We start from the raw sequence: 55,649 nt of genomic DNA on the forward strand, positions 1-55,649 counted from the left end.
AACCTGCTGTGTGCCGCATATGCATCGCCAGCCCCACCCCCTCATGAGTCAAGTGCTGCGAGCCAGACCCCCGTTGGCTGTGAGGAAAAACTTAGCCCGGGCGGGTATGGCAGGTAACGCGTAAGGAGTACTCGTTTTTTGGCAGGGCCGGTACTTGGTTTCCCGGGGGAGGGCCGCGGAGTGGCAGGATGGGCGCATGGAACTGCACATCACAGGCGACCCCGCCGCGGATAAGCTGCTCAGCGAAGATGACTTCGCGCTGTTGACCGGAATGCTGCTGGACCAGCAGGTGACCATGGAATCCGCGTTCGCGGGGCCGGAGAAGATTCGGGCACGGCTCGGCTCCATCGATCCGGAGGCCGTCGCAGGGCACGATCCAAAGGCGTTCGTGGAGCTCTTCAAGGAGCGCCCGGCCGTCCACCGGTTTCCCGGATCCATGGCCGCGCGCGTCCAGGCGCTCGCGGACACCGTGCACACCGAATGGGGCGGCGACACCAAAGCAATCTGGACCAAAGGCGACCCGGACGGCCCTGAGGTGCTGCGAAGGTTGAAGGCATTGCCCGGTTTCGGGGATCAGAAGGCGAAGATCTTCCTTGCGCTGCTGGGCAAGCAGCGCGGGCTGCAGGCTCCTGGCTGGCGCGAGGCCGCAGGCCGATACGGCGAGGCTGGCGCCTACCTTTCGGTGGCGGACATCGTGGACCCCGAATCCCTCGCCAAAGTCCGCGCGTCCAAACAGGCGGCCAAGGCGGCCGCCAAGGCTGCGAAGTAGGCTCCCGTGATCGCACTGCTGGTAATCGACATGCAGAACGCCTACTTCGAGGCGCCCGAACTGGCCGCGCAGCAGGACCGGGTGGTGGCCTCCTGCAACGCGCTCCTGGAGGGCTTCACCGCAACCGGCCACAAGGCCCTCCTAGTAGGGACGGAACACGAGCGGGACAAGTCCACCTGGACGCTGAACATGCTCGACGACGACCAGGGCTTCATCTTCCGCGGCAGCAAGCAGGCCGAGGCCGTGCCGGGCCTGGCCAAGGACGGGCTGCCGCAACTGAACAAGACCCGCGACAGCGCCTTCGTGGGCACCGACCTCCTGGCCCGGCTGCGGAACTGGGGTGCCGAGGAAGTGGTGCTCGCCGGCATCTCAACGCATAACTGCATCGCGCAGACCGGCGCCGACGCCTTTGCGCACAACATCCGCGTTACCTACGCCAGGGACGCGATGGCCTCCGAGGACAGTGAGGACGCCGCGGACATGCTGCGCATCCTGTCCACGGCCTACCGGCAGGCGGTGCAGTCCAACGACGAAATCCTCGCGAAGCTGCGGGGCGGATAGTTTCCACTCCAGGGCCTCCCCACGCCTCAAGAAACGGGTGACGGCGTCACTGCCCGCCGCTGCCTCCGTGGTTTCCGGCGGCGCGGGTAGGGTGGAACTACCGTTCGGCAGTGGGCGGGCCATGCAGTTATGGCTCGAGACCAATGTCCGGAGGGAGAACCGTGCCCCATACAGCTGTCCCACACGAAAGAATCCAGGCCGACGTGGCCCTGCTCCTGCAGAACCTGGTTCTGGAAAGTGGCCCCGTTGTCGATGTGCTTCTCTCGGAGCTGGCCCGGTATGTGGCAGCCACTCTGGGCCCGGACGGCTCGGAAATAGTGTGTGGAATCCGGCTGGACCGGCACAAGAAGGCCTCCGTCGTGGCCGGCAGCGACCCTGCCGCGCAGCTCCTCGATCAGCTGGAAGGCCGTTTCGGCGGCGGCCCCGGGATGACTGCCGTGCACACCCACTCCACGGTCAACGTGCCGGATTTGAGGGGTGAACGGCTGTGGCCGGAGTACGCCGCTGCCGCCGGGAACAACGGGTTTCTTGCCGTGCTGAGCGTTCCGCTGAAGCTCGAAGACGGGTGCCGCGGCGTACTGAACGTCTACGGCAGGGAGGCCGGTGCATTCGACCGCAATGCCGCTGCGGCCGCCGATGCACTGGTGCAGCAGGCGTCGAAGGGGCTCTCGCTCGTGCTGCGGATGGCCAAACTCGAGGACACCCGGGAAGGCATGAGCGCTGCCATGCAGAGCCGGACCGTGATCGATCTTGCCACCGGTGCCATCATGGCCCAGAACAGGTGCGGGCAGGATTCCGCCTTCCGCGTGCTGCAGAAGGCCTCAAACACCCGCAACATGAAGCTCCGGGATGTCGCCGCCGCGGTGGTGGCATCCATCGCCGGCGGGGCGAAAACCTTCACTTACTTCGACGAGTAGGCGGGGACGTCAGCAGGTCAGGACCACCCGGCCGCATTCCACGTAACGTTCGCCAGGGCTGCCTGGCCCCGGAGGCTGGGGTGGAAATAGTCCAGGACGCTGACATCCCCGGCGGTGAAGGGATAGTTGTAGACCGCCCCGCCGTCGTGCCGGCACATGTGCCCGAACTCCTGGCAGACCCGTGCGAGGGAAGCATTGAACGCGAGTTCCCGGTCCACCACGAGTTGCCGGTCAGCGTCAGTGTTGGCGGTGGAGAGCATGGACTGGCAGACCTTGGCCGTGGACCAGACCCACTGCGCGATCTCGCTGCCTTTCAGGACGGACCACAGGTGGTGGACATTAGGGATGCTGCTGACGAAAACCTGGGGCCGGGGCCGCATCTGGTTGAGCGTTTGCAAGGAGGTGCGGATGGAGGTCTCGAAGCTGCCAGGATCCGTCATTCCTCCCGTCGTGGACGTGCAGAGGTCGTTGGCGCCGATCAGGATGGTGACGTACTGGGCCTTCTGTGCCACCGCGGCTCGGCCCTGCGCAGGGAGGTCTGCGGCTTTGGCGCCGCTGCGTGAGTTGTTGTAGTTCTTCCCTGCGATGGCCGGCTGCACGGCCAGCAGCCGCTCGTAGTGGCTGCGGATGCCATCGTACTGGTTGTTCCCGGTGGACCAGGACTGGGCCGGGTGGTCCCCGTACCAGCAGCAGACATCGGCAGCCTGCGAAATCGAGTCGCCAAGGGCGGCCATGCTCTTGGGATAGGCAGCCGCGGCTGCGGGCTGTGCCCCGGCGGCGATGAAGAAGAACAGCAGTGGAATGAGCAGGAACTTCGCGATCTTGCGCACGGCAACCTCCTGGTATGGCCGGCGCTGCGACGGGCCGGCGCCCACAAAAAGACCCTGGAGGCAAAAAGCTACACCCGGTGCCTCGGCTGTGTCGACGGCGGTTCGTCCGTTGCTGCCGATGCGTGGTCGTCGTTGCGCATCCGGAACGCCACCAGGATGCCGGAGGCGGCGGTGAGGACGGCGACGGCGATGATCGCCGCCGGGATCCCGTAGGCGTCCGCGATAAGGCCGGAGAGCAGCGCACCTACGGCGAATCCGCCGTCGCGCCATAGCCGGTAGATCCCGACGGAGCGGGCGCGCCAATGGGGATGGGCGACGTCGCCGATCGCTGCCAGGAGGGTTGGGTAGACCATGGCCGTCCCCACACCCAGGAGGATCGCGGCGGCCAGCCAGATCCCGAAACCTTCACCGAGGCCGGTCATGGCAAGGGCGAGGGCCTGGACAAGCATGCCGCCAACGATCAGCGGCTTGCGGCCTACTTTGTCGGAAAGCCCGCCGGTAAGCAGTTGGCCGGCACCCCATACTGCCGGGTAGGCCGCGGCAAGGATGCCGATCCGGTCAACTCCCAGCCCGGCTCCCGCGAACAGGACGGGAAAGAGGCCCCAGGCAAGGCCGTCGTTGAGGTTGTTGACCAGCCCGGCCTGGCTCACCGAGGACAACGAACGGTCGCGGAAGCTCGTCAGGGAGAAGATCTCCCGGTTGCTCAGGCCAGCGTGGGCGTCGGCGTGGCTGTCCACGTGCCCGCTGGCCTCGGTCTTGGCGTGCTGGTGGGTCTCCCTGACGGTGAGGACGGACAGTCCCAGGCCCACGGCGATGAACGCTGCGCCCAGCAGGAACGGCGCGGGGCGCAGTCCATAATGGGCGGCCACGTAACCCGTTCCCAGTGCGGCACCGGCAACGCCCAGATACCCGGCAGCCTCGTTCAGGCCCATGGCCAGCCCGCGCCGGGCCGGGCCCACCAGATCCATCTTCATCACGATGGTGGTGGACCAGGTCAGGCCCTGGCTGATGCCCAGCACCACATTCGCGGCAACGATCCACCCCCAGGTGGGGGCAGTTATCAGCATCAGCGGAACCGGTAAGGCAATGAGCCAGCCGGCGACAAGGACCGGTTTGCGGCCGTACTGGTCCGAGAGGGTGCCGGCGAAATAGTTCGTGGCGGCCTTGGCCAGGCCGAAGGCCAGGATGTAGGTCAGGGCTCCGGTGTAAAGGTCCAGGGCGAAGATCTGTCCGGCCAGCAGCGGCAGGACCGTCCGTTCCTGGCCAAGCGTTCCGCCGACCATCGCATTGACGGCCACCAGCAGCATGAATTGGGCAAGGTTCTGGCGCAGCCCAAGTGCAGCCGCAATTTCCGGGCTACGCCTGGTCATCGCCGGGCACTCCGCGGTCAACGGGCAGGCTGGCAGCGGCCCACTCGGGGTATCCGGCCTCCAGGCGCGCCGCTGGAATGTCCCGGGCGCGCAGCAGCCGCACCGCGTCATCGGCAAAGACGCAGTACGGACCGCGGCAGTACGCCACCACCGTCTGCCCAGCGGGCAGGTCTTGAAGGCGCGATTCAAGCTCTTCCAGGGGGATGGAGACGGCACCGCTGATATGGCCGGCGCGGAATTCGGGTTCCGGCCGGACATCGACGACGACGACGTCCCCCGCCTCCATGCGCTCGTTCAGTTCCAGCTGGGTCAGGGTGTCAAGCGCGGAGCGGTCGCCCAGGTAGGAGTCGGCAAGCTTTGCCAGTTCCGCGACATGCTCCTCCGCCACCCGCCGGACGGATGCCCAAAGGTCCGCCACCGCGGGGCTGCCCAGCCGGTAGAAGATCCTGGTCCCCTCACGGCGCGTCAGGACCAGTCCGGAGCGGAGGAGTTGCTGGAGATGCTGGGAGGTGTTGGCCACGCTCTGGCCGATCTCCGCGGCGATTTCGTCCACGGCGCGTTCCCCCTGCACCAGTACGTCCACGATTTCAGCCCGGCGGCCGCTGCCCAGCACTTTGGCCACGGATGCGAACGCGTCATACAGCGCGTCCTTCGCTTCCCTGTCTCCCACAGAACACCTTCCCTTTTATTCAAGTAGATGCTTGACAAGATACCCCGTCCAGGTGTCGAATTCAAATATTCAAGCTATCACTTGAATATTAACCGCCGACCGCATCGGCCGGCCCAGAAGGAGAGAGCAATGCCATGACTAATGCAACAACCGCCCGCAATGGCATCGACGTGGACGGGCTCTTGGCAACCATCGACGCCATCAAATCGGACCCGGGCCTCGGGACGTTTACGTTCAAAGCCACCAGCACCTGGCGCGGAGGCACGTACAACACCGGGCGTATCCAAGGGTTCACCCAGGCGGGTCAGCCCGACACGACCCGCGCGGAGGCCTTTGAGCTCGAAGGGGACGAACCCCCGGTGCTCCTGGGCAACAACCGGGGGCCCAATGCCGTGGAACTCCTGCTCCAGGCGCTGGGCTTCTGCTACGCAGTGGGCTACGCCGCCAATGCCGCGGCCCAGGGGATCGAACTGACCGACCTCGCGTTTGAGTTGGAGGGAGACCTCGACGTGGGGCCGTTCCTCGGACTCGACGGACCGCGGCCCGGCTTCACCGCAATCCGCGCAAAGGCCCGCGTGGCAAGCCCGAACGCCACTGCCGAGCAGCTTCAGGCCCTGTGCCGTTACGTGCAGAAGACCTCTCCCGTGCGCGACTGCCTGGCCAACCAGGTCCCCGTGGAAACTACGCTGGAAATCCACTAGGGCCGGCATCGCGGGGCGGAAGCGGAGGGGGAGCCGATTCCGTCCCGGACGTTTGTGACCATCTGTCATGGCCGCCAACGTGAAGGGTCCCGCTTATGCTCCAGCCCGCCCGCCGCACCGTTTACGCCATGCTAGTACTGCCGGTATTGCTGGTTTTATCCACTCTGGCCGGGCTTCCGGCCCGGGCCCAGGACCAGCCGTCGCCGATCGCAGACGACCCCACCATCCACGCGGGCCACGGGGCCGCCGCGGACGGCCCGGAAACCCGGTTCGTGGTCAAGGACCCTGCAGCCGCCCCGGTCAAAGGAGAGTTGCCCACGCTGGCTGTGTCGCGTGACGTCATGGCCGCCTTCATGTACCGGTTCTCGGCGTACACGTCCCGCTCATAGCCTGGAAACCCGGACTGGAAGCGGGCGCGAGGGCGGGCTGTCAGGACTCGCATTCCTTGCAGTACTTCTTCCCGTCCTTTTCCCGCGCCAGCTGGCTGCGGTGATGGACCAGGAAGCAGGACATGCAGGTGAATTCGTCGGACTGTACCGGAACCACCTGGATCTGGAGTTCCTCCTGGGACAGGTCCGCGCCGGGCAGCTCGAAGCTGTCCGCAAGGTCCGTCTCGTCAACGTCAGGAACGGCCTCGCGGCGGCCGGCCTTGTCCGTCTTCAGGCCCTCGAGGTCGTTGGCCGGTTCCTCCCCGGGCGTTGCCCGCGGGGCGTCGTAGTCAACTGACATGGCTACTCCTCCTGTTCGGCTGGTGGCCAGATTACCTGGACAGTGCTGAAACCGGGACGGGCCCTCAGATATTCCCGGGCGGTGGCGCCCGCATTCGCTGGTAGGTAGACTGGTCTACCTACCAGCGAATCGAGGATCTGCCGTGTCCGCCCAAAAGACCCAAGCGCCGTCCCGGCGGCCCGCCCGGGAGCTTCTGCTCGAAGCTGCGGCGGAGCTTTTTTACGCCAACGGGGTGGCCGGCACCGGCATCGATGCCATTACCGCTGAAGCCGGGGTGGCCAAGAAGAGCCTCTACAACAATTTCGCGTCCAAAGCGGACCTGGTGGCGGCCTACCTCGAAGCCCGGCACGCGGAATGGCTGGACCTTTACAGCGCCCGCGCTGCTACCGCGGCCAACCCCAGCGAGCGGGTTCTGGCCGTCTTCGATGCCTACGCCGACCACGCCAATTCCGCGTACCGGCACGGCTTCCGTGGCTGCGGGCTTCTCAACGCAGCCGCGGAATTCCCGGCGGGAGATGGAGGCCGGGACGCGGTGCGGCGTCACAAGGAAGATGTGGAGGAACTGCTGGCAGCGGCGGTGCGCGAGCTGCTGCCCGAAACGCAGGAGCGTGCCGCGGAGGTCGCCCGGCACCTGGCCTTCCTCCTCGAGGGGTCCATGGCGCGCGCTGGCCTCGAAGGGGATGACACCAGGCTGCGCGACGCGCGGCGCATCGCCGTCGAGATCCTGGCTGCCCTGTGACGGGCCGTGGCGGGGACTCCGGAGCGGGCCGGAACCGGCACGGCAGGGCGGCCCGCTGGGGTGCCCTGTCCGTGGTGGGCGCATCGGTCCTGTGGGGCACCACCGGAACGGCGGCCACCTTGGCCCCGGCGGTGAGCCCCTTGGCGATCGGTGCGGCCGCCATGGGAGTGGGCGGGCTCCTGCAGGCTCTGTATGCCGGGCGGGCCATCGCCGGGCACCGCTTCCACATCGGCGCGCGCTGGCGGCTGGTGGCGCTCGGCGCCGTGGCCGTCGCCGTCTACCCGCTGGCCTTTTACAGCTCCATGCGCCTGTCCGGCGTGGCAGTGGGAACGGTGGTGTCCATCGGCTCAGCCCCCATTGCGGCGGCACTGATCGAACGGTTCGCCGACCGGAAACCCCTCACGCGCCGGTGGACCGCAGGGGCACTGCTGGGCATCTCCGGCGCCGCGCTGCTTTCCTTCTCGGGCCACGCCCCGGCAGGCATTCCGGTCCCGGGCGGTCCCTCCAGCCCATGGGGTACGACGGCGGGAATCGCCTTGGGCCTGCTGGCCGGCGGTACGTACGCGCTTTATTCATGGGCGGCGCATCGCCTGATCGGCGGGGGCATTTCCTCGCGGGCCGCCATGGGAGCGGTCTTCGGCCTGGGCGGCCTGATGCTGATGCCCGTGCTCGCGCTCACGGGTGCGCCACTCCTCGCGTCCTGGACAAACTTCTCGGTGGGCGCCTATATGGCCGTGGTACCGATGTTCGCCGGCTACGTCCTCTTCGGCTGGGGGCTGGCCCGGACCGGCGCCAGCACCGCCACCAGTATCTCCCTCCTGGAAACGGTGGTGGCGGCGGTCCTTGCGGTGCTGGTCGTGGGGGAGCGGCTCCCGGCGCCTGCTTGGCTCGGCGCCGCCGTCGTGCTGGGCAGCCTGTTCATCCTCACGCCCGGGAGGGAACGTGCCGCCGGTCCGACGGCGACCCCGCGTGAGCTGCCGGGTTCCCCCAAGCGCCCGGAACCGGCTCAGTCCGCGACATCCTAGCGGGGCCCGCCGTCCAGCACGCGGACTCCGCGGGTGGGGACGTGGGCGGTGATCTTGGCCGCCTGCCGGGGACCGGGCATCAATGGAGCCATCTTAGGCAAGCGCGAGGCACGCGGGATGGGCTTATATTGAGGGATGGAATCCTCCGGCGCGCATGACCAGTTCCTGCAACTGCATGACCTCATCATCGGCAGCAACAATGTCAACGATTTCCTGGGGGAACTGTCCGTCGTGGCCGCCGGTACCCTGAGCCAGACGGCCGGCAGCCCCATCGACTGCGGCGTGACCCTGCGGAGGCGTAAACGCAGTACCACCGTGGCCGGCAGCAGCGACCGGGCCCGGGAGTTGGACCGGCTGGAGCAGGCGCTGGGCCAAGGACCTTGCCTCACAGCCATGGAGGCCATGAAGCCGGTGCTGCTCGCCGACGTGGCCACTGACAACCGCTGGCCGGAGTACCAGAGAGTCCTGGCGGAACATGGCTGCCGGGCGGTGCTGGGCGTGCCGCTGGCCCTGGACGAGAACCACGCCGCCGCACTGAACTTTTTCGCCGTCGAGCCCGACACCTTCACCGAGGACATCGTCAAGCGCGCCGAAAGTTTCGCCGGCCTGGCCGGACGGGCGCTGCGGCTGGCCTTGAAGATCTCGGACGCCCAGAACCTTGCCGACGACCTTACGGCGGCCCTGCAGAACCGCACCACCATCGACCTGGCCTGCGGCGTCATCATGGCGCAAAACCGCTGTTCCCAGGAGGAAGCGATGGCCTTGCTCACGAAGGCCTCCTCGCACCGCAACCAGAAGCTGCGGGAACTGGCAGCCGAGATCCTGGGCAGGGTGGGCGCGGGAACGGTCAGCACCCACTTCGACCCGTAGGCGCGGCCCCTCAGCCGGGCGCGGGTTTCGGCAGAACGCCGCCCTGCAATAATCTGGACCAACGGTTGTGCACGGGGGTGCAAGCGCCCGGTGCAACAGGCAGCACTGTAAGTTCGGGCCCACCACACCACGCGAGGCGGACACGCATGACGGCTTCAGACCAGCAGCACCCAGAACAGCCTGACCCCCACCTGCTCCAGCAACTGGCGGACGCCCACGGAGTGGAAACTTCGTTCCAGGGCTGGGACGGGCTGCCGCACTCCGTGGCCGAAGGCACCCTCATCAAGGTCCTCGCAGCGCTGGGCGTCGAGGCCGGCACGGATGAACAGATCCGGGCGGCGCTGGTGGAAGCAGAACTGGCGCCGTGGCGGCGGATGCTGCCTCCCGCCGTCGTCATCCAGGAAGGTGAGCCGGCGCAAGTGCCGGTCCATGCCCCCGACGGCGCCCCGGTGAGCCTGGCCGTCACGCTCGAGGACGGCTCCGGCAGCCGCGATCCTGTCCGGCAGAAGGCCCGCCTGGCGCCGGTGAACGTTGACGGCGTGCCCACGGCGCGGGCCATCTTCGCACTGCCGCAGGACCTGCCGCTGGGGTGGCACACCCTGCACGCCGAGGCCGGCGACGCCACGGCCACCGCCACCCTGGTGGTCACCCCCGCCAGGCTCAGTACGGCGCGGCAGTTGGAGGAACGCCGGGGCTGGGGACTGGCAACCCAGCTGTACTCGGTCCGGTCACGGCGCTCCTGGGGCATCGGCGACTTCTCGGACCTGGCGGACCTGGCCGCGCTCAGCGGCACCCGGGGAGCCGACTATGTGCTGGTCAACCCGCTGCACGCCGCCGAGCCGGTCCCTCCAGTCCAGCCATCGCCCTACTCGCCGTCCACGCGCAGATTCTTCAACCCGCTCTACATCCGTATCGAGGACATTCCGGAGCTCGCGTACCTGAAACCGCGCCGCCGGGCAGCGGTGGAGAAGCTCCGCGAGGAGGTGGCCGCGCTGAACCGGGAAGGCGGCCGGCTGGACCGGGACGCCGTGTATGCCGCGAAGCTCCAGGCACTGGAAATGCTCTACCACTCCCGCCGTCTTCCTGCGCGGCAGGCCGCCTTTGACGCCTTCTGCCGGGCGTCCGGCCAGGGGCTGGAGGACTTTGCGCTATGGTCCGCCCTCCGTGAGGACATCCCCGCCGATGATCCCCGCTGGACCGACCCCGGCTTTGCGCTCGGCAGCCCGGAGGCCGAATCGCTCCGCGAGAAGCTGGCGGACCGCATCGGGTTCCATCGCTGGCTTCAGTGGATCTGCGATGAGCAGCTGGAGGACGCCCAGCGCGCCGCCCTTCGGGCCGGGATGCGGCTGGGTGTGGTGCACGACCTCGCCGTGGGCGTGGACCACAGCAGCGCCGACGCCTGGACGCTCCGGAACGTCCTGGCCGCGGGGATCAGCGTGGGGTGCCCGCCGGACATGTACAACCAGCAGGGCCAGGACTGGGGCCAGCCGCCGTGGCACCCGGCGCGGTTGGCCGAAGCAGGCTACCTGCCGTTCCGGAACATGCTGGCCACTGTGCTGCGGCACGCCGGCGGCATCCGCGTGGACCACGTCCTGGGCTTGTTCCGGCTTTGGTGGATCCCCCGCGGGAACACACCCGGGGACGGAGCCTACGTCCGTTATGACCACGAGGCGCTGATCGGCATCCTTGCACTGGAGGCGCACCGCGCCGGCGCCGTAGTGATCGGGGAGGACCTGGGCACTTTCGAACCCTGGGTGCGGGACTACCTCGCCGCCCGCGGCATCCTGGGCACGTCCATCCTCTGGTTCGAGTACGACGGCGACGCCCCCCTTGCGCCCGAAAAGTACCGGACGCAGGCGCTCGCCAGCGTCAACACCCACGACCTGCCGCCCACCGCGGGGTACCTCGCCGGGGACCACGTGGGCCTGCGCAGCCGGCTGGGCCTGTTGGAACGCTCCGAGGCGGAAGAACGCGCCGAGCACGAGGCATCCCTGGAGAAGATGTTCGCACTGCTCCGGGAACGCGGCTACCTGGCCGGAGAAGCGTCGGAGGAACGCACCATCGAGGCGCTGCACCTCCTGCTCAGCCAGACGCCGTCGGCCCTTCTGGGCGTGGCACTGGTGGACGCGGTGGGGGAGCGGCGCGTGCAGAACCAGCCCGGCACCACCGGGGAGGTGTATCCGAACTGGCAGGTGCCCCTGGGCGGGCCGGACGGGAAGCCGGTCCTGCTGGACGACCTCCCGGCCAACCCCCGGTTCAATGCGCTGCTGGCCGCCGTGGACCGCTCCCTCCACCCCTGACCCGCGTCCGGTTCAGCTGGAGGTGATTACGTGGGTGGCGTGGTCGTAGGTGAAGGTCACCGGCCCGCCGTCGTGCTCCAACACGAGGTTGCTTCCGTTGCGGATCCCCTCGGCACCGTAGTTCTCTTCCCAGGTGCCGTTCAGGGCCGCTTTGTATTCATAGCTGCCCGCGGGAAGGTCGACGGTCAGCCGCCACATGCCGTCCGGGGCCAGGGTCATCATCGCCTCAGCGCAGGACGGATCCCACTGGTTCGTGCAGCCCATCGCCTGGTTCAGCGAGCCGGCCACCGAGACCGAATCGGGCTGCGGCGCGTCACCCACCGTCACCGCCCGCGGCTGGCTGGCCACCGTGAAGCCGGGACCGGCCATGGTGGCCCGGTACTGCACGCGGGTTCCGTCCGGCAGACCGGAGACGTCGTCGGTCACCGAGTACACGGGCGAGGAGCTGTCCGTGCCCAGCGACGTCCACGCCCCGCCGTCGACGCTGCGCTCCAGCGACACCACGTGGCTGGCCTTCTCCGGATCGGCCGTGGCGCTGACCTCGACGGAGCCCTTGACGTTGCTGCCTTCGGCGGGCGACTGCATGGTCAGGACCGGCGCGGGAACCGTGGCGCCCACGACTGGGCTGGTGCGGGTGTGCCCGCCGTTGTCCAGCACGGTGGCCCGGTACTCAACCGCCGCGCCCGGGTCCAGCGCGGCGACGTCGTGGAACACGCGGTACGGTGCGGTGTCATCGGTGCCGATCGACTCCCACTGCCCGCCTGCCGTCCGCGCCTCGAAGGTGACCTCGTAGAACGAAGAACCGCCGACGTCGGCCGTCACCTCGATGCGCCCGTTGTCACCGGAGGCGGCCTTCGGGGCCTGGAGTCCGACGGCCGGAGCTGCCTTGGAGTGCGGGATCCTGCCCGATGACTGGTAGACGACGGCGCTCAGCGGGGGAACGGTCACGGTCAGCGTGCTGTCCGCGGAGGTTTTGGTCTCGGCGGCGGCGTCGCCATAGATCCGGGTGAAGCTGCGCTTTGCCACATAGGTGGGAACCTCGGCGGTCCGGGTCTCTTCACTGTTGTTCAGGGCCACCACGTACTCGCGCTGGTCCTGGGCGTCGGTGCGGGAGAACGCGTAGATTCCGGAACCTTCGGAGGCGTACCGGTGCTGGTGCGCGCCGTCCCGGAGGGCCGGATGCTCCTTGGTCAGCGCCGCGAGCCCGCTGATCTTGGCGTAGAGCGGGTGGTCCGTGGCGAAGTTGTCCGTGGCATGCGTGGCGGCTGTCCCCAGCAGGTCGTCGTCCAGGTAGTCGGAAACCTGGCTGGCGAACAACGTCTGGCGGGCGTCCTGATCGCCGCCGGGGCCGGTGAAGCCCTGTTCGTCGCCGTAGTAGACCACCGGATTGCCGCGGGAGAAGTACATCAGCTCATGGGCCAGCCCGTCCCGGGCCACCTTTTCGGCGTCTGTCGCCTCGGGGTTGTCCGCGGCGATGAAGCTCCCGATGCGGCCCATGTCGTGGTTACCCAGGAAGGTGGGCAGCTGGTAGACGTTGGAATCGGCGTCGGTGTACCAGTCGTCGCCGGCGAAGAAGGTTTCCAGTTCCCTGGTGTCCTTGCTTCGGGAGGCGAAGTTGCGGGCGGCGTCCTGGAACGGGAAGTCGAGCACGGCCTGCATCCGGTTGCGGGTGGTGAACTGGGAGGTGAAGCTCTTGGTGGTGTCGAAGACTTCGCCGAACATGAAGAACTCGTCCTTGCCCTGTTCCTTGGCGTAGGCCAGCACGTCGGGCCCGAACTCCTGCCAGAACTCATCATTGACGTGTTTCATAGTGTCGATCCGGAAACCGTCCACGCCGAAGTCGCCGATCCAGGTTTGGTAGATCTCCTTCATCCCGTCCACCACTTTGGGGTGTTCGGTGAACAGGTCGTCCAGGCCGAAGAAGTCGCCATAGTAGGCGTCCTCGCCGGTGAAAGTGGTGTCCCCGCGGTTGTGGTACAGGCTGGGGTCGTTGAGCCAGGCCGGCACCTTGAGGTCCTCCTCGCCGGGCTCCAGCAGCGGCGTGTAGGGGAATGACGTGGCCGGATCCAGGTCCGGGAAGCTCTCCAGCCCGGCGAAGTCACGGTCGTCGAACGCTTCGCCTGCCGCGGTCCGGTAAGGCTCCGCGTCCTTGGAGATGTACGGCCGGCGGGCGCCTTCCTCGTAGCCGATCACATCGGCGGTGTGGTTGGTGATGATGTCGAAGTACACCTTCATGCCGCGCTTGTGCGCCTCATCAATCAGGGCCTTCAGCTCATCGTTGGTGCCCAGGTGCGGGTCGATCTGGGTGAAGTCCGTGATCCAGTACCCGTGGTAGCCGGCCGACCGGTCCTCCGGCTGGACGGCTTTGTTCTTGAAGCTCGGCGTGAGCCAGATGGACGTGGTGCCCAAGTCCTGGATGTAGTCGATCTTGCCGAGCAGACCAGCCAGGTCACCGCCGTTGTAGAAGCCCTTGCTGGTGGGGTCGAAGCCGGAAACCATGGGGTCGGGTCCCAGGCCTCCGTCGTCGTTGGCGGTGCTGCCGTTGCTGAAGCGGTCCGCCATGACGAAATAGAAGTTCTCATCCGTCACCGGGGCGCGGAGAGAGTGAAGGGCCGACGATGACGGCCGGCTCTTGCCATCCTGCCCGGACTGCGCGGGGGTTGCTGCAGCCGGCAGGACGGCGGCGGACGCGGCAAGGGCAGCGGCGAGGAGGCCTGCCGCGGCGATGCTGAGGGGCTTGGGTGGGCGTGCGTCGGGACGGCGGAATATGGTGGGAATCAACGGTGAGACCTTCCTGATGGCGGCGCTGCTGCACAGGTCAACGAAGCGACAGTGTGGAACAGGTCACAACTGTAAGCGCTTCCACAGAATTTCTCCAGCGTTTGGGTAAGTTGCCGAGATCACGTTTACCTTGTATTTTTAGCCTCACAGCGGTCTTTCGGGCGGCGTACAGGCTCAGGCCCGCCTATCCAATCCGGACGATCAGCAGCAGGGCCTTTCCTCATGCTTCCTCCGGCGAACCTCCTTGGTACAGAGCGCACTCGGGATGCCCTGCGGCGCGCTGAAACCGCCGGGGACTGGCCCGGTGGTCGCTTCGTGTCCTAGGGGGACTTTGACGTTATGACTGCTGTTTCTAAATGGGTCGCTGCCGGTGCGTCGGCAGCTGTTGTGGCCGGAGGGCTGTTTCTTGGAGCCCCGGCCGCCAGCGCGGCACCGGGTGACGCGGCCTGCCTGCAGGCTTCCACCCAGTTTGAGGCCGCGCTCTCCGCGGCCGGCATCACTGAGGAAACGGTTACCCGGCTTGAGGCTGCTGCCGAGGCCGCTGCCGTCGCCGAGGCCAAGTACTTTGAGCTGGTAGAGGCTGCCGGTGCCGACCTCAACGCCCAGCTCGGAGCCGCAGAGGCAGAGCTCGAGGCTGCCACGACCGCCGTCGCTGACGCCGAAGCCGCCCTGGCGGCCGCTCAGGAGGCGGGCGACGCTGACGCCATCGCTGAAGCCGAGGCTGCCCGGGACGCTGCTGTCCTCGCCGAGAACGAAGCCGGCCAGAAGGTCGACGACCTGAACGCGGCCTATGAGGCAGCCATCAGCACCCCGGAGATCCTCGCTGCCGAGGATGCCTACGAGGCCGCGCTCGCCGAATTTGAGACTGCCCTGGGTGCTGTCTCGCTGGACGAAGAGACGGCGGCCAACCTCCTGGCGCTCTTCAAGGCATTCCTGGCGGCCTGCAATCCGGACGCCATCGGGGCAGACACGCCCGCTGCCGCTCCGGCTGCGGCGCCAGTGGTTAACAAGGGCCTCAATGTCCAGACCGCCGTTGAAACGGAGCCGGCCACGCACCCAGGCCTGGCGCTCCTGGCCGGCCTCCTCGCCGCTGGCATCGCAGTTCCCGCGGGTGTTGCCCTGCGGATGCGCCGCCTGGAATCGGCCCGCAAGTAACAACCCGCAGTGGAACCGCGGACCACGGATAACCAGCGCCGGCCTACCCGCCGGCGCTGGTTTGCCGTGTCCGGACTGGGCGCGGCGGGCCTCGCCGCAGCCCTCTTCCTGGCGTCGGCCAACGGAGTGTGGGGGAGTTCCGCCGGAGGTTCAGCGTACGACGGCGGCAGCGCCGGCGTCGAACATTCTTCCGTTCCGTCGGCAGCGGCTCCGTCGGCGGGGTTTTCGTCTCCGGCAGCGGTGCGCAGGCCGGCGGGTCCGGCGGCCGCCGCGCCTTTGCACGTGTCCATCAAGGCCGCCGATTTCGACGTCCGCGTATTGCCGCTGACGGTCAGCGGGGACGAGCTCGCCGCGGGGTCGCTGGTTCCGCCGCTGACGCTGGAGGCCTACTGGCTGACCAACTACGGTGTGCCCGGGCATGGGTCGGTGAATACGACCTACATCGCCGGCCACAGCTGGGACGGCGGCGATGCCCCGTTCAACCGGCTGAGCAACACCGGCCTGGTGGGCCAGCCCGTCACCGTGACCACGGCGAAGGGTGTGCTGAACTACGCGGTGGATTCCGTTACCACCTACGACAAGAACACCCTCCGTGACAGCGACATTTGGAACGTGGTGCCCAATCGGGTGGTCCTGATCAGCTGTTATACGGAGGATCCCTGGGGCAAGAACGTGGTGGTCACCGCCTCGCCCCGGCGCTGACGGCGGCCTGCGAAAAAACCTGAACACGTCGCTGGCCGCCGCGTCCCCCAAGGATCGCGACGGCCAGCAAGGATTTTCAGTTGTAGCACACGGCGGCGGGTTCCCCGTTGTCACACGGGCTGCCCGGCATCACGTGCGGCTGCTACGGCTTGGTGCCGTTCCCGGTTGAGGTCCCCAGGTTGGTGGTTTCCGGGTGCGTGCTGTGGGCGGGGATGTGGTCCTCGCCCAGTCCTTCGGCAGCTGCCGGAGATTCGGAGCCGGTGCCGGCGGGTTCGCTGCCGGAGTTCGCCGCCGAGTCGTTGCGGTGCACGGCGGAACCAACCACGGTTCCGGCGCGCCGGGCAGCCTCGGTCAGCTGTTCGGCCATGATCGGAGCCTTTTCCTTGATTGCTCCGGTGGCCACGGTGACCTTTTCCTGCACGGGCTGGCTGTCCCAGATGCCGGCGGCGCGGGCCTTGAGCTTGTCATAGGCGGCGCGGCCGGAACGTGATCCAAGAATGTAACCTGTGGCGATTCCCACGCCCAAAAGAAGCTTGTTTTTCACGTCGAACTCCTGTTCCGTGAGGGGTTTTGCGGTCCCGGCCGATTCAGGCCGGATATGCCGGGGGTAAAGAAAACCGGCCCGGGGATGATGTCCCCCAGGCCGGTTTCCTGGCGCTCGCGTCAGTTATCCGCGTGCGCTGCGCTTGGTGATCATGCCGTACACCAGCAGCACGATAAGTGCGCCGCCGATGGCCAGCAGCCACGTCTGCAGGGAGAAGAACTCCTGCAGTCCGCTGCCGAAGATCATGCCGCCGATCCAGCCGCCGAGGAGTGCTCCTACGACGCCCAGGACGAGCGTGATCAGCCAGCCGCCACCCTGCCTACCCGGCAGGATCGCCTTGGCGATGGCACCAGCAATAAGTCCGAGAATCAGAAATGCAATAAATCCCATTTTTCGTTCCTCTTCCTAGTAAAGGAGGCCTCCGGATTCCGGAAGCACTTCATCCTTCTGGCTCAATAGTAATCATGCTTACTATCGATTTGCCAACCCGACGCGCGGAAAAAGTCCATGTCAGGAGCGTGGCGGTCAGGCGCCTGGCCCGGATTGGTGCGGCGGAAGTCAGCGTTCGTCGAGGCGGAAGCCGATCTTGATGGTGACCTGCCAGTCAGCGATTTTGCCGTCCTCGAGGTGTCCGCGGATCTCCTTGACCTCGAACCAGTCAAGGTTCCGGACCGTCTTGGCGGCCTGGGCGATGCCGTTGCGGACGGCGTCATCCACGCCCTGGTCCGACGTGCCGACAATTTCAGAAATGCTGTACGTGTGATTGGACAACTTCGCTCCTCATGATTGCCGATGATCCCGGTTGCGGGCGTCCTTGAAGACTAGTGGCGAATCCGGGCACTGGCCAGAGCGGGGATACCTACTTGGCCTGCAGGACCAGCGTCTTCAGATCATCGAGGGTCTGCTGCATGTGGGCGTCCATGGCCTCGCGGGCCCGGACGGCATTGCCGGATTTGAGTGCATCCGCGATGGTCTGGTGGTGCCCGATGGCGTGTTCCTGGATGGCGGGCACGGCCGAGGTTTCGGTGCGGCGTTGCTCCAGAACGCGGTGCAGCGGCTCGAACAGGACGGAGACGAAGACGTTGCCGGAGGCCTGCAGGATCAGGTCATGGAAGGCCAGGTCCGCTGCCACGAATGCGGCGACATCGTTGATGCCGTGGGCCTGCCGCATCGCATCCACGTAGGCGAAGAGCTGCCCGGTTTCCTCTGCCGTGATGCGGCCGGCGGCCAGCTCGCAGGCGCCCGTTTCCAGCATGCGGCGCAACTCAATGAGCTGGACCGCGGCATCGGCGTCGTTCTTGCCTTCGGACGCCGCGCGCAGGACCGCTTCGAGAGAACTCCATTTGTTGAGCGGATTGACGAAGGTTCCGCGGCCGCGCTCCACGCTGAGGATGCGCTGCGCCTGGAGCGTTTTCATGGCTTCCCTGACGGTCATCCGGCTGACCTCGTGCCGGGCGCTGAGCTCGTGCTCGCCGGGGACAGTGGCGCCGGGCGGAAATTCGCCCTGGATGATGCGGTCCAGCAGCTCGTCGGCTACCACGCCCACCAGGGATTTCCTTGCCATGCCGCCCCCATCGTGCCTGCGCCTGCGCATGTCGCAGGGAGGTCAAAGTCTACTTGCGCTGCTTTATGCCGTATGCCACACTAACAGCAGATGCTAGATGTAAGACATCTGACAGATCGCCGAAAACACCACAATGGAGTGAAACCGTGACCCTTGAAGCAGACGTCCTCGCCGCCTTTCCGGCAGAGGTCCGGATTCCCGCGTCCTTGGTTGCCAGCGCCGTGGCCGCCGCCAACGCCGAGTCGCCCAAGGTCCTGGTAGTGCTCGATGACGACCCCACCGGTACTCAGTCCGTTGCGGATCTGCCCGTACTCACCAGTTGGGACGTCCCGGACTTTGAATGGGCGTTCGCCCACATCGCGGCGAGCGGCTGCGGCCCCGCCGTCTATGTCCTTACCAACACCCGCAGCCTTGACCCCGCCGAAGCTGCCGCCCGGAACCAGGAAGTGGTCCGCAGCGCCCTTGCCGCCGCCAACAATTCCGGTACCGGTTCCGGCGCCGGGCTGCGGCTCGGCTTCGTGAGCCGCAGCGACTCCACCCTCCGCGGTCACTTTCCCCTCGAGCCGGACGTCATCGCCGCCGCCGTCGCCGAGGCCAGCGGTGAGTCCACCGACGGTGTGGTCATGGTTCCTGCCTTCCCCGACGCCGGGCGGGTCACCATCGGCGGCGTGCACTACATGCGCGGCACCGGCGAGGCAGCCGGCACCCTGACCCCCGTGGCCGAAACCGAGTTCGCCCGGGACGCCACCTTCGGCTTCGCCAACTCGGACATGGCCAAGTATGTGGAGGAGAAGTCGCAGGGCCGGTTCCCGGCGGACTCGGTGATCGTCCTGGACCTGAACATCATCCGCGCCGGAGCCGCAGCCGACGGCACGGACGGAGACCCCGCCGTATCCGCCGACGCCATTGCGGATGCCGTCAGCGACGCCAAGGACTCCACCCCGATCGTGGCGGACATCGTCACCGAAAACGACCTCCGTGCCCTGGCGCTGGGCCTGGAAGAGGCAGAACGCCGCGGCAAGAAATTCCTTTACCGTGTGGGCCCGCCGTTCGGCCGCGCCCGCATTGGCCAGGAGATCCGGCCCGAGCTCAACGGCGAGGAGGCCTACGCCGGCCACACCCCGTCCCGGGCGGGCGGTCTGATCGTGGTGGGCTCCCACGTGGGCGTCACCACCCGCCAGCTGAGGGTCCTCACGGACCAGCACAGCGCGGCCCGTATCATCGAAATCGACGTGGAGCGGCTTCTCGCCGGAAGCGAAGAGCAGGCTGATGCCTACTTGAACCAGACCGTGGACTCCGTGGTCGATGCCCTCCGCGGAGGTGACGTTATCCTCCACACCAGCCGCCTGCTCATCAAGGCGGACGACCCTGCTGAAAGCCTGCGGATCGCGCGCACGGTGTCCGCCGCCGTCGTCGGCGTGGTGAACCGCACCCTGAAGACCTTCCCGCCGCGGTTCGTCATCGCGAAGGGCGGCATCACGTCCTCCGACGTTGCCGCGCATGGCCTGGAGATCCGGCACGCGATCGTCCGCGGCCCCATGCTGCCCGGAATCGTGAGCCTGTGGGAGCCGGTGGACGGGCCGGCCAAGGGCATCCCGTACATCGTCTTTGCCGGGAACGTAGGCGACGACGAGTCCCTCGCCCAGGTCACGCGCAAGCTCAGCAGCACTTTTTAATTTCAAAAGGAACACACCATGACCAGCAATTACACCGTCAGCGTCCTGGGGCTCGGCGCTATGGGCCTGCCCATGGCCACCCGTTTGGCAAGCCAGCTGACCGTCCACGGCTTCGACATCGCCGAAGCGCGGCTCAAGCTTGCCGAAGAGGCAGGCATCACAACCTTCGTCTCCGCCCGCGAAGCCGCCAAGGGTGCCGACGCCGTCCTCCTCGCGGTCCGCAACGGCGAGCAGCTGAACGACGTCCTGTTCGGCGAGCACGGCGTGGCACCCGTGCTGACGAGCGGCGCCGTCGTGATCCTCGGCAGCACGGTGGGCACCGAAGCGATCCCCGACACCGTGGAAAAGCTCGCGGAATACGGCGTGGAACTGGTGGACGCGCCGCTGTCCGGCGGGCCGCAGCGCGCCGGCGAAGGCGACCTGCTGATCGTCGTCGGCGCTTCCCCGGAAGCCCGGGAAAAGGCCGCGCCCGCCTTGGAACTGCTGGCCTCCACCCTGACCGTGGTGGGCGACAAGCCCGGAGACGGCCAGGCACTCAAGACCGTCAACCAGCTTCTTTGCGGCGTGCACATCGCCGCCGCCGCCGAGGCCATGGCCCTCGCCGACGCCCTCGGCCTGGACCAGGCCAAGACCCTCGCCGCCCTTGAAGCAGGCGCGGCCGGCTCCTTCATGCTGTCCAACCGTGGCCCGCGCATCCTCGAGGCGTACAACGAGCAAGGTGCCGAGGTGCTGTCCCGACTGGACATCTTCGTCAAGGACATGGGCATCGTGGGCAAGGCCGCCCGCGCCGCCGGCCTGGCGGCCCCCGTTGCCGCCGCCGCCGAGCAGCTCTACCTGCTGGGTCACGCGCAGGGCCTCGCCGCCGCCGATGACTCCGCGGTCATCAAAGTCGTGGCCCCTGTCAAGCGCACTTCCTGATCCCGCCCACTGAGGAACATTTTCTGATGCGTACACGCCTCGACCACCTCGTCACCTCCGCCCTGCAGCAGGGCTCCGCCGTCCCGGCCTTCACCTGCTACGACTTCACGACCGCCCTGGCCGTGGTGGCCGCCGCCGAGGACGCCGGCAGGGGCGTGATCCTGCTGGTCGCCCCGAAGACCGCGGCCACGCCCAACGGGCTGCGCCTCATCGCCGCCCTCCGCGGCCTGGCCGACGCGGCTTCCGTGCCGGTCTCCGTCCAGCTGGACCACGCCACGGACCTGGACGTCATGGCCGCTGCCGTGGCCGCGGGCGCGGATGCGGTCCTCGCGGACGGGTCGTCCCTGCCGTATGAGGACAATATTGCGCTGGTCCGTGCCGCGCGCGCCCGGCTGGGTGCCGCCGTCGTCCTTGAAGCTGAACTGGGCGGGCTGGCAGGGGACGAAGACCGCGCCTTTGAACCCGGCCAGGCAGGCGTGGACGTCGCGGGCCTGACCGATTCGGCGCAGGTGGAGGATTTTGTCTCCCGTTCCGGGGCGGAGCTGCTGGCCGTAGCCGTGGGCAACGTGCACGGCCGGTACAAGGGCGAGCCGCAGCTGCGCTGGGATGTGCTGCAGGACATTGCGGTGCGCACGCGGCTGCCGCTGGTGCTGCACGGCGCGTCCGGGATTCCGCCGGAGGAGCTGGTGAAGGCTGCCGCAATGAACGTGGGGAAGGTCAACTTCAACACCGAGCTGCGCACCGGTGTGCTGGCGACTCTGCAGGAGCAGCTTCCGGCACAAAGGGCCGACGGCGAGAACCTCCAGGCGCTGCTGGGCCACTGGAACAGGTCGGCGGGATCGTTCGCTGCCGCCGCCGTGGGGTTTTTGTCCCGATAGAGGCCCAAAAGCCGGCTTGATCTGGACAAACACTCGTGGGGCGGGCGCAGAATGGTCCTGTGAGCGGCATCGACCCGGTGGAGCTACGCGTGCAGCCCGGAGCGGAGCCTGTCCGCGATCCGGCGATCGACCTTGTCCGCTGCATCTCCCTGGCGCTGGTGGTGGTGGGGCACGCCATGATGGTCAGCCCGGTCCTGCATCCGGACGGCACCGTGACCACCCAAAACACGCTCGGGGACCAGGACTGGTTTGAGCCGGTCATCTGGGTGTTCATGGTGATGCCGCTGTTTTTCGTGACCGGCGGCATCACCGGGCTGCAGTCGTGGCGGCGCCTGGTGGCCCGCGGCGGCACGGCGGCCGACTTTGTGCGTGGCCGCCTCCGCCGTTTCCTCCGCCCCGCCGTCGCCGTTCTGGCCGCGATGTTCCTGGGCTTCTGGCTCGCCGGGCTGCTCGGCGTGCACCCGCAGGTGGTGCAGCTGCTCGCCTCCGGCGGCGCCATGCCCCTGTGGTTCCTTGCCGCCTACCTTGCCGCGCAGCTGAACATCCCGCTCCTGTCCGCACTGCACTCCCGCAGTCCCTGGCTGACTTTCCTGGGGCTCGCCGCTTTGGTGGTGGCGGTGGACAGTTGCCGGGGCGCGGTGCCGGAGCTGGCCTACCTCAACCTGCTGTTCCTCTGGTGGGCGGTGCAGCAGCTCGGGTTCCTGATGGCGGATGGCCACGCCGCCCGGCTATCGCGGCCGGCCCTGGCCGGGATTGCATTGGCGGCGAATCTTGTCATGGGCGTGGTCACGGCGCTTGGGATCTACTCGAACAACATGCTGGTCAACCTGAATCCGCCCAACCTGACCCTGTTATTGCTGGGTATCTCGCAGGCGTCACTGATGCAGCTGGCCCGCCCGGCGCTCACCGCCGCCGGCAGCGCCCCGCGCGTTCGGCGGCTGTTGCTGGTGACCGGCAGCAGGTCCCTGACGGTGTACCTCTGGCACCTGCCCCTGCTGGGAGCGATGTCCGGGCTGCTCCTGCTCACGCCGTTCCCCAAGCCCGCCGCCGGCACGGCAGAGTGGTGGTGGGCGCGGCCCATCGTGTTGCTGGCCCTTGCCATCCTTTTGGTGCCGGTCCTCGCCGCCTTCGGCCACCTCGAGCAGCGTACGACGGCGTCTCCCGCCACGGGCTTCCGGCCCGCCGCTGCGGCGGGCGCCGCCGTCGTGGTTTTCTTTCCTGCCGCGGCAGGCGCGCTGACCGGGCTGACGCTGGAGCTGTTGGGAGTGGGGGCCGTCTGCTTCGCATTGGCCCTGTTGCTCCTGCGCGACCGGCACGCGCCGCGGCGGAGGAGCGGCACGCTGGCCGCCCGCGACGCGCACCGGAAGCGCCGCCGGGGCAAGGGAGGCATTGCCAGCGGCGTGAAGTAGTGCCAGTGTCGAACCATGACCGAGAACATGATGTCCACTGACGACCGGTTCGCCGCCGGTGTCTCCCTGGCCCGCAATGATGCACGCCACCGGTATGAGCTGAGCGTGGACGGACAGGTGGCGGTGAAGTCCTTCTTCCGCGACCTTCCCGGCCACATCGACTTCACCCACACCGAAACCACCGAGGGCTTCGAGGGCCGCGGGCTGGCGAAGGTGCTGGCCCACTTTGCCTTGGACGACGTGGTGGCATCGGGTAAACGGATCATCCCGCATTGCCCGTTTATCTCGGGTTACCTCCGGAAGCACGAGGGCTATGAGCAGTGCGTCGACTGGCCGGAGCAGTGACGCGGCCGGCTGCCATCCTGTTCGACGTCAATGAAACCTTGTCCGACATGGCGCCCATGGCGGACCGGTTCGCTGAAGTCGGGGCAGCCCCCGGGGCCGCGAAGCTCTGGTTTGCTGCGCTCCTGCGGGACGGTTTCGCGCTCACCGCGGCGGGGGAGAACCCGGCCTTCGCGGACGTCGGCGCGTCCGTGTTGCGGGGACTGCTCCACGGAGAAGAGCTGGACCGGGGCTTGGACGGGGCGGTGCAGCACATCATGGACGGCATGTCCGCGCTGGAACTGCATCCGGATGTGGTGCCGGGGATTGGAGCGCTGAAAGCCGGCGGGTTCCGACTGGCCACCCTGAGCAACGGATCCACGGCGCTGGCGGACAAGCTGTTCAGCAACGCCGGCGTCCGGGACGACGTGGAACAGCTGCTGAGCGTTACCGACGCCCCGGCGTGGAAGCCGGACGCGCGGGCGTACCGGTACGCGGCCGGGCAGCTGAGGCTGGATGTCTCCGAGCTGCTGCTGGTGGCCGTCCATCCGTGGGACATTCACGGGGCCTCTTCGGCCGGTGCTCAGACGGCCTGGATCAACCGGTCCGGCGATGCTTATCCGGACCATTTCAGGGCCGCCAACTATACGGTACGTGCGCTGCCGGAGTTGGCGGAGGTGCTGGTTTAGGGCCTGCGCCGGCGCTGCCATTGAAGGGCGTGCCAGAAGAGCAGGCCCAGCTTTTTAGCTTCCTCGGAATCCGCGGGTTTGCGGGGGCAGGGCAGGGTGGCCGGCACCTGAAAAGGGGGATCCGGCGAGGCTAGGAAATTTGGACCCATCCGCTTCCGGGGGTGCCTCCGAAGCACTTAACGTCCCCAACCCCAACAGAAATTGGAGGCAGAAACATGCGGAACATCTTCACGAAGTCCCTGGCAGTCGGAGCCGTGAGCGGCCTGATGCTCGTCGGAGGTGCTGGCCTGGCCAGTGCCGACGCGGGGGACTCCACTGAAGCCCATGTGGACGAGGTCGCCCAGGTGACCGACAACAGCATCACCGATAGCGGCAACCTGTCGTTGGATAACATCCTCAACGGTGGTCTGGCCGACACCGGTGACGTTGCGAGCAACAACAATGTTCTCAACGGCATCGATGCTGACCTGTCGGATGTCCTGAGTGGCAACCTGAGCGGTAACGACACTGATGTAGACGTCGATCCCGACGTCGACAGCAATGTCGATGCTGATACCTCGGCCGACAGCACCACTGATGGTGGTCAGGACGACGAGGGACTGCTGGGCGGACTGCTCGGCTAGAACCTCAAGTAAAAGCTGTGGCACCCGCCCCTCAGGGCGGGTGCCACAGCTTTTTTAAGGGTTTTTGAACCCGGGTGACGGGTCATTCTGCCCCAAATCACCCAGGGCCATCCAGTCAATGACGCTCTAGGAAGACGCAAAGCCCGCGAGAATCCGCGCCTGCGAACAATTAGCGTACAAAAGTTTGCTTAAAAGGGTTCCCTAAGTAAGGCTTGCCTATGCAACCCCACGCCTGAGCAAAGGAAACCCTGTGCCGCTGATGCCCCGCCTTGACGAACCACCCGTGGACGACCCACACGGCCGCATCCAGTCCAGCCCCCACACCCCCCGCCACGCACCCGCCCAGGATTTCGGCTCCCGGGTGGAACTGGCGCTCGGTGCCACCAGCCATCTCTTCAACGCCCGCAACTCGCCCCGTTACGTGGCGCAGGTGCTGCAGGGGGTCAACGCCGTTGCCACCAAGCTGGAGCGGACCACGCAGCCGTTCACCGGCGTCGGGCCTTCCGAACTCAAGGCGCGCGTCGCAGCCGTTGACCTGGACGCCCCCCTCCCGGACACCGCGGCCGCACTGCAGGAACTGGAGGAGGTGTACCTCCGCGACGCCGTCTACTTCCACGACGCCAAGTACGCCGCGCACCTCAACTGCCCCGTGGTGATTCCCGCGCTGGTGGGCGAGGCAGTGCTCTCTGCGGTCAACTCCTCCCTGGACACGTGGGACCAGAGCGCCGGCGCCACCATGATCGAACGCCGCCTCATCGACTGGACCGCCGAACGCCTCCACCTCGGCCCCAACGCGGACGGCGTGTTCACCTCCGGCGGCAGCCAGTCCAACCTGCAGGCCCTCCTCATCGCACGCAACCACGCCGTCGCCGGCCTCCGCCGCGACCCCGCCCGCAGCAGCCGGCGCCTCCCCGCCCTGCTGGACACCCTCCGCATCTTCACCTCCGAGGACAGCCACTTCAGCATCCAGAAATCGGCCTCCATGCTGGGCCTGGGCTTCGACGCCGTCATCACCGTCCCGTGCACGGCGGACCGCCGGATGGACCCGGCAGCGCTCGCCGCGGCCATGGCGGAAGCGCACGACGCCGGCCTCACCGCCATGGCGGTCGTCGCCACCGCCGGGACCACGGACTTCGGCGTGGTGGACCCGCTCGCAGAGCTCGCAGCGCTGGCCCGCGCCTATGGCGCCTGGTTCCACGTCGATGCAGCCTACGGTGGCGGCCTCATGGTCTCCGGCCGCTACCGCCACCTGCTGGACGGGACCGGCCTGGCGGATTCGGTCACGGTGGACTTCCACAAGACGTTCTTCCAACCCGTCAGCTCCAGTGCCCTCCTGGTCCGCGAATCCGCCATGCTCCGCCACATCACCTACTATGCGGACTACCTGAACCCCGAAAGCGCGGCCCTGGCGGACATCCCCAACCAGGTGGACAAGAGCATCCAGACCACCCGCCGCTTCGACGCGCTCAAGCTCTGGCTGACCCTCCGCATCATGGGCGCGGACGCCGTGGGCGCCCTGTTCGACGAAGCGATCGACCTCGCCGCCCGCGTCGGCTGCCTCCTCGCCGCCGACGACGACTTCGAACTCGCCGCCGCACCCCAGTTGAGCACCCTCGTGTTCCGCTACCGGCCCCGCACCGCCTCCGGCGAACGCATCACCGAGGATGCCGCCGACGCGCTCAACCCCGCCATCCGCGCCGCCGTCTTCGCCTCGGGCCAGGCCGTTGTGGCCGGCACCAAGGTCAACGGCCGCCACTACCTCAAGTTCACGCTCCTCAACGCAGAAGCCACCCTCGAGGACATTGCCGGCATCATCGACCTCGTGCGCACCACCGGTGAGGAACTCCTGGCCAAGGAGGCCGCCGCATGAACGCGGGCACCAACACGGCAAGCGCCAGCACCTCCGCCAGCGGCAGGATTTACGACTTCGCCGCCATCGGCGTCGGCCCCTTCAACCTGGGCCTCGCCGCACTCACGGAACCCGTAGAGGGGCTCGACGGCATCTTCCTGGACCGCAGCCCGTCCTTTGACTGGCACCCCGGCATGATGCTGGAGCCGGCCCATCTCCAGGTCCCGTTTATGGCGGACCTGGTGACCATGGCCGACCCCACCTCGCGCTACTCCTTCCTGAACTTCCTCAAACAGACCGGCCGGCTCTACCGCTTCTACATCCGCGAGGATTTTTATCCGCTGCGTGCCGAATACAACCAGTACTGCCAGTGGGTGGCCGGCCAGCTGTCCTCGGTGCGTTTTAGCACGGACGTGCTGGAAACGGCGTACGACGACGGCGTGTACCACCTTTCCGTCCAGGGCCCGGCCGGGCCGGAGGTGCTCAGGGCGCGGCGGCTGGTGCTGGGCACCGGCACCAGCCCTTACGTACCCCAGGCCGCGGAAGGGATCCTGGCAGACTCCGCCGCGGGCCGCGGGGGGCTGGTCCTCCACAACTCGGACTACCTGGCCCGCAAGGCCGAACTGCAGCAGCGGCGCAGCATCACCGTCCTGGGCAGCGGCCAGAGCGCAGCCGAGGTCTACTACGAGCTGCTCCAGGAGGCAGACGCCCACGGCTACCAGCTGAACTGGGTGACCCGGTCCGGCCGGTTCTTCCCGCTGGAATACACCAAGCTCACCCTCGAAATGACTTCGCCGGAGTACGTGGATTACTTCCATGCCCTCCCGCGCGGTCAGCGGGATGACCTGGTCACGAACCAGAAAAACCTCTACAAGGGCATCAACTCGGACCTGATCAACGCCATCTACGACCTCCTTTACACCCGCAGCCTCTCCGGCCTGGTGGACACGCAGCTCCTCACGCACTCGGCCCTCACCGGCGCCCACTGGGATGACGGCGCCGGGACCCACACCCTCCAGCTGCACCACGGCGAGCAGGGAAGCGACTACACCCTGGAGAGCGAGGCCGTGGTCTTGGCCACCGGTTACGGCTACCGCGAACCGGCGTTCCTGGCCGGCATCCAGGACCGGATCGCCCGCGACAGCGCCGGCCGCTTCGCCGTGGACCGCAACTACAGCATCAGTGCCGAAGCCGGCGAGATCTTCGTCCAGAACGCCGAGCTCCACACCCACGGCTTCGTCACCCCGGACCTGGGCATGGGCGCCTACCGCAACTCCTGCATCCTGCGCGAAATCACCGGCCGCGAGGTCTACCCGGTGGAGCGCAGCATCGCGTTCCAGCAGTTCGGCGCCCCGGCAGGCATTCCTGCCAGCGTGCCCACCCCCGCGGAGGTGCAGGCATGAGTTTCACCTTCCGCTGCCTGGACGCCGAAGCCGACGCACCCCTCCTCCACAGCTGGGTCACCCGGCCGTATGCCTCGTTCTGGGGGATGCAGTCCGCAACCGTGGCCGACGTCGCGGCAGAGTACGCAGGCATCCAGGCGAGCGGCCACCACCACGCGCTTCTGGGGCTCGACGACGGCGTCCCCGCCTTCCTCACGGAGGAATACCTTCCGGGGTCCTCGCCGCTGGCCTCCCTCTATCCGGTGCATCCCGGTGACGTGGGGATGCACCTGCTGGTGGCGCCGCCGTCGTCCGCTCCGAAGCCGGGGTACACCGCCGCGGTGATGGACGCCGTCCTCAGCAGGCTGTTTGACCGGCCGGACGTGGAGCGCGTGGTGGTCGAACCGGATGTCCGGAACACCAAGATCCACGCCCTCAACGTCCGCTTCGGCTTCCAGCCCGCCGGAACCGTCAACCTGCCGGACAAGGAAGCCCTGCTCAGCTTCTGCACCCGCGCCGACTTCCACGCCGCCCGCGCAGCCCACTTCCCCCAGACCTCCGCATCCATCCTCCAGGGAGCCGCACTGTGACCATCCACCTCGAACCCGCCGCCGCAACGCTGCCTCAGACAGCCCACCTCACCGCCGACCGCTGGGACCTCGCCAACCGGCACCTGCTCCGCAAGGCGCTCGCCGAGTTCTCGCACGAACGCATCCTGACCCCGGAGTCCGCCGGGGACGGCACCTACAGCGTGGCCAATGGCAGCCACGAATACCGGTTCCGGGCCAGGGTCCTCGACCTGGACCACTGGTCCATCGACGCGGGTTCCATCCAGCATTTCCGGGACGGCACCGAGGCGCCCCTGGACGTTCTCGAATTCATCACGGCCTTCCACGAAACCCTCGGGATCAATATCCAGATGCTGCCGGTCTACCTCGAAGAGGTCAGCAGCACCCTGGCCAGCCAGGCCTACAAGCAGTGGGCCGGGCAGCCGGCCGCCGCGGAACTTGCCGCCGGCGTCACCGGCGGGCAGGATCCTGCCGCGGACTTCCAGGCCATCGAACGCAGCATGACCGAAGGGCACCCGTGCTTCGTGGCCAACAACGGCCGCCTGGGCTTTGGCATCAGCGATTACCTCGCGTTCGCCCCGGAGACCGGCGCCCCGGTGCAGCTCGAATGGATTGCCGTTCACCGCAGCCGCGCCGTGTTCACCGCCAGCGCCGGGCTGGACTACCGTGCCCACCTGGACGCCGAGCTCGGGCCCCTGGCCGGCCGGTTCATCGCCCACCTGCAGCTGGAGGGCCTGGATCCGGACCAGTACTTCCTCATGCCCGTGCACCCCTGGCAGTGGGAGAACAAGCTCACGGTGACCTTCGCGGCGGAGATCGCCCGGCAGCTGATCGTGCACCTGGGCACCGGGACGGACACCTACCAGGCGCAGCAGTCCATCCGGACGTTCTTCAACACCGGGGCACCGGACCGGCACTACGTCAAGACCGCCATGTCCGTGCTGAATATGGGCTTCATGCGCGGCCTTTCCCCGCAGTACATGAAGGCCACGCCGGCCATCAACGACTGGCTGCGCACGCTCATCGAGACGGACAGTGCACTGCAGTCGCGAGGCTTCACCATGATCGCCGAGGTCGCCGCGATCGGCTACCACAACGGCACCTACGAGGCAGGGTCGGCGTCCGGTTCGCCCTACCGCAAGATGCTGTCCGCCCTGTGGCGCGAGAGCCCGCTGCCCCTGCTGGAGGAGGGCCAGCAGCTGGCCACCATGGCCTCCCTCCTGCACGTCGACGCCGCCGGCAAGCCGATGGTGTCCGCGCTGATCGAACGGTCCGGGCTGGCACCGGAGGTGTGGCTGCGCCGCTACTTCGAGGCGTACCTGGTGCCGCTGGTGCACTGCATGGCCAAGTACGAGCTCGCTTTCATGCCGCATGGCGAGAACGTCATCCTGGTCCTGGAAAACGGCGTTCCGGTCAGTGCCATCATGAAGGACATCGCCGAGGAGATCGTGGCAATGGGGGACCGGCTGGACCTGCCCGCGGAGGTGTCCCGGATCAAGGCGGACATCCCGGACGGCGAAAAAGTGCTGGCCATCTTCACGGACATCTTCGACTGCATTTTCCGTTTCCTCGCCGCCCTCCTGGACGAAGCCGGGACCCTTCCCCAGGAACAGTTCTGGCGGACGGCGGCCGCGGCCGTGGCCGATTACCAGGCGGACCACCCCGAGCTCGCGGACCAGTTCGCGCGGCACGACCTGTTCGCCGCTGACTTCGAGCTCTCCTGCCTCAATCGGCTCCAGCTCCGCAACAACCAGAACATGCTGGACCTGGCGGACCCCTCCGGCGGCCTGCAAAAGGCCGGCCGCGTGGCCAACCCGCTGGCCCGGTTCCGCCTCGGCGCCTGAGGCGCCTAACGTGCCTGGGCAAACTCAGTCAGCTGGTTAGGCTGGCAGCATGACTGCCACCGCACCCGACACCGCCCTCATCACCGGAGCCAGCGCCGGCCTGGGCACCGAGTTCGCCCGCCAGCTCGCCGCCCAGGGCCACCCCCTGGTCCTCGTCGCGCGGAACCGTGCGCGCCTTGAAGAGGTGGCGGCGGAGCTGGAACAGCGGTACGGAACCACGGCTGAGGTGCTTCCCGCAGACCTGACGGACGACGGCGGCCTGGCCGCCGTCGTCGGCCGCCTCACCGATCCGCTGCGGCCGGTGGGGATCCTGGTCAATAACGCGGGGACCGGCCTGCTGCACCGGTTCGAGGACAATTCGCCAGAGGAAGAGGTGCAGCACCTGCGCCTGCACAGCGAGGCGGCCCTCGTGCTGACGCACGCCGCGTTGCCCGGCATGCTGGGACGGGGCGCGGGACGGATCGTCAACGTGGCGAGCATCGCCGCGTTCCTGCCGCGCGGCACGTACTCGGCGGCGAAGGCGTGGCTGGTGAGCTTCAGCCGGTGGGCCAACCTGGAATACCGGCGGCACGGCGTGCGTGTGACGGCGGTGTGCCCGGGCTTCACGCACACCGAATTCCACGACCGGATGGGGATGGACAAATCCGTGGCGCCCTCCTGGGCCTGGCTGCAGGCCGAACGCGTGGTCAGGGAAGGCTTGGCGGACAACGCGCGCGGCAAAGCCGTGTCCATCCCGACCCGGCGCTACAAGGTGGTGGCCGCCCTGGCCCGCGTGGCCCCGGCCCGGCTAATGGCCGGCCCGCCGCGCCGGCCGAAATAGAGTGCTTCCCAGTAGCCCGGTGCGGGTGCGCGACCCGCTGCGGCGGACCGCCACCACCACGGCGATACCCATCAGCGCCCCCACCAGGGTCTCCACGCCGCGTTCCAGGATCAGCACGCCCGGATCGATCGGCGCGGACAGCTGTGAGATGAGCAGCATTACCGGGGTGAAGGAAACCATCGCCAGGCCGTAGTGGCGGGTCATGAACAATTCGGTGGTGAACTGAAAGAGGACCACCAGAAGCGCCAGCAGCACGGCCGGGTGGTCCGGCAACTGCACTGGCCAGCGCGTCCACAACGCTGCCAGGGACCAGGGTTCCGGCCAAATAACGACGGCGGTCACCACCAGCCCGACGAACGTCCCCACGATGCGGTGGACGCCGCGGCGGACGCTGCTGGGGAGGTCCGCGCCGGCCAGCGGAACCGCGGCGGCGGCCATCGCCCAGTGTGGGTGGCCGCTGCCGCTGAGCACCCCGGCGGCACCGGCCGCGCCGACGGCCAGCACGTAACGGACGGCGTGGATGAGCACTGCGCCTGGTTCCGCCGGTTGCCTGGACCGGGCCGCGCTCCGTTGCCAGGCCCTGTGGCGGAACCAGCCGGAGAAGCCCACGGCAAGCGAGAAGCCGGCCGACGCCGCCGCGATCAGCAACGCCGCGTACCAGGGGATGGACGCCGGGACGGAGGCGCAGGCGCCCAGCGCGAGGATGCCGAAAAACGGACCGTTGGGGCGGAGCCGGACGCGGTCCGCGAACACCGAGGCCGCCCCGGCCAGGACGGCTTCAACGCCCACAAGCCACCAGGAGTGGAGGTGGTTGACGGAAAGAAAGACGCCTACGGCGACGCCGCCCAGCAGCACCACGGCAGCCCGGGCCTGGTGGCGGAGGCGCAGCTGGTGCGGCTCGTTCCGGCCATACATGCCGGTCAGGGCGCCGAACACGGCGTAGATGATCAGCTCGGCCCGCCCGGCCGCCATGAGAAGCAAGGATGGAGCCGCCACGCTCACAGCGACCCGGAGGGCGGCAAGATGGTCGTTGCTGGCCGGTTCCAGTCGGTGGAGCGCCCCGACCTGTTCCATGACGCGCTTCATATGCTTCGAATTATTCCGGGAACGCCTCGCTGATGCATTCTGTGTCGCCGGAAGACGGCCCTCCGCCAGGGAACGGCTAAGGCCCGCCCCGCACGCTCCCTTGGCGGGAAGTGCGGGACGGGCCTCGTGAGCGCGGGCTACAAGAAGTGCCCTGGCCGGGAGGCGGGGGCTACACCCCGGCAGGGACCTTTCCGGATCCGGAGGCGTCCGTGATGTCCTGGGTCTCGAACGGCAGTTCGTCCAGGTCGATCAGCGGGTTCTCATCCTGGGTGGCAACCAGTTCGCGGGCCTCGGCCTGGCTGTCCACGCTGGGCATGGAGCCCGGCAGCGGGCGCCGGGCCGATTCCTTCAGGAAGTAGATGGCCACGGCACCGATGGCCGAGGTGGCCATCAGGTAGTACGCGGGCATCATGTCGTTGCCGGTGGCGCTGATCAGGGCTGCCACAATAAACGGAGTAGTACCGCCGAAAATGGCCACGGAGAAGTTGTACGCGATGCCCATGGCGCCGTACCGGCTGGAGGTGGGGAACTGGGCCGGCAGTGCCGAAGCCAGGTTCGCCACGTAGAAGGTCACCGGGAAGGCGATCAGGCCGAGGCCCGTCAGCGTGGACCAGATCTCACCGATGCCGATGAGCAGGAACGCCGGGATGGCCAGCAGGACGGTGCTCACGGCGCCGATCCAGAGAACGGGCCGTCGGCCGATCCGGTCGGACAGTTTGCCGGTCAGCGGGATGCACAGGCTCATGACTACCAGCACGGGGATCGTCAGCAGTGTGCCGTGTACGGGGTCATAGCCCTTGGACTCGGTGAGGTACGTGGGCATGTACGAGGTGAGGGCGTAGCCGGCGGTGTTCGCGGCGGCCACCAGGATCATGGCCACGATGATGGAGCGCCAGTAGGCCTTGACGATTCCCACCGGGCCCTTGGCCGTGACGTCCTCGGAGGCCGCGGCGTTCTTGGCCAGGTCCTCCTGCGCGTCCAGGGTTGCCTGGAACTGCGGGGACTCCTCGATGCGCATGCGGAAGTAGATGGCGATGATGCCCAGCGGGCCGGCAATCAGGAACGGAATCCGCCAGCCCCAGTCCTCCATGACGTCCTGGCCCAGGGTCAGCTGCAGCGCGGACACCAGTGCGGCGCCGATGGCAAAGCCCAGGTAGCTTCCAAGGTCGAGGAAGCTGGCGAAGAAGCCACGGCGCTTGTCCGGGGCGTACTCGCTCACGAACGTGGTGGCGCCGGCGTACTCGCCGCCGGTGGAGAAGCCCTGGACGATCTTCAACAGCACCAGCAGTGCTGCGGCCCAGAGGCCGATCTGTGCGTAGCCGGGCAGCAGGCCGATGGCGAACGTGCTCGCGGCCATCAGCATCAACGTGGCCGCAAGGATCTTCTGCCGGCCCATCTTGTCGCCCATCCAGCCGAACACCACGCCGCCGAGCGGGCGGGCAATGAAGGTGGCGGCGAACGTTCCCAAAAGGAACAGGGTTTGGGTGGTGGGGTCAGATTCCGGGAGGAAGACCGGGCCCATGGTGGTGATCAGGTAGCCGAAGACACCTACGTCGTACCATTCCATCGTGTTGCCCACGATGGTTCCGCCCAAGGCTTTCTTCAGCATGGGCTGGTCCACGACGTTGACGTCGGACTCCTTGAGCCGTCGCCGGCCCAGGATCCCAGGCTTCCGGGGGCCGGTCGGGCCCGCGTTCACCTGCGTACCGTTCGCCTGGGTTCCAGGCGGCGTAACTGGGTTGGTTCCGGAGGCGGTGGTGATGCCTGCGGAAGAGTCGGTATTGCTTCGGTCTATGGGCATTTGTGCAACTCCTGTGGAGGTCATTTGCTTGCGACTTGTAGCTGCCCCGCTCCGGGCAGGCCTTCAATTTTACGGGGATTCCCAGACTTTTTCGGCTTGAGTGCCGTAGGATCGGGTGTTTTTGGGCTGTTTCCGGCCGATGGGCGGCGCGTGTTTCCGGCGCTTTCCCCGCGCTATTACTGGGAAGCGGCCGGTCACAGCGGATCGTTACCTAAATTTTTCTTTTGTCGACCCTTTTTGGGGCCTTTCACCGCGGAAATCCGCGGAAAATGTGACGGGGAACACCACTTTCAGACGCGTACGACGGCGGCTGTTGCCGCCGTCGTACGCCCACCTTGTGGAGTTCCTAGAGCCTGTCCGGGCGTACCGCGAGTACAGGGCAGGTCGCGTCCAGCAGGATCCGCTGGACGGTGCTGCCGAGGATGAGTTTCCCCACCATCGAACGGTGCCTGAGCCCCACCACGATCATGTCCACATTCCGGTCCTGCGCGATCTGGATCACCGCATCGCCGGGATCCGACAGGACCGAGGACTCAAGCGTCAGGGTCAACCCGGCCGCCGTCAGCTGTGATTCCAGCTGCTGCACTTGCGCTGGTTCCAGGTCGTGGTGGCCGCGGCCCACGTTGACGATGAGCAGGTCCGTTTTCCTGAGCAGGGCTTCCGCTATGCCCGTGGTCAGGGCCTCCCGGCCTTCGAGGGAGGGTAGGTAAGCAACGAGAACCGTCATGTTGGGCTTCTCTCCGGTAGGTGGTGTGGATGGGCTGGGGCTAGACGAGGGTATTGAGCCAGCCCTGCGGCAGGTCGATCGGCAGCAGGGAGGGCAACACCAGCAGCACGGCGTACAGGGCCAGGGTGTAGATGATGGCCACCTTGAGCCTTGCCCTGGCGACGACCAGCAGGAACGCGGGGATGAAAATGGTCACCGCTACGAGGTAGCCGAAGGCTGCGGTGAGGGCCAGGAATCCGGTCATCCACAGGAACGTCTTCAGGGCGAAGCCGGCATCCAGCGTCCATCCCGCGCCCGCGGTCCGCGCGCGGAGCCGGGACCTGATTTCCGTGGCGAGCAGGATTCCCGAGAATGCCAGGCCGCCGATGCTGACCAGTTGGGGCACCAGCCGCGCTTCCGGCGAGAAGTATGCCGAGGCGATGAGGGCTGCGGCGAATGCCGTGGCGAAGATGCCTGCCGCAGCGAGCGACCAGGTGGAGTTCTTCAGCGGGCTCTCGTCGTCTTCGGGACGTTCGTCGCGGTGGCCGTCGTCCAGGTTGGTGCTGCGGCGGGCGCGGATGAACTTGATGAACGCCCACATCATGGGCAGGACCAGGATCCCCAGGAAAACCAGCACGCCCGGGCGGGCCATCCAGTCCAGGCCGTTGTAGAGGCTGTCCGTGAGGAAGTAGTAGCGTTCCAGCGGAATGGCCAGGACGAAACCGATCAGGAACGGGGCGCGGGGGAAGCCGGTGGACTTCAGCAGCCAGCCGAAGACACCGAGGATGATCATGATCCAGAGGTCGCCAAGCTGGCCGCCCTCCTGGAAGGATCCGAGCAGCATGACCGCAACCAGCCCGGCTGCCAGGACGGCGAAGGGAACCTTGGTGAGCCTGGCCAGCTGCTTGACGCTGAGGAAGCAGAACAGGGCGCCGAGGACGGACGCAATGGCGAAGGACCACACGATGAGGTACATCAGGTCCAGGTGCTCCGTGATGATGGACGGCCCCGGCTGGATGCCGTAGGTCAGGAGCATGCCCAGGAGCATGGCCGAGGGAACGCCGCCCGGGATGCCGAAGAGCAGCGTGGGAATGAGGTCCCCGGCTTCAACGGAGTTGTTGGCGCTTTCCGGGCCCACGATGCCGCGTGGGTCTCCCTTGCCAAACTTGCGCTTGTCCTTCGCTGTTGCCACGGCCTGGCCGTACGCAAGCCACGTTCCGGCGGTGGCGCCGACGCCGGGCAGCACGCCTGCCCAGATGCCGATCAGTGCTCCGCGGATCACCTGGGTCCAGTGGGACAGCCACTCAACGATGCCCTTGCCCCAACCGCCGCCGAGGCTGATGTTCTGCTTCTGGCCCCGCCGCTGGCTGGCCCGCGACGCGATTTCGGCCAGGCCGAAGATGCCCAGGGCAACAGCCACGAGGGAGAGTCCGTCACCGAGGAAGAGGCTGCCGAAGGTGAAGCGCTCCTCTGCGGTGGTGGGCGAGGTGCCCACCATGCCGAGGATAAGGCCGAGGAGGCCGGCCGAAACGCCCTTGATGATGTTGCCGCGGGAGAGGACCGCGGCGAGTGCGACGCCCAGGACCGTCAGCATGAACAATTCGGGGCTGGCGAAGGACAGCACGAGCGGCCGGGCGAGGGGAATGGCGAGCGTCAGGCCGATGGCACCGATGATGCCGCCGGCCATGGATGACAGGAAGGCCAGCGTGAGGGCACGCGCAGCCTCACCCTTTTTCGCCATCGAATATCCGTCCAGCATGGTGACACTGGCCGACGCCGAGCCCGGGGCGCCCAGCAGGACAGCAGAGACGGTGTCCGAGGTATGGACCACTGCCAGCGCGCCGATCAGGAGTGCCAGAGCCTGGGGCGGTTCCATGCCGAAGGTGATGGGGAGGAGGATGGCGACGGCGCCGGTGCCGCCCAGTCCGGGAATGAGGCCCATGACCAGACCGGCCACAACGCCGATCAGGAGCATGAGGAGCAGGGAAGGGTCAGCGAGTGACGCCAGCGCTGCCATAGCGGAATCAAGCATGATTGTCCTTATTCAACGTGGATGTCGTAGTTGCTCTCGAGCAGTTCCTTGACATAGGACCTGACGGAGCTGCTGACGGTGTAGGCGTCCCGGACGCGGTCGGCCATGCCGGCGTCGGCCACGAGCGGGTAGCCGCCGAGGACCTTGGCGGCCTTGTCTTGGAATTCTTTGTCGGCGCCCAGCTTTTCGCTGGACTCCCGCAGGAGCGTGACAGCCTTTTCCGGCGTCTCCTGCGGGACCCACAGGCCCTTCTGGTAGGTGTAGGTGAGGCCCAACAGGGTCTTGTAGGCCTCGAACTTCTCGCCCGAGGGCTTCTTGCCGTGGAGGCGTTCGTAGGCCTCGGGGACGGTGGGGACGTCAGGGAAATTGGGGTCGCGGACCACTTCGCCGGACCCGTCCAGCTGGCCGAAGGACATCAGCACCGTCGCCTTGCCTTCTTCGACGATGCCCTTCACGGCCGAACCGTAGGCGGACGTGGTCTGGTAGTCCAGGTCGATTTCGCCGCGCTGCAGCGCCAGGTTCACCGGCCCCCGGCCTTCGAAGCCGAAGGTGGAGGTGACCTCTGCCTCGAGCAGGTCGAAAGCGACCAGGGTGGTGATGTCCAGCCCGGTGGCGCTGATGCCACCGAACTCCAGGGGCTTGTCCCTGTTCACCAGGTCCTCGACCCCGTTCACGCCGGCCTCGGTCCGGGCGTAGATAACGCCGCCGGTGCCGTTGACCACCACCGGCTTGAGGTCCTCGAAGGAGTACCGGACGGCCGAGCGCCCCAGGACCCAGGGCACTACTGTGGAGGCGGTCCCGACGAGGATTTCCGTGCCGTCGGCTTTTGCCGAGCGGGCAAACTTGTTGGTGCCTGAGATACCTTCGCCACCCGGCTCGTTGACGGGGGCAAATCCCGGGCTGCCGGGGATGTAGTGGGTCAGTTCGGTGCCGATGAACCGCGCCCAGGTGTCTGTTCCGCCGCCGGAAGCGAGGGGGATGAGGAATTCCAGGGTCTCGCCGCTGAAGTTGCCGTCTTCGGTGCTGGAGGGCGGGTTCAGCAGGCCGCCGCCCACCACTGTGGTAGCGACGCCGAGCGCGGCGAAGGAGGCAACTACGGCCAGTATGGTTCGCCGGGAGTGCTTCGGAGGTTCCGGTTGCTCGGCGGTGGGGGTGTCATATGACGGACCGGGGGGTTCCACGTATGTTTTCTGACTCGTCATTGAGGATGTCCTTTGATTGTGAGCCGCCTGCGCGGGGAGCCGCGGCGGATTTGGGGTGGCCTGTTTAGTGGGGCTACCAGGTGTCCGGGAGGAGGAGCTCGGCGTCCGCGATCCTGCGGGCGCTTCGCAGTGCGCCCACCACCGTGGCGCCGTCGATGGTTTCCGACCAGGTCTGCACCAGACCGGCGGGGGTCCGCATGGTGACTCCGGCTGAGACGTCGGTGGAAATCAGGCCGGCCATCACCGTTCCGGCGTGCTGCGCCGCCATGGTCAGTGCCACGCTGCCGGTGATTGCAAGGGCGGGGTGCAGGCGGCCCATGGAAAGCATCCGGACCACGACGTCAGCCTCGTCCGCTTCCCCGGCCCTGGCCGCAAGCGCCAGCTTGGGGATGGCGCGCTCTGCCGCGGCGCGGGTGGAGGCGAGGCCCATCCGGACTGCGGCATCCCGGCGGAGGTTGTCGAGGTGCGCCAGCAGGTCTGTCCGGGTATCGATGTCTGCGGCGGTCTCGTGGCCGGTCAGGCCTACCGACTCGGCTTCCACGATGACCAGCGGGGCTCCTGCATCGATGAGCGTGACCGCCACCTGCCTGCCGTCGAAGTCCAGTTTGTCCACCGGGTCCCCGGTGGGGAAGAGCTTGCCGGTGGTCCTTCCTGCAGGATCGAAGAACCCCATTCCCACCGCCATGCCGGGGAAGGGGACTCCGGGGATCAGCTGGTTTCCCGGGTACAGCAGTTCCCCCTGGGGGGTATCCACCTTTTGCAGGATGAGCTGGTTGGTGTTGGTGTTCAGCGTCCGGACCGACGTACTGTCCGCACCGGCGGCGACCCACCCCCGCTCAATCGCGTAAGGCGCCACCACTGCGGAACAGTTGCCGCAGTTGCTGGCCCAGTCCACCTTCTGCTCTTCCACACCCACCTGCGCGAACGTGTAGTCCACGTCTGCCTCGGCGCTGACGGACCGGGACAGGATGACGGCCTTGCTGGTGGTGGACGTGCCTCCGCCGACGCCGTCGATCTGACGGTGGTCAGGGCTGCCGAAAAGCCGGAGGAGTACTTCGTCCACGGTCTTCCCGGGAACCTGGAGGTGGTCCCATTCGAACACCCAGCACTTGCTGGTTCCTCCGCGCATCCACGTGGCCGGAATCTTGAACATGATTGCTTTCAACACCTTTCTCTGGCCCGGTTACCGGGCCGGCGGCCTCATGGCCTAACCCAGTGTGGGGCTCGTCATGGATGAATTACAATCACGAAAAAATGCATAGTCTTGCAGTTTTACTTCATTCACCGTGACGACTCGGAGCACGGAGGTGACCCTGACTGGTCGCCGGAGCCCCAAGAGCTGGGCGGTTAACCATGATTTTCCGCTGGAGATGAAGGATATGTATAGAATTGTCGGGCGGGGTTAATCAACACTTCAAAGGCGGTTCTGCGGATGCTGAACATCAGGAGGCTCGAGCTCCTGCTCGACGTCGTCGAGCTCGGCTCGATCACTGCCGCAGCGGAAAAACATGTCTATTCACCGTCCGGCGTATCCCAGCAGTTGCGCCGCCTGGAAGCGGAGGTTGGCCAGCCACTCCTGCAACGCCAGGCCCGGGGGATGGTGCCAACGGACGCCGGACACGTCCTGACGGCCCATGCCCGCAGGATCCTGCGCCAGATGGCAGCCGCCGAGGCGGACCTGGCCGAAATCGCGGGCCTCAACCGCGGCAGCCTTACCCTGGGGACCTTCCCCACCCTCGGCGGTTCGTTCCTGCCCCTGGTCATCAGCAGGTTCAAAGCCCAGTACCCGGCTATCGAACTGCACGTCCGGAGCAGCCGGTTCGATGACCTGATCGAGATGCTTGAAAACGGCCAGGTGGGCATGTCGCTGCTGTGGGATTACGAGTGGAACCGGCTCAGCCCGGAGAACTTTGCGCTGACCACGGTGTTCGAAGATTCCACTGCGCTTATCGTCGGCAAGGAACACCGGCTCGCCCGCCGCAAGCAGGTGGACATGGCCGACCTGGCGCACGAAGAGTGGATCGTCCGCGAGCAGGACCACCCGGTTGTCGAAGTGCTGCACAGAAGTGCCCAGGCTGCCGGGTTCGAGCCGAAGATTTCGTTCCACGCCAACGACTACCAGGAGGCCCAGGCCATGGTCAGCGTGGGCCTGGGCATAGCGCTGGCCCCGCGGACGGCAGTTGTGAATAAGCACCCGGGCGTCAGCATTGTGTCGCTGGGCAGCAGTGCCCCGTCCCGGCGGGTGCTTCTGGCCCACCGGCACGACCGGGTCAGGGCCGCGGCCGAAATCGCGTTCCAGGCGACGCTGCTGGAAGTTGCGAAGGAAAGCAGCGCCGACTTCAAATAGGGGGCCCCTTGAGCAAGAACCGATCGCGGTCGACGCGATGGCTGTGGATGCTGATAGCGTCCGCCGTCCTCTGCCAGGTTGCCCTGAACCTTGCCCGCCCGCTGATCTCCTACAAGGTCCTGGCCCTCGGGGGTGACTCGCTCACCGTGGGTCTCACGTCGGCGTCGTACGCGCTGGTTCCCGTTGCGGCGGCGCTGTGGCTCGGCAGGGTGTCCGACCGGCGCAGTTCGCTGCGCGGGATGGTGGCTGCCGGCACCCTGCTGCTGGCCGCCGGCCCGTTCGTGCTCTTCGCGTCCTCGTCGCTTCTCCTCGTTGCGGCGGCCAGCGCCGTGCTCGGCCTCGGGCATCTTTTCTTCACGATCGCCGGCCAGTCGGCGATCGCCCGTTTCGTTCCCCTGGACCGCATGGATGCTGCCTTTGGCTGGTTCACGGCATCCTTTGCCGTGGGTCAAATGATCGGCCCGCTCCTTGCCGGCCTCGCCATGGGCGACACGGGAGGAGCGCCGGCCGGCGTTCGTCTGGCGGACTCCAACGCCGGCCTGGTCATGGCCGGTGCCATTGCGTTCTTCGCTGTTCCGCTCGCCTTCGGGACCGCAGCCCGGGGTGCCCCCGGCGGGCCAAAGGCCGGGCAGCCGGTGCCGGATGCCCGGCCGGTCTCCATTGCCGCGCTGCTGCGCTATCCAGGCGTGAAGACCAACATGGTGGCGAGCCTGGCGCTTCTTGCCACCACGGACATCCTGGTCGCCTTCCTCCCGCTCCTGGGCGAAGCCAAGGGCGTCCCGCCGGCAGTGGTGGGCGTCCTCCTCGCCGCGAGGGCCGCCGCCTCGATCGCATCGAGACTGCTGCTGCCGCTGCTCGTGGCCCGTTGGAGCCGTCAGCGGCTTGTGCTGGCAAGTCTGGCCGGAGCGGGGACTGCCCTGGCCCTGGTGCCGTGGCTTTTTGAACGTCCCTTGGCGGCAGGGATCCTGCTGGCGCTCGGCGGGTTCTTCCTTGGCCTGGGCCAGCCCATCACGATGACCCTTGTCACGCAGGCGGTTCCAGCGGCCTCGCGCGGCGCGGCGCTCGCCCTTCGCCTGCTGGGCAACCGGATAGGGCAGGTCACCTTGCCGGCCGCAGCCGGTCTGCTGGCCGCTCCGGTGGGTCCCAGCGGGGCACTCTGGATGTCGTGCGTGGTCCTCGGTGCAGCCTGCCTTCGCTGGCCCGGAAAAAAGGGATAAAACTCCGGTGTTGGAAGCCTCCGCGGGGTTCCCAGACGCGCCCGGCGTGCCTATCGTTGATCCATGGAAACTCACCCCTTCGGCTAGGCGCACGCCTGCCATCGGATGTTCCTCCAAGCCTGCCCCGTCCCCAGGGGAAGAACTCCATTCACAACGGCGGAAAGGAAGAACAATGGCTCACCAAAAACCTGCACTTGCACCCGAGGTGGCTGACCACCTGGCAGCTTCAATGAACGCCCCGGACATGCCCGGACCGGCGCCGGTCCGGTTTGGCGGTGCTCCGCAGCAGAACTCCTGGCCCGATGGCAACGGCAAGCGCCGCCACCCCAAGGACCGTGGCGCGGGGCACGGCCGCATGGGCCACGAGGCCGCGGTCACCGCTGTCCACCGCACCAGCCGGCCGCAGATGCCGCACTCCTCGTAGGACTGCCGACACCCAAATTTGAAATCGACGCGCAGATTCCCTGGCGCCCTCCGAATACCCGGTGCGCCAGGGAATTTGCGCGTCGCCAGCGAATTTGGGGGTCGAAAACCGCGGCTCAGCCCTCCCGGACCACCTCGTCCGGGTCCTTGTCCAGCCGCCAGCCCCGCCACACGGGGTGCCGCAGCCGGCCGGGTCCGGTCCATTCACTGTAGGAGACTTCGCCCACCAGCTGCGGGGTGATCCAGTGCGCGTCCGCGGAATCCGGCCGGGGGACGTCGTGGAAGGGCGACGTTTTCCGGGCCAGCCGGCCCACGGTTTGCCGCAGTTCAGCCAGTTCGCGGCCGCTGAATCCGCTGCCCACCCGCCCCACGTACTGCAGCTTGCCGCCGTCCGGTATCCCCACCAGCAGTGACCCCACGGTGTCCTGACGGCCGCCCTTCCCGGGCCGCCAGCCGCCCACCACCACTTCCTGCGTCTGCTCCACCTTGAGCTTGATCCAGGTGCGCGTCCGTTGCCCGCTGACGTAGCGGCTGTCCGTCCGCTTGGCCATCACACCCTCGAGTCCCAGTTCCCGTGCGCTTTCCAGGATGTGCTCCACCTTGTCCGGCAGCACCGGGGAAAGCTCCACCGCCATGTCCTGCCCGACAGCAGCCGAGCCGAAGAATTCCTCCAGCCGGGCCCTGCGTTTGGTGAAGCCGAGCCTGCGAAGGTCCGTTCCGCCGTCGTACAGCAGGTCGAAAAGCAGGAGCCGCACCGGGATGGCCGCCTGGGCCTTCGCGACGTCGGCGGGCCGGGTCAGCTTCATCCGCCCCTGCAGCAGGCCGAAGTCGGGCCGGCCTCCGGGGCCCGGCGCGATGATTTCGCCGTCCGCCACGAACGGCTCTTCCGGCCAGCTCCCGCGGTCCGCGAATTCCGGATAGGTGCGCGTGACATCATTGCCGTTGCGGCTGAAGATCCGGATCCGTTCCCGGTCCGCCACCAGGACGGCCCGCACGCCGTCCCATTTCAGCTCGAACTGCCAGTCGCTGCCCTGCAGATCCGCGGTTCCGCCGGACGTCGCCATCATCGGCCGGAACTCGAGGGGGTCGACGGCGGGTTCCCCACCCGCGGAGGCCGTCGCCTTGGGCGCTCCCTCTTTCGATGCTTCGGACTTAGCCGCCGCCTCCTGCGGTGACGCCGCCGCGGGAGCCGCGGGCCGCCGTCGTCCGCCCTTCTGCTCCTGCTCCATCAGGTGGATGAGCCACTGCCCCTCGGCGTCCGGTCCCTTGCCGCGCCCCGTGTTGATCAGCGCGAACTTGCGCGTCCCGCCCAGGCCGCCGCCCTCGGAACCAGTGAGAGTGGCGATGACTTCCTTGCCGTTGATCCACTTGTGCAGCTCGTAGGTGCCGCGGTCCCAGATGGTTACCTCGCCGGCACCGTACTCGCCCCTGGGGATGGTCCCCTCGAACGCGGCGTAGTCGAGCGGGTGGTCCTCGGTCTGCACCGCCAGGTGGTTCTTGCCGCCGGTTTCGGGGACGCCCTTGGGAAGCGCCCAGGAGACCAGCACGCCGTCGTGCTCCAGCCGGAAGTCGTAGTGCAGGCGGCTGGCGTGGTGCTCCTGGATCACGAAGGAATTCCCGCTGCCGCCGGTGCCGGTGAACGGCTCGGGCGTCGCCGCGGGGTCCCGCATGCTGCGGTACTTGGCCAGACGGGGGTTGGCGTCATGCGCCGCCCCCTCGGCAGCACCTCCGGCAGCCTTGACGACGGCGGCGAACGGGTCCTTCCCGTCCCGCACCCGCCGCATCACCTCGCGGTAGTCGAGGTGCTTCAGGCTGGTTGAACTGATCTCCCGCCAGGTCCGTGGTGCTGCGACCAAGGGAGTGGGACGGCCGCGCAGCGAGTAGGGGACCACGGTGGTTTTGGCGGCACTGTTCTGGCTCCAGTCCACCAGGACCTTGCCGGTGCGCAGCGTCTTCTTCATGTCGCTGACGGCCAGGTCCGGGTGGTCCGCCTCAAGGGCGCGGGCCAGCTCCTTGGCGAACGCGGAAACCTGCTCCGAACTCTGGGTGCCATCCAGCGCCGCGTACAGGTGGATGCCTTTGCTGCCGCTGGTTACGGGAACCGGGTCCAGGCCCACATCCTGCAGGATGGCCCGTGCCAGCAGAGCCACCTCGCGGCACTCGGCCAGGCCTGCCCCGTCGCCTGGGTCCAGGTCCAACACCAGCCGGTCCGGATTCAGTGCGTTGCCGTGCGAATCCACCTGCCACTGCGGGACATGGATTTCCAGGGAATTGATCTGCCCGAACCAGGCCAGGGTGGCCGGATCGTTGACCAGCGGGTAGGTGATGGTCCGCTCCTTGTGCGTGATTTCGGCGCGGGGCACCCAGCCCGGGGCGGAGTCGTCCAGGTTCTTCTGGAAGAACACCTCGCCGGGCTTGTCCGCCGTGCCCACGCCGTTGACCCAGCGCTTCCGGGTGGCCGGCCGGTTGGCGGCTGCGGGGACCAGGACGTGGGCCACGGCGGCGTAGTAGGCCAGGACGTCCGCCTTGGTGGTTCCGGTGTCCGGATAGATGATTTTGTCCAGGTTGGTGAGCGTCAGTTCCCGTCCCGCGACCCGGACGCGTTCCTTACTGCCGGCCACAGGGCTTCACCTCCGGCCCGGTGTGATGTTCACTTGAGGGATGAGAGCCATCTGGAAAGGTGCCATCGCGTTTGGGCTGGTCAACGTGCCCGTCAAGGTCTACAGCGCCACTGAGGATCATGACATCAGTCTGCACCAGGTCCACAACGCTGACGGCGGACGCATCCGTTACCAGCGGCGTTGCGAGGTGTGCAGCCAGGTCATCGACTACTCGGACATCGAGAAGGCGTACGAGGAAGACGGCCGGACGGTGGTCCTCTCCAAGGACGAGCTCAAGTCCATTCCGGCGGAGAACAGCCACGAAATCGAAGTGGTCCAGTTTGTCCCGTCGGAGCAGCTCGAGCCGATGATGTTCGAGAAGAGCTACTACCTGGAGCCCGATTCCAAGTCGCCCAAGGCCTACGTGCTGCTGCGCAAGGCGCTGGAGGACACGGACCGGGTGGCCATCGTGCAGTTCGCGCTGCGGGAGAAGACCCGGCTGGGCGCGCTGCGCATCAAGGACGACGTCCTGGTCCTGCAGTCGCTCCTCTGGCCGGACGAGGTGCGCGAGGTGAACTTCCCCGCGCTGGACACGTCCATACGGATCTCCGCCCAGGAACGGGAGATGTCCGCGGCGCTGGTGGAGTCCATGGCGGCCGACTTCGAGCCCGCGTCCTTTACGGACGAGTACCAGGTGCAGCTGCGCCAGCTCATTGAGGCAAAGCTTGAGCAGGGCGAGTCGCTGGACACCGAGGAGACCTTCGGCGCTGAGGCAGGCGAGGGCGGCAAGGGCGAGGTCATCGACCTGATGGAGGCCCTCAAGCGGAGCCTCGACCGGAAGCGCGGCGCGGAGTCCGGGGCAGATACCAAGGAAGCGGACGCGGACGACGACGGCGCGCACGAGGGCGGGGACGGCAAGGCTCCGGCGCGGGGCACCTCCCGGGCCAAGGCTTCGGAGGGCAAGGAAACCACCGCGGCCAAGAAGCCCGCAGCCAAGGGCACGGCGAAGACCGCCGCTGCGAAGAGCACGGCGGCAAAGAGCGGGACCGCGAAAGCCCCGGCCAAGTCCACCACGGCCAAGTCCGCCACGGCCAAGTCCACGGGAGCGAAGTCGACGGCGGCCAAATCCACCGGGACCAAGTCCAGCGCCGCGCGGGCCCGGAAAGGAGCCTGACCCGATCAGGAGCAGGCGAGACTCAGGAGTTGCGCAGTGCGGAAATGAGCTCGCTCTTCTTCTTTTTCGAGTAGCCCGTGAGGCCGATGTCCTTGGCCTTTGCCTTCAGCTCGGGGACGGTCCAGTCCTCGTAGCTTCCCGACTTTCCGCCCTTGTGCCCAACGGCGGAGCGGCCCTTCTTCGCCGCCGCGTTGGAGATCCTGGCGGCTTTCTGCTTGGACGCGCCGTCCTCGCGCAGTTCCTCGTAGAGCTCTGGGTCCTTCAGGCTGGGGTTCTTCTTGGCCGGCATGGCGCCCTCCTCGGTTCGCGGCTGCTGATGGTTCCACGCTAGGCGCGCCCCTCGCGTGGTTCAAGGACCTTTCCGGCACGGCCCCTGCGGCACCGAACCTTTACAGCCGGTGCGCGTGCGTCCAGAATGAGTCGCATCGAGTCCGCGGGGATACCTTCGCGGGAGAGGACCCGGGATGAGCCACACGAAGGACACGGAGCGGGCGGCGGAAGCAGACCGTGTGCTCAAACAGAAGCACCGGGCAATGTGGGCCTCGGGGGACTACCCGGCGCTCGCCGGAGAGCTGATTCCCGAACTCGGTGCCGTCCTGGTGGAAGCCTGCGGCATCAGGGCCCGCCAGCGAGTCCTGGACGTCGCTGCCGGAGCGGGAAACGCCGCCATTCCGGCAGCGTTGATGGGCGCGCGGGTGGTGGCGTCGGACCTCACCCCCGAACTCTTCGAGGCCGGCCGCCGCCAGGCCGCCGAACGGGGAGTCGGCGTCGAGTGGGTGGAAGCGGACGCCGAGGCCCTGCCGTTCGATGACGGTGCGTTCGACGCCGTGATCTCCTGCGTGGGCGTCATGTTCGCCCCGCACCACCAGGCCGCGGCGGATGAACTGGTCCGCGTCTGCGCGCCGGGGGGCACCATCGGCCTGCTGAGCTGGACGCCGGAAAGCTTCGTGGGGCAGATGTTTACGGCCATGCAGCACTTCGCCCCGCCGCCGCCGCCGGGTGCCCAACCCCCGCCGCTATGGGGGGACGAGGAACATGTCCGTGCGCTGCTGGGGGACCGGGTCACAGACGTGCAGGGCCGGCGCCGGCAGCTCGCCGTCCGGAGCTTCCCCGGCCCGGAGGACTTCGTCCGCTACTTCAAATCGCATTACGGACCCACCATCGCCGTCTACAAGTACCTGGCCGGCGACATGGACAAGGTCAAGGCATTGGACCAGGCCCTCCTGGAGCTGGCTGAGGCCTTCGGTGACTCGCACGGCGACGCCCCTTTCCAGATGGAATGGGAATACCTGCTCTTAACGGCCAGGAAGCCCCGCTAACCCAACCCCGCGCTTAAACCGCGGCAGCCGCCGTCGGGCGCTTCTTCCGGGCAACTTCGGGGAAAGGTTCCGGGGAAAAGACGTCCGACGGCGGCCGCCGGGTCAGGTGCGCAGGGCACCGGTGCTGCTACTCGGCGTCGTGATCCGTTTCCAGGATCTGGACCAGGCGGTCCAGGGCGGTGTCAGCGCCGTCGCCTTCGGCACGGAGGACCACCACGTCGCCGTGGGCGGCACCCAGGCTCATGAGGGACAGGATGCTGGCCGCGTCCATGGCCTCGTCAGCGGGCTCGCCTTCGCGGGCGATGGTGATGTCGAGGTCGAACTCTCCGGCTGCCTCTGCGAAAATCGCGGCGGGGCGGGCGTGCAGGCCAACCCGGCTGGCGACTGTTGCGGTGCGTTCTGGCATTGTTGCTCCTTTGGCTTGCGGCCCCGTGTTGCGTGGGACCGTTGGAATCGGGGGTGCTGCGGGGTCAGACCGTCGCGGGAACGGTCTCCACCGTAGCAGTGCTCTTCGGAGCGGCCCAGCGCTTGAGCGCGATCACGGTCAGTGCGCTGACCACGGCACCGGCGATGATCGAAACCACGAACATCAGCAGGTTGCCGATGGCGAAGAATACGAAAATACCACCGTGAGGTGCCTGCGAGGTAACGCCGAACGCCATGGTCAGCGCACCGGTGAGGGCGCCGCCCAGCATGCTGGCCGGAAGGACGCGCAGCGGGTCGGCAGCAGCGAACGGGATGGCGCCTTCGGAGATGAAGGACGCGCCCAACAGCCAGGCGGCCTTGCCGTTTTCGCGCTCGGCCAGGCTAAAGAGCTTCCTGTCCAGGACGGTGGCCAGGGCCATGGCAAGCGGCGGAACCATGCCCGCGGCCATGACGGTGGCCATTATCTGCCATGGCGCCTGGTTGTCTGCACTGCCCGCGCTCAGGCCGGCGACGGCGAAGGCGTAGGCCACCTTGTTCACGGGTCCGCCCAGGTCGAAGCACATCATGAGGCCCAGGATGATTCCCAGCACGACGGCGGATGCGCCGGTCATGCCCGACAGCCAGGAGTTCAGTCCGGCGGTGATGCCGGCGATGGGTCCGCCGAGCACCAGGAACATCAGGCCGGACGCCACGATGGAAGCGAGCAGCGGGATGATCACTACGGGCATCAGGCCGCGCAGCCAGCGCGGAACCGACCAGCTGCCGATCACATGGGCGATGTAGCCGGCCAGAAGGCCGCCCACGATGCCGCCCAGGAATCCGGCACCCATGAACCCGGCAACTGCGCCGGCAACGAAGCCCGGGGCGATGCCGGGACGGTCGGCGATGGCGTAGGCGATGTAACCTGCCAGTGCCGGGACCAGGAAGCCCATGGACAGGGCGCCGATCTTGAAGAACACGGCACCCAGGTAAGCGGCGAGGCCGCCCTCGGGAAGGTTGCCGAAGCTGTTCTCCAGGACCACCTTGTCCGCGACATCGGTGATGTCGTAGCCGCCCAGCAGGAAGCCCAGGGCGATGAGCAGGCCGCCACCGGCCACGAACGGGATCATGTAGCTGACGCCGGTCAGCAGGGCGCGCTTCAGCTTCTGGCCGATGTGCTCGCCCTTTTCGGCTGCCGCCTGCTCGGCCTGTTCCTCCGCACCGAAGTGCGGGACGCGGCGGGCATTGGGGTCCGTGGCGGCCGCGAGGGCTTCCTGGACCATCTTGGCGGGTTCGTCGATGCCGCGCTTCACGGGTGCGTTGATGACGGGCTTGCCGGCGAAGCGCTCCTTGCCGCGCACGTCCACGTCCACTGCGAAAATCACGGCGTCCGCGGCGGCGATGACGGCCGGGTCCAGCGGCTTGGCGCCTGAGGAACCCTGCGTCTCCACCTGCAGGTCCACGCCGGCTTCCTGGGCTGCAGCTACGAGTGAGTCGGCGGCCATGTAAGTGTGCGCGATGCCGGTGGGGCAGGCGGTGACGGCTACGAGTCGCTTGGGTGCCGCGGCGGTGGGGGCGGGCTCGTCAACCGGCGCAGCGGCTGCGTGTGCGGCCGGCTTGTCTGCCAGGGCGCCGTCCACCAGGGCCACGATCTCTTCCCTGGAAGAAGCGGCGCGCAGGGCGGCCGTAAAGTCCCTCTTGATAAGCGAGCGGGCCAGCTTGGAGAGCAGCTTCAGATGCTCCTGGTCTGCGCCGTCCGGGGCGGCGATGAAGAACACCAGGTCAGCGGGGCCGTCCTTGGCGCCGAAATCCACCTTCGGGTTAAGCCGGGCCATGGCCAGGGCAGGCTCGGTGACGGCGGCTGAGCGGCAGTGCGGGATCGCGATGCCACCGGGGATACCGGTGGCGGTCTTCTGTTCGCGGGCGTATGCGTCGGTGAAGAGGCCTTCAACTTCGGACGCGCGTCCGGCGGCAGCAACCTTGCTTGCCAGGTGCCGGATCACCGCTTCGGGGGAGTTGCCCAGGTTCTGGTCGAGCTCGACCAGTTCCGTGGTGATGAGCTGGGTCACTGTCAATCCTTTCGAAGGGCCGTGATGGTTACGGCATCCGGGGTGGTTTGGTTGACTGCCGGAACAGTGGATCCGGGCAGGGAAGCGGCGGCGGCACCGTGGGCCACTGCCTGTCGTAGGCAATCGGCCGGGGCGGCGCCCCTGCCGTGGGCGAGCAGGTAGCCGGCCAGAGCGGAGTCGCCCGCACCTACCGTGCTCACCGCGGCGACCGGCGGATGCGTGGCCAGCCACGCGCCGTCGGCCGTTACAAGGACAGCTCCCTTGGATCCGAGAGTTGCCAGCACAGCACCCACACCGGAACGCACGACGGTGGCGGCGGCCCGGGCGGCTGCCTCCGGATCCGCTTCGAGCTGTTCAGCGGTGGCCGGGGCGAAGCCGGCTGCAGCAGCCAGTTCCGCCAGTTCTTCGGCATTGGGCTTCAGGAGGTCCGGCATGCCTGCCGCGCCGCTGGAAACGGCTGCGGCGAGTGGCTGCCCGGACGAGTCGACGGCGACCAGGGGGGCAGCGCCGTCCTCCGTGGAACGCAGGCGCTGCGTCACGGTGGAATAGAAATCCGCGGGGAAGCCGGGCGGCAACGAGCCTGCCAGGACCACCCAGCGGGCGCCGCGGGAGCGTTCCAGCAGCAGTGTGATGAGGGCTTCCTGCTGGCTTTCATCCAGCGTGGGCCCGGGTTCGTTGATCTTGGTGGTCACGCCGCCCGGCTCGGTGAGCGCCACGTTGGTCCGCAGTGGCTCGGCGATGGGCAGTGAGACGAAGGGGACCGCGTGGTCGCGCAGGCCGGCCAGGACCGGGTCGCCGTCACCGCCGGGGAGGACGGCCACGGAATCCAGGCCGGATGCCACCAGCGCGCGTGAGACGTTGACGCCCTTACCGCCGGATTCCTGGCTGACGGAGACGGCCCGCTGCACTTCGCCGCGTTCCAGGGGTCCGGGGAGGGCCACCGTGCGGTCCAGGCTGGGGTTGGCCGTAAAGGTGACGATCATGCGACCACCACGTCTACGCCGGCCTCGTCCAGGGCGGCCGCGAGTTCGGGGCCGGGTTCGCTGTCTGTAATCAAGGTGTCCAGGTCTTTCAGGGAGGCGAACTGGACCAGGGTTTCCGTGTCCAGCTTGGAGGAATCGGCCAGCACCACGATGCGGCGGGCGGAGTGGACGAAAGCGGCCTTGACGGCAGCCTCTTCGGCGTCCGGGGTGCTCAGGCCGAAGGTGGCGTGCACGCCGTTGGTGCCCACGAACGCGATGTCCGGGCGGATACGGGCCGCGGCTTCCACCGTTCCGTGTCCTACCGCAACCTGCGTCAGGCCGCGGACCCGTCCGCCCAGGATCTGCAGCGCGATCCCGGGGACGGCGGAGAGCTTGGCGGCGATGGGGACGGCGTGGGTGATGGCCACCAGTTCGGCGCCGTCGGTATCCCGGCCTTCGGGGAGGTGCGCGTCGGAAGGTACGACGGCGGCGCGACGGGCCAGCAGGCCGGCGAGCACTTCCGTGGTGGTTCCGCCGTCGATCAGGATGCTGGCGTGGGAGTTGCGGGGGATCAGGGCCAGTGCGGCCTCGGCGATCCGGACCTTTTGGTCGGGGCGCTGGATAGCGCGGGCGGTGACGCTTTCCTCGGTGGTGCTGAAGCGGTCCGGGGCCACGGCGCCGCCATGGACGCGGCGGATGGTGCCGGCGTTCTCCAGCGCGGCGAGGTCCCGGCGGACGGTTTCGGTGGTGATGTTGAAGCGCTCGGCCAGCAGGGTGACGCTCACCCTGCCATTGCCGGCCACAAGGTCGGCAATCTTCTGCTGGCGCTCCTCGGCAAACACATACCCTCCGTTGCGTATTTCTGATGGCTGTTGAACTAGTGACTCGCATCACATGATCTTGAGTTACTTGACTTTATCTTTGATTCTGTGGGTTTGTCAATGGAAATCAACATGAAACCAAATCCTGGCCACCCTCGGGTCGGCCCCAGCCCGGTCCTGCGCGCCGGCTGCTAGTTTCCCCGCGGGACGGACTTTTCCCCCGGTAACGCGCGGGGGAAAAGTCCGTCCGACGGGGAAATCCGGGCGGGGGCGGTGGCTTAAAGCGGAAAGCCGGGCCGGACCACTGCTGGTCCGGCCCGGCTTTCCGGGTTGTATTGGGAGTCTGGAGTTCGCCGGGAGTCTAAAGTTCGCCGTCGCGGCTTTCGTTGCGGGTGATGCGCTCACCGGTGTTTGGGTCCACCACGGACCGGGATTCGCTGACCCGCCGCCTGCGTCCGGGGGAGGCCAGGACCAGCGAGACGATCAGCCCGATCACGCCCACAACCATCAGGATGTAGCCGATGAGGACTTGGTCAACAAAGGGGATCAGGCCCGGGGCTACTGCCCAGGCGAGAATGGCGCCCAGGGCGATGAGGAAGATTGAAGAACCGATTCTCATGACGTACTCCTTCGTGTCCGCGGGTTGCGGATCCAGTAGGTGCTACTGCCGGTGTGTCGAGTCCTGCCTGTAAGCGTCACCGTACCCCGCGCCCCCGGCCGATTCAACGAGCCGCGCCCGCAGCGGGAGGACCGCACGGTTCGCTCTCGCTAGCATGGGGCCCATGGACACTGTCGTGTGGTCGCGCCCCGGGGACCAGCGGCCGGGAACTCCGCTGCTGGTCATGATGCACGGCTATGGCACGGATGAATCGCGTATGGTCCGGCTCTTCGACTACCTTCCTCCGGAGTTCACCTGTGCGGCACTCCGTGCGCCAATGCCGGTGGGCGACCACTATGGCTGGTTTCTGCTGGACTATTTCCTGGCCAATGACTTCGCGGACGTGGTCCGCGTCAGCAATCAGGTGCACGCCTGGGTGGATTCCGTCCGGGGCCGGCACACCAGCGTCAGCTTGCTGGGATATTCGCAGGGCATGGCGATGGCAAGCACGCTTCTTCGCCTGCATCCAGCGGACTACCGGGCTGTGGTGGGGCTGTCCGGCTTCGTGCTGAGCAACGAGCTCCTTGCCCTGACGGACTCGTTCGAGGCTAAGCCGCCGTTTTTCTGGGGCCGGGACAAAGCAGACCTGGTGATCAACCCGGATGCTATCAGCTACACCGCCGAGTGGCTGGAAAAACACACCATGCTGACCGCCCGGACCTACCCCGGCATGGGCCATGCGATGTCCAAGCGGGAGATGGCAGACGTGTCCGCATTCCTGCGTCACTACGTATCTGGCTAGGGGTGCGGGAAAAAACAGTTGCCAGCCAAATTTGTAAGCGCTTACACTCTACTTCGGCCGCGACCGCGGCCACTAGACTGGGGGACTAAGGACACTGCACTGCTGATGACTGAACACACTGCAACCGACGCCCCCGCCTGGACCGGCGCGTCCGGCATCCTTTTCGACCTCGATGGCGTGCTCACCCCCACCGCCACTGTGCACGAAAAGGCCTGGCAGGAACTCTTCGAGGGCTACCTTGCCGCACATCCGGAGGCCCGGGCCTACAGCGAAAGCGACTACTTCGACCACATCGACGGTAAGCCCCGGTTCGACGGCGTACGGGACTTCCTTGCATCGCGCGGAATCACCCTCCCGGAAGGTCCGTTGGATGACAATCCGGCCAACGACACGGTGCAGGGCCTGGGCAACCGGAAGAACGCGGTCTTCAACGAGATCGTCAGCGCCGGTGTCGAGCCGTTCGAAGGGTCGGTGCGTTTCCTGGAAGCTGCGCTGGCCCGCGGACTGAAGGTCGCCGTCGTATCTTCTTCACGGAATGCCCCGGCGGTCCTAGACGCCGCCGGCCTCAGCCACCATTTCCCCGTGGTGGTGGATGGTGTGGTCGCAGCCCGCGAAGGCCTGCCAGGCAAGCCGAGCCCCGCCACCTACGAGTACGCCGCCCGGCTCCTGGGACTGCCCAGCAAGGAATGCGTCGTGGTGGAAGACGCCGTATCTGGCGTCCAGGCCGGCCGGGCAGGGCAGTTCCACTCCGTCATCGGCGTGGACCGCGGCGCCGGCCGGCAGGTCCTGCTCGACGCCGGTGCCACCCTGGTGGTCAACGACCTGCAGGAACTCGTTCCCTAAACCGCAGCGGCTCCTCCCCCCAAAAAAGCCCTGCGAGACCCGAAACGCCGCACCACCGCCGAAGATCTGGCCCGGCCACGAGCCGGCAGTGCAGCCAACCGCCAAAAGGACCCCAACACCATGGCTCTCATAACAGCGGACCGCGAAAGGTTCCCCGACACCCCCTGGCAGCTCGTGGAAACACGGCACGAACCGGGCAATGCCGGCACCCTGGAAACCATCTTTGCCCTGGGCAACGGCCACCTGGGCATCCGCGGTGCCCACTCGGCCACGTCGGACGCCGAGCTGCCCGGCACGTTCATCAACGGGCTGCACGAGACCTGGGACATCAAGCACGCGGAGAACGCGTTTGGTTTCGCCCGGACCGGCCAGCGCATCATCTACGTGCCGGACGCCAACAACTTCACCATCGTGGTGGATGGCGAAGTGCTCAGCCTCGCCGAGTCCGAGGTGCTGGATTACCGCCGTTCGGTGGACTTCTCCACAGGTGTCTACGAGTGCCGCACCACCTGGCTGTGCCGCTCCGGCGCCGCCGTGACCACCACGGAACGCCGCGCTGTTGGCTACGTTTCACGCGGCAGCCTGGGTCTTTCCCTCGACGTGGAGACGGACCGGCTGGTCTCGCTGGACGTCACATCCTCGGTCATCAACCGTCAGGATCAGCCTGTGGAGGACCACTCGGAGCATGATCCGCGGCGTTCCGGCCGGCACGCAGGCCGGGTCCTCCAGCCGCTGCGGCTCGACGGCGGCGACGGCTCCCTCCGGCTCGCCTGGCAGACCGCAGCGTCCCGGCAGCGCGTCGGCGTGGCCGTAGACCACTGGACTTCACCGGGCCACCAGCCGTTTGAGACGAAGGTGGACCAGGACGACAGCAACGTCCGCTACGTCCTGGCCGTCACGGCGGAGGAGCCCTTCCGGCTGGAGAAGAGTGTCAGCTACGCAGCCGTCTTCGACGCCCACGATGACGCCGCGGATGCAGCCGAAGCTGCTGAAGCCGGCCTGCTGTCCGTGCAGGACGTCTTTGCCGAGAGCGCGGCGCACTATGGCGCCTACTGGGCCACCTCGGACATTGTGGTGGACGGCCAGCCGGGGCTGCAGCAGGCCATCCGCTGGAACCTGTTCCAGCTGGCGCAGGCCACCGCCCGCGCGGACGTGGCCGGCATCCCCGCCAAGGGCGTCACCGGGTCAGGCTACGAGGGCCACTACTTTTGGGACCAGGAGGTCTATCTCCTGCCCTACCTGACGTACACGAATCCCGACGGCGCACGCCAGGTCCTCGAGTTCCGTCACGCCATGCTTCCCGAGGCCCGGTACCGCGCCAAGGAATTGAGCGTGGACGGTGCACTGTTCCCGTGGCGCACCATCAACGGGCTGGAGGCCAGCGCCTATTACGCCGCCGGCACCGCCCAGTTCCACATCGCCGCGGCCATCGCCTTCGCCACCAACCGCTACCTGTGGGCCACCGAAGACACAGCGTTCCGGGACGGGATGGGCGCCGAACTCCTGATCGAAACCGCGCGCATGTGGATCTCGCTCGGCTTCTTCGGCAAGGACGGGCTCTTCCACATCCACGGCGTCACCGGCCCGGATGAGTACACGGCCGTGGTCAACGACAACCTCTACACGAACGTCATGGCCCGCTTTAACCTCCGTGCCGCCGCTGCACTGGAGCACGCAGGCGTCACCCATGAGGAGCGGCAGCTGTGGGATGCCGCCGCGGACCGCATGCACCTGCCCTACGACGAGCGCATGCAGGTCTACTCGCAGGACAACGACTTCATGACGCTTGAAGCCTGGGACTGGGACACCCCGCGCTCCAAGTACCCGCTGCTCCTGCACTTTCACCCGCTGGTCATCTACCGCCACCAGGTGCTGAAGCAGGCGGACACGGTGTTGGCCATGTTCCTGCAGTGGCAGGACTTCACCGCGGAAGAGAAGCAGCGCGCGTTCGACTTCTACGACCCCATCACCACCGGCGACTCCACGCTGTCTGCCTGCGTCCAGGGCATCATGGCCGCCGAGGTGGGCTACTCCCGC

General features: G+C 67.3%; 53 protein-coding genes (1 of these 53 only partly in view). 31 read left to right on the plus strand and 22 right to left on the minus strand.

What is annotated here, in order from left to right; genetic code table 11:
* Positions 1-196: 196 nt before the first annotated feature.
* The 3 genes from ACIQC0_RS04130 to ACIQC0_RS04140 all read left to right on the plus strand — a co-directional run bounded on the left by ACIQC0_RS04130 (position 197) and on the right by ACIQC0_RS04140 (position 2,247).
* Positions 197-769, plus strand: coding sequence for an HhH-GPD-type base excision DNA repair protein (locus ACIQC0_RS04130; RefSeq protein WP_377216552.1), 573 nt, complete (start codon positions 197-199; stop codon positions 767-769).
* A 6-nt stretch (positions 770-775) separates the two neighbouring features.
* Positions 776-1,330, plus strand: a complete 555-nt coding sequence (locus ACIQC0_RS04135) for a cysteine hydrolase family protein (RefSeq protein ID WP_400532812.1) — start codon at positions 776-778, stop codon at positions 1,328-1,330.
* Positions 1,331-1,491: 161 nt separating this feature from the next.
* Complete coding sequence (locus ACIQC0_RS04140; RefSeq protein WP_400532814.1) at positions 1,492-2,247, plus strand: GAF and ANTAR domain-containing protein; 756 nt, start codon at positions 1,492-1,494, stop codon at positions 2,245-2,247.
* Positions 2,248-2,264: 17 nt separating this feature from the next.
* Here the strand turns inward: ACIQC0_RS04140 and ACIQC0_RS04145 are convergent, their stop codons facing one another.
* The 3 genes from ACIQC0_RS04145 to ACIQC0_RS04155 all read right to left on the minus strand — a co-directional run bounded on the left by ACIQC0_RS04145 (position 2,265) and on the right by ACIQC0_RS04155 (position 5,117).
* On the minus strand, positions 2,265-3,077 hold the full coding sequence (locus ACIQC0_RS04145) for a GDSL-type esterase/lipase family protein (RefSeq protein WP_400532816.1): 813 nt from the start codon (positions 3,075-3,077) through the stop codon (positions 2,265-2,267).
* Positions 3,078-3,145: 68 nt separating this feature from the next.
* Positions 3,146-4,447, minus strand: coding sequence for an MFS transporter (locus ACIQC0_RS04150; protein ID WP_400532818.1), 1,302 nt, complete (start codon positions 4,445-4,447; stop codon positions 3,146-3,148).
* The gene (locus tag ACIQC0_RS04155; RefSeq protein WP_377216557.1) at positions 4,434-5,117 is read right to left on the minus strand and encodes an ArsR/SmtB family transcription factor; all 684 of its coding nucleotides are present in this window, start codon (positions 5,115-5,117) and stop codon (positions 4,434-4,436) included. The genes ACIQC0_RS04150 and ACIQC0_RS04155 overlap by 14 nt, the downstream gene beginning before the upstream one ends.
* A 134-nt stretch (positions 5,118-5,251) precedes the next feature.
* Here ACIQC0_RS04155 and ACIQC0_RS04160 point away from each other — a divergent pair, with 134 nt between their 5' ends.
* Together ACIQC0_RS04160 and ACIQC0_RS04165 are read left to right on the plus strand one after the other, a co-directional pair.
* Positions 5,252-5,818, plus strand: coding sequence for an OsmC family protein (locus ACIQC0_RS04160; protein ID WP_377216558.1), 567 nt, complete (start codon positions 5,252-5,254; stop codon positions 5,816-5,818).
* 95 nt (positions 5,819-5,913) lie between these two features.
* On the plus strand, positions 5,914-6,207 hold the full coding sequence (locus tag ACIQC0_RS04165; protein WP_400532820.1) for a hypothetical protein: 294 nt from the start codon (positions 5,914-5,916) through the stop codon (positions 6,205-6,207).
* Positions 6,208-6,247: 40 nt separating this feature from the next.
* On the opposite strand, the gene ACIQC0_RS04170 is transcribed toward ACIQC0_RS04165, so the two are convergent.
* Positions 6,248-6,547, minus strand: a complete 300-nt coding sequence (locus ACIQC0_RS04170) for a DUF4193 domain-containing protein (protein WP_377216560.1) — start codon at positions 6,545-6,547, stop codon at positions 6,248-6,250.
* Between the two features lie 142 nt (positions 6,548-6,689).
* On the opposite strand from ACIQC0_RS04170, the gene ACIQC0_RS04175 reads away from it, so the two are divergent.
* The 4 genes from ACIQC0_RS04175 to malQ all read left to right on the plus strand — a co-directional run bounded on the left by ACIQC0_RS04175 (position 6,690) and on the right by malQ (position 11,481).
* The gene (locus tag ACIQC0_RS04175) at positions 6,690-7,286 is read left to right on the plus strand and encodes a TetR/AcrR family transcriptional regulator (RefSeq protein WP_400532822.1); all 597 of its coding nucleotides are present in this window, start codon (positions 6,690-6,692) and stop codon (positions 7,284-7,286) included.
* Entirely contained in the window at positions 7,283-8,311 is a 1,029-nt protein-coding gene (locus tag ACIQC0_RS04180; protein WP_400532824.1) for a DMT family transporter, read from the plus strand. The genes ACIQC0_RS04175 and ACIQC0_RS04180 overlap by 4 nt, the downstream gene beginning before the upstream one ends.
* Before the next feature lie 135 nt (positions 8,312-8,446).
* Positions 8,447-9,181, plus strand: a complete 735-nt coding sequence (locus ACIQC0_RS04185; protein ID WP_400532826.1) for a GAF and ANTAR domain-containing protein — start codon at positions 8,447-8,449, stop codon at positions 9,179-9,181.
* Positions 9,182-9,327: 146 nt separating this feature from the next.
* On the plus strand, positions 9,328-11,481 hold the full coding sequence (malQ, locus tag ACIQC0_RS04190) for a 4-alpha-glucanotransferase (RefSeq protein WP_400532828.1): 2,154 nt from the start codon (positions 9,328-9,330) through the stop codon (positions 11,479-11,481).
* Between the two features lie 12 nt (positions 11,482-11,493).
* Here malQ and ACIQC0_RS04195 read toward each other — a convergent pair whose 3' ends face one another.
* On the minus strand, positions 11,494-14,262 hold the full coding sequence (locus ACIQC0_RS04195; RefSeq protein ID WP_400532830.1) for an alpha-amylase family glycosyl hydrolase: 2,769 nt from the start codon (positions 14,260-14,262) through the stop codon (positions 11,494-11,496).
* A gap of 339 nt (positions 14,263-14,601) precedes the next feature.
* On the opposite strand from ACIQC0_RS04195, the gene ACIQC0_RS04200 reads away from it, so the two are divergent.
* Entirely contained in the window at positions 14,602-15,417 is an 816-nt protein-coding gene (locus ACIQC0_RS04200; protein ID WP_400532832.1) for a hypothetical protein, read from the plus strand.
* Positions 15,418-15,426: 9 nt separating this feature from the next.
* Positions 15,427-16,119, plus strand: coding sequence for a class F sortase (locus tag ACIQC0_RS04205; RefSeq protein ID WP_377216567.1), 693 nt, complete (start codon positions 15,427-15,429; stop codon positions 16,117-16,119).
* Between the two features lie 142 nt (positions 16,120-16,261).
* Here ACIQC0_RS04205 and ACIQC0_RS04210 read toward each other — a convergent pair whose 3' ends face one another.
* The 4 genes from ACIQC0_RS04210 to ACIQC0_RS04225 all read right to left on the minus strand — a co-directional run bounded on the left by ACIQC0_RS04210 (position 16,262) and on the right by ACIQC0_RS04225 (position 18,227).
* Positions 16,262-16,663 carry a YtxH domain-containing protein gene (locus ACIQC0_RS04210; protein ID WP_400532834.1) on the minus strand — a complete coding sequence of 134 codons (402 nt, stop codon included), beginning with the start codon at positions 16,661-16,663 and terminating at the stop codon, positions 16,262-16,264.
* Between the two features lie 123 nt (positions 16,664-16,786).
* Positions 16,787-17,053 (minus strand): GlsB/YeaQ/YmgE family stress response membrane protein, encoded by a 267-nt coding sequence (locus ACIQC0_RS04215; RefSeq protein WP_377216569.1) that lies wholly within the window; start codon positions 17,051-17,053, stop codon positions 16,787-16,789.
* Between the two features lie 168 nt (positions 17,054-17,221).
* A complete protein-coding gene (locus ACIQC0_RS04220) occupies positions 17,222-17,434 on the minus strand; it encodes a dodecin (RefSeq protein ID WP_377216570.1) in 213 nt (70 codons plus the stop codon).
* An 88-nt stretch (positions 17,435-17,522) separates the two neighbouring features.
* Positions 17,523-18,227 carry a FadR/GntR family transcriptional regulator gene (locus ACIQC0_RS04225; protein WP_377216571.1) on the minus strand — a complete coding sequence of 235 codons (705 nt, stop codon included), beginning with the start codon at positions 18,225-18,227 and terminating at the stop codon, positions 17,523-17,525.
* Positions 18,228-18,373: 146 nt separating this feature from the next.
* On the opposite strand from ACIQC0_RS04225, the gene ACIQC0_RS04230 reads away from it, so the two are divergent.
* The 12 genes from ACIQC0_RS04230 to ACIQC0_RS04285 all read left to right on the plus strand — a co-directional run bounded on the left by ACIQC0_RS04230 (position 18,374) and on the right by ACIQC0_RS04285 (position 31,205).
* Positions 18,374-19,903 carry a four-carbon acid sugar kinase family protein gene (locus ACIQC0_RS04230; RefSeq protein WP_400532837.1) on the plus strand — a complete coding sequence of 510 codons (1,530 nt, stop codon included), beginning with the start codon at positions 18,374-18,376 and terminating at the stop codon, positions 19,901-19,903.
* An 18-nt stretch (positions 19,904-19,921) separates the two neighbouring features.
* Entirely contained in the window at positions 19,922-20,821 is a 900-nt protein-coding gene (locus ACIQC0_RS04235) for an NAD(P)-dependent oxidoreductase (protein WP_400532839.1), read from the plus strand.
* Positions 20,822-20,847: 26 nt separating this feature from the next.
* Positions 20,848-21,699 (plus strand): class II fructose-bisphosphate aldolase, encoded by an 852-nt coding sequence (locus ACIQC0_RS04240; RefSeq protein ID WP_377216574.1) that lies wholly within the window; start codon positions 20,848-20,850, stop codon positions 21,697-21,699.
* A 59-nt stretch (positions 21,700-21,758) separates the two neighbouring features.
* A complete protein-coding gene (locus ACIQC0_RS04245; protein WP_400532841.1) occupies positions 21,759-23,108 on the plus strand; it encodes an acyltransferase in 1,350 nt (449 codons plus the stop codon).
* 15 nt (positions 23,109-23,123) lie between these two features.
* Positions 23,124-23,453, plus strand: coding sequence for a GNAT family N-acetyltransferase (locus ACIQC0_RS04250; RefSeq protein WP_377216575.1), 330 nt, complete (start codon positions 23,124-23,126; stop codon positions 23,451-23,453).
* The gene (locus ACIQC0_RS04255; protein WP_400532843.1) at positions 23,450-24,118 is read left to right on the plus strand and encodes a haloacid dehalogenase type II; all 669 of its coding nucleotides are present in this window, start codon (positions 23,450-23,452) and stop codon (positions 24,116-24,118) included. Before ACIQC0_RS04250 ends, ACIQC0_RS04255 begins: the two co-directional genes overlap by 4 nt.
* Positions 24,119-24,333: 215 nt before the next feature.
* The gene (locus ACIQC0_RS04260; protein WP_400532845.1) at positions 24,334-24,741 is read left to right on the plus strand and encodes a hypothetical protein; all 408 of its coding nucleotides are present in this window, start codon (positions 24,334-24,336) and stop codon (positions 24,739-24,741) included.
* A gap of 259 nt (positions 24,742-25,000) precedes the next feature.
* Positions 25,001-26,611: a pyridoxal phosphate-dependent decarboxylase family protein gene (locus tag ACIQC0_RS04265; RefSeq protein ID WP_400533268.1), complete on the plus strand. Its 1,611-nt coding sequence runs from the start codon at positions 25,001-25,003 to the stop codon at positions 26,609-26,611.
* Positions 26,608-27,993, plus strand: coding sequence for a lysine N(6)-hydroxylase/L-ornithine N(5)-oxygenase family protein (locus ACIQC0_RS04270; protein WP_400532847.1), 1,386 nt, complete (start codon positions 26,608-26,610; stop codon positions 27,991-27,993). Before ACIQC0_RS04265 ends, ACIQC0_RS04270 begins: the two co-directional genes overlap by 4 nt.
* Positions 27,990-28,562 (plus strand): GNAT family N-acetyltransferase, encoded by a 573-nt coding sequence (locus ACIQC0_RS04275; protein ID WP_400532849.1) that lies wholly within the window; start codon positions 27,990-27,992, stop codon positions 28,560-28,562. Before ACIQC0_RS04270 ends, ACIQC0_RS04275 begins: the two co-directional genes overlap by 4 nt.
* Positions 28,559-30,385 (plus strand): IucA/IucC family protein, encoded by a 1,827-nt coding sequence (locus ACIQC0_RS04280; RefSeq protein ID WP_400532851.1) that lies wholly within the window; start codon positions 28,559-28,561, stop codon positions 30,383-30,385. Before ACIQC0_RS04275 ends, ACIQC0_RS04280 begins: the two co-directional genes overlap by 4 nt.
* Before the next feature lie 49 nt (positions 30,386-30,434).
* Entirely contained in the window at positions 30,435-31,205 is a 771-nt protein-coding gene (locus tag ACIQC0_RS04285) for an SDR family NAD(P)-dependent oxidoreductase (protein ID WP_400532853.1), read from the plus strand.
* Here the strand turns inward: ACIQC0_RS04285 and ACIQC0_RS04290 are convergent.
* The 6 genes from ACIQC0_RS04290 to ACIQC0_RS04315 form a co-directional block, all read right to left on the minus strand.
* Positions 31,173-32,291 (minus strand): FUSC family protein, encoded by a 1,119-nt coding sequence (locus tag ACIQC0_RS04290; RefSeq protein WP_400532855.1) that lies wholly within the window; start codon positions 32,289-32,291, stop codon positions 31,173-31,175. The genes ACIQC0_RS04285 and ACIQC0_RS04290 overlap by 33 nt on opposite strands.
* Positions 32,292-32,460: 169 nt before the next feature.
* Positions 32,461-34,092: an MFS transporter gene (locus ACIQC0_RS04295; protein ID WP_400532857.1), complete on the minus strand. Its 1,632-nt coding sequence runs from the start codon at positions 34,090-34,092 to the stop codon at positions 32,461-32,463.
* A gap of 346 nt (positions 34,093-34,438) precedes the next feature.
* Positions 34,439-34,819, minus strand: coding sequence for a universal stress protein (locus ACIQC0_RS04300; RefSeq protein WP_400532859.1), 381 nt, complete (start codon positions 34,817-34,819; stop codon positions 34,439-34,441).
* Between the two features lie 40 nt (positions 34,820-34,859).
* On the minus strand, positions 34,860-36,830 hold the full coding sequence (locus tag ACIQC0_RS04305) for a tripartite tricarboxylate transporter permease (protein WP_400532861.1): 1,971 nt from the start codon (positions 36,828-36,830) through the stop codon (positions 34,860-34,862).
* An 8-nt stretch (positions 36,831-36,838) separates the two neighbouring features.
* Entirely contained in the window at positions 36,839-38,032 is a 1,194-nt protein-coding gene (locus tag ACIQC0_RS04310) for a Bug family tripartite tricarboxylate transporter substrate binding protein (RefSeq protein WP_400532863.1), read from the minus strand.
* Positions 38,033-38,105: 73 nt separating this feature from the next.
* A complete protein-coding gene (locus tag ACIQC0_RS04315; protein WP_400532865.1) occupies positions 38,106-39,185 on the minus strand; it encodes a PrpF domain-containing protein in 1,080 nt (359 codons plus the stop codon).
* A 279-nt stretch (positions 39,186-39,464) separates the two neighbouring features.
* Here ACIQC0_RS04315 and ACIQC0_RS04320 point away from each other — a divergent pair, with 279 nt between their 5' ends.
* From ACIQC0_RS04320 to ACIQC0_RS04330, 3 genes are all read left to right on the plus strand, one after another.
* Positions 39,465-40,379 carry a LysR substrate-binding domain-containing protein gene (locus ACIQC0_RS04320; protein ID WP_377216588.1) on the plus strand — a complete coding sequence of 305 codons (915 nt, stop codon included), beginning with the start codon at positions 39,465-39,467 and terminating at the stop codon, positions 40,377-40,379.
* Between the two features lie 8 nt (positions 40,380-40,387).
* Complete coding sequence (locus ACIQC0_RS04325) at positions 40,388-41,596, plus strand: MFS transporter (RefSeq protein WP_400532867.1); 1,209 nt, start codon at positions 40,388-40,390, stop codon at positions 41,594-41,596.
* A 172-nt stretch (positions 41,597-41,768) separates the two neighbouring features.
* A complete protein-coding gene (locus tag ACIQC0_RS04330; protein ID WP_400532869.1) occupies positions 41,769-42,020 on the plus strand; it encodes a hypothetical protein in 252 nt (83 codons plus the stop codon).
* A gap of 115 nt (positions 42,021-42,135) precedes the next feature.
* On the opposite strand, the gene ACIQC0_RS04335 is transcribed toward ACIQC0_RS04330, so the two are convergent.
* A complete protein-coding gene (locus ACIQC0_RS04335) occupies positions 42,136-44,640 on the minus strand; it encodes an ATP-dependent DNA ligase (protein WP_400532871.1) in 2,505 nt (834 codons plus the stop codon).
* 40 nt (positions 44,641-44,680) lie between these two features.
* Between ACIQC0_RS04335 and ACIQC0_RS04340 the strand changes: the two genes are divergently transcribed.
* Positions 44,681-45,793: a Ku protein gene (locus ACIQC0_RS04340; RefSeq protein ID WP_400532873.1), complete on the plus strand. Its 1,113-nt coding sequence runs from the start codon at positions 44,681-44,683 to the stop codon at positions 45,791-45,793.
* 22 nt (positions 45,794-45,815) lie between these two features.
* Here ACIQC0_RS04340 and ACIQC0_RS04345 read toward each other — a convergent pair whose 3' ends face one another.
* Complete coding sequence (locus tag ACIQC0_RS04345) at positions 45,816-46,082, minus strand: Rho termination factor N-terminal domain-containing protein (RefSeq protein ID WP_377216593.1); 267 nt, start codon at positions 46,080-46,082, stop codon at positions 45,816-45,818.
* 175 nt (positions 46,083-46,257) lie between these two features.
* Here ACIQC0_RS04345 and ACIQC0_RS04350 point away from each other — a divergent pair, with 175 nt between their 5' ends.
* Positions 46,258-47,112, plus strand: a complete 855-nt coding sequence (locus ACIQC0_RS04350; protein ID WP_400532875.1) for a class I SAM-dependent methyltransferase — start codon at positions 46,258-46,260, stop codon at positions 47,110-47,112.
* Between the two features lie 127 nt (positions 47,113-47,239).
* Here ACIQC0_RS04350 and ACIQC0_RS04355 read toward each other — a convergent pair whose 3' ends face one another.
* The 5 genes from ACIQC0_RS04355 to ACIQC0_RS04375 form a co-directional block, all read right to left on the minus strand.
* Complete coding sequence (locus tag ACIQC0_RS04355; protein ID WP_400532877.1) at positions 47,240-47,518, minus strand: HPr family phosphocarrier protein; 279 nt, start codon at positions 47,516-47,518, stop codon at positions 47,240-47,242.
* Between the two features lie 64 nt (positions 47,519-47,582).
* The gene (locus tag ACIQC0_RS04360) at positions 47,583-49,586 is read right to left on the minus strand and encodes a fructose-specific PTS transporter subunit EIIC (RefSeq protein ID WP_400532879.1); all 2,004 of its coding nucleotides are present in this window, start codon (positions 49,584-49,586) and stop codon (positions 47,583-47,585) included.
* A gap of 2 nt (positions 49,587-49,588) precedes the next feature.
* Positions 49,589-50,569, minus strand: a complete 981-nt coding sequence (locus tag ACIQC0_RS04365) for a 1-phosphofructokinase family hexose kinase (protein WP_400532881.1) — start codon at positions 50,567-50,569, stop codon at positions 49,589-49,591.
* Positions 50,566-51,390: a DeoR/GlpR family DNA-binding transcription regulator gene (locus ACIQC0_RS04370; RefSeq protein WP_377216598.1), complete on the minus strand. Its 825-nt coding sequence runs from the start codon at positions 51,388-51,390 to the stop codon at positions 50,566-50,568. The genes ACIQC0_RS04365 and ACIQC0_RS04370 overlap by 4 nt, the downstream gene beginning before the upstream one ends.
* Positions 51,391-51,730: 340 nt before the next feature.
* Positions 51,731-51,988, minus strand: coding sequence for a DUF6458 family protein (locus ACIQC0_RS04375; RefSeq protein WP_377216599.1), 258 nt, complete (start codon positions 51,986-51,988; stop codon positions 51,731-51,733).
* Between the two features lie 163 nt (positions 51,989-52,151).
* Here ACIQC0_RS04375 and ACIQC0_RS04380 point away from each other — a divergent pair, with 163 nt between their 5' ends.
* The 3 genes from ACIQC0_RS04380 to ACIQC0_RS04390 form a co-directional block, all read left to right on the plus strand.
* A complete protein-coding gene (locus ACIQC0_RS04380; RefSeq protein WP_400532883.1) occupies positions 52,152-52,769 on the plus strand; it encodes an alpha/beta hydrolase in 618 nt (205 codons plus the stop codon).
* A 105-nt stretch (positions 52,770-52,874) separates the two neighbouring features.
* The gene (locus ACIQC0_RS04385; protein WP_377216601.1) at positions 52,875-53,612 is read left to right on the plus strand and encodes an HAD family hydrolase; all 738 of its coding nucleotides are present in this window, start codon (positions 52,875-52,877) and stop codon (positions 53,610-53,612) included.
* Between the two features lie 120 nt (positions 53,613-53,732).
* A protein-coding gene (locus ACIQC0_RS04390; RefSeq protein ID WP_400532886.1) for a glycoside hydrolase family 65 protein crosses the window boundary here: on the plus strand, positions 53,733-55,649 show its 5' portion. The gene runs 426 nt beyond the window's last position; only the first 1,917 of its 2,343 coding nucleotides appear in the window; it begins with the start codon at positions 53,733-53,735; the stop codon falls past the right edge of the window.

The organism is Pseudarthrobacter sp. NPDC092419 (assembly GCF_044755045.1).
GTDB lineage: Bacteria > Actinomycetota > Actinomycetes > Actinomycetales > Micrococcaceae > Arthrobacter.

What these genes read in the sequence shown, in the direction of transcription:
- ACIQC0_RS04130 (WP_377216552.1), top strand. Translation starts at nt 197, where the DNA reads ATGGAACTGCACATCACAGGCGACCCCGCCGCGGATAAGCTGCTCAGC.
- ACIQC0_RS04150 (WP_400532818.1), bottom strand. Translation starts at nt 4,447, where the DNA reads ATGACCAGGCGTAGCCCGGAAATTGCGGCTGCACTTGGGCTGCGCCAG.
- ACIQC0_RS04160 (WP_377216558.1), top strand. Translation starts at nt 5,252, where the DNA reads ATGACTAATGCAACAACCGCCCGCAATGGCATCGACGTGGACGGGCTC.
- ACIQC0_RS04165 (WP_400532820.1), top strand. Translation starts at nt 5,914, where the DNA reads ATGCTCCAGCCCGCCCGCCGCACCGTTTACGCCATGCTAGTACTGCCG.
- ACIQC0_RS04170 (WP_377216560.1), bottom strand. Translation starts at nt 6,547, where the DNA reads ATGTCAGTTGACTACGACGCCCCGCGGGCAACGCCCGGGGAGGAACCG.
- ACIQC0_RS04185 (WP_400532826.1), top strand. Translation starts at nt 8,447, where the DNA reads ATGGAATCCTCCGGCGCGCATGACCAGTTCCTGCAACTGCATGACCTC.
- malQ (WP_400532828.1), top strand. Translation starts at nt 9,328, where the DNA reads ATGACGGCTTCAGACCAGCAGCACCCAGAACAGCCTGACCCCCACCTG.
- ACIQC0_RS04200 (WP_400532832.1), top strand. Translation starts at nt 14,602, where the DNA reads ATGACTGCTGTTTCTAAATGGGTCGCTGCCGGTGCGTCGGCAGCTGTT.
- ACIQC0_RS04215 (WP_377216569.1), bottom strand. Translation starts at nt 17,053, where the DNA reads ATGGGATTTATTGCATTTCTGATTCTCGGACTTATTGCTGGTGCCATC.
- ACIQC0_RS04225 (WP_377216571.1), bottom strand. Translation starts at nt 18,227, where the DNA reads ATGGCAAGGAAATCCCTGGTGGGCGTGGTAGCCGACGAGCTGCTGGAC.
- ACIQC0_RS04235 (WP_400532839.1), top strand. Translation starts at nt 19,922, where the DNA reads ATGACCAGCAATTACACCGTCAGCGTCCTGGGGCTCGGCGCTATGGGC.
- ACIQC0_RS04240 (WP_377216574.1), top strand. Translation starts at nt 20,848, where the DNA reads ATGCGTACACGCCTCGACCACCTCGTCACCTCCGCCCTGCAGCAGGGC.
- ACIQC0_RS04250 (WP_377216575.1), top strand. Translation starts at nt 23,124, where the DNA reads ATGACCGAGAACATGATGTCCACTGACGACCGGTTCGCCGCCGGTGTC.
- ACIQC0_RS04260 (WP_400532845.1), top strand. Translation starts at nt 24,334, where the DNA reads ATGCGGAACATCTTCACGAAGTCCCTGGCAGTCGGAGCCGTGAGCGGC.
- ACIQC0_RS04265 (WP_400533268.1), top strand. Translation starts at nt 25,001, where the DNA reads ATGCCCCGCCTTGACGAACCACCCGTGGACGACCCACACGGCCGCATC.
- ACIQC0_RS04270 (WP_400532847.1), top strand. Translation starts at nt 26,608, where the DNA reads ATGAACGCGGGCACCAACACGGCAAGCGCCAGCACCTCCGCCAGCGGC.
- ACIQC0_RS04275 (WP_400532849.1), top strand. Translation starts at nt 27,990, where the DNA reads ATGAGTTTCACCTTCCGCTGCCTGGACGCCGAAGCCGACGCACCCCTC.
- ACIQC0_RS04285 (WP_400532853.1), top strand. Translation starts at nt 30,435, where the DNA reads ATGACTGCCACCGCACCCGACACCGCCCTCATCACCGGAGCCAGCGCC.
- ACIQC0_RS04290 (WP_400532855.1), bottom strand. Translation starts at nt 32,291, where the DNA reads ATGAAGCGCGTCATGGAACAGGTCGGGGCGCTCCACCGACTGGAACCG.
- ACIQC0_RS04295 (WP_400532857.1), bottom strand. Translation starts at nt 34,092, where the DNA reads ATGCCCATAGACCGAAGCAATACCGACTCTTCCGCAGGCATCACCACC.
- ACIQC0_RS04300 (WP_400532859.1), bottom strand. Translation starts at nt 34,819, where the DNA reads ATGACGGTTCTCGTTGCTTACCTACCCTCCCTCGAAGGCCGGGAGGCC.
- ACIQC0_RS04305 (WP_400532861.1), bottom strand. Translation starts at nt 36,830, where the DNA reads ATGCTTGATTCCGCTATGGCAGCGCTGGCGTCACTCGCTGACCCTTCC.
- ACIQC0_RS04310 (WP_400532863.1), bottom strand. Translation starts at nt 38,032, where the DNA reads ATGACGAGTCAGAAAACATACGTGGAACCCCCCGGTCCGTCATATGAC.
- ACIQC0_RS04315 (WP_400532865.1), bottom strand. Translation starts at nt 39,185, where the DNA reads ATGTTCAAGATTCCGGCCACGTGGATGCGCGGAGGAACCAGCAAGTGC.
- ACIQC0_RS04320 (WP_377216588.1), top strand. Translation starts at nt 39,465, where the DNA reads ATGCTGAACATCAGGAGGCTCGAGCTCCTGCTCGACGTCGTCGAGCTC.
- ACIQC0_RS04330 (WP_400532869.1), top strand. Translation starts at nt 41,769, where the DNA reads ATGGCTCACCAAAAACCTGCACTTGCACCCGAGGTGGCTGACCACCTG.
- ACIQC0_RS04340 (WP_400532873.1), top strand. Translation starts at nt 44,681, where the DNA reads ATGAGAGCCATCTGGAAAGGTGCCATCGCGTTTGGGCTGGTCAACGTG.
- ACIQC0_RS04345 (WP_377216593.1), bottom strand. Translation starts at nt 46,082, where the DNA reads ATGCCGGCCAAGAAGAACCCCAGCCTGAAGGACCCAGAGCTCTACGAG.
- ACIQC0_RS04350 (WP_400532875.1), top strand. Translation starts at nt 46,258, where the DNA reads ATGAGCCACACGAAGGACACGGAGCGGGCGGCGGAAGCAGACCGTGTG.
- ACIQC0_RS04355 (WP_400532877.1), bottom strand. Translation starts at nt 47,518, where the DNA reads ATGCCAGAACGCACCGCAACAGTCGCCAGCCGGGTTGGCCTGCACGCC.
- ACIQC0_RS04365 (WP_400532881.1), bottom strand. Translation starts at nt 50,569, where the DNA reads ATGATCGTCACCTTTACGGCCAACCCCAGCCTGGACCGCACGGTGGCC.
- ACIQC0_RS04375 (WP_377216599.1), bottom strand. Translation starts at nt 51,988, where the DNA reads ATGAGAATCGGTTCTTCAATCTTCCTCATCGCCCTGGGCGCCATTCTC.
- ACIQC0_RS04380 (WP_400532883.1), top strand. Translation starts at nt 52,152, where the DNA reads ATGGACACTGTCGTGTGGTCGCGCCCCGGGGACCAGCGGCCGGGAACT.
- ACIQC0_RS04385 (WP_377216601.1), top strand. Translation starts at nt 52,875, where the DNA reads ATGACTGAACACACTGCAACCGACGCCCCCGCCTGGACCGGCGCGTCC.